This is a genomic window from Sphingomonas radicis (assembly GCF_051400635.1).
In the GTDB taxonomy this organism is placed as follows: Bacteria; Pseudomonadota; Alphaproteobacteria; order Sphingomonadales; family Sphingomonadaceae; genus Sphingomonas.
On sequence record NZ_JBLFFG010000005.1, the window covers coordinates 226,041 to 277,403 of the forward strand.

The window sequence follows — 51,363 nt, forward strand, 5'->3', positions numbered from 1 at the left end:
ATATCGGGCGCCAGATTGTTGACCTGAAGCGCCGGCAGATCATTGTCGTCGTCGAAGAAAACTTGCGACTGCCAGGTGACGCTGGGGGTGAAGTCGATCTTCACCGGCCCGGCCGGCACGCTCAGCGCGACGCCGAACGAGGCGCTGTGGTCGGGCGAGAGGCGGAAGCGGTTGCCATCGCGCGCACCGGTGGTGAAGCGGCTGTGGTTCCAGGCATAGGTGCCGAAGACGTTTGCCCAATCGGCGGCGCGCCAAGTCAGCTGGCCTTCGAAGCCGTAGCTCTCGGCCCGGCCGGCATTGACCGTGACGAAGCTCGTGCCCTGCTGCTCGGTCGTCTGGAAGTTCGAATAGCGATAGTAGAAGAAGGCACCGTCGGCGAAGAGCGTGCGGTTCGCCAGCGCAGTCTTGGCGCCGACTTCGTAGCTGTCGACGGTCTCCGCCGGGAGCACGCTGAACCGCGGCGCGCCGCCGGGCGCGGAGGGCGGCGCGACGCTCAGGATCTCGGGACGGCGGCCGCGCGCATAGTTGGCGTAGAGGCTGGCGTCGGGCGAGATTTCGTAGCGGGCGATGGCGCGCCAGGTGAAGCCGTCGTCCTTCAGGTCTGCGTCGTAGCGCTGGCCATTGGTTCCGGTCGGCTGCGCGCCTAGCCCGAACAGCGGGACCGGATAGAGCGCCGAAGGCGGGATGTTCGCAGCACCCGGCACGGCGAGGGCCCCGAGCAACGCGGTGCGCGTCGCGGCGGGCTGCGACAGCGCGCCGATGAACCCGCCCAGGATCGAGCGGCCGTTGAGCACCGCCGATTCATAGCCGGTGGTCTTGTCGTCGTGCGTCCAGCGGACGCCGCCGCCGATCTCGAACGCCTCGGTGATCTTGAAGCTCACATCGGCGAACAGGTCCCAGCTCTCCGTGCGGCCATAGTTGGTGCTGGTCTCGTAATGGCCGGGCTTGAGGTTGGCGGCGATCGCGCGCGCCTGGGCGGCGGGCAGCGCCACACCCGAAGCCGCCGCGATCCCCTGGAGCAGCGTGCCGGTGAAGGCGGTGTTGCCGAACACCGCACCCGGCGCCGGATCGGTCGCCGGGCGGCCGGGGATCGCGCCGCCGCCGTTCAGCGTGTTGGTGAGCCGCGCGAGCAGCACGCGCTCGTCGAACTGCGATGGCGTGCGCTGGGAGCCGTTCTCGCGATAATAGGTGCCTCCGGCGAAGGCAGTCAGCCGATCATCGCTCCAGGTCAGCCGCAGCGTGCCCATTGTCTGATCGCCCCGCGCATCCTCGGCAGCGGTGAGCGCCGGGAGCGAGATGCCGTCCGCGTCGAAGATCTCGATGCCCGCGAACTCGCGGTACGATCCGATCGCGTTGAGCGAGAGCCGGTCGGAGAATTCATAGTTGGCGATGCCGGTGACGCCCCAGACGTCGCGATCGAGGCCGAGCGGCTTGCCGCCCTCGAATCCCGCGCCAGGCGCCAGCGCCGCGCCCGAATTGCGACCGCGATCGCCGATCACCGCGCCGGTCACCGGATCGGTGGGGTTGTAGGCGATCGACTTGAACGAAGTGCCGGTCGCGCGGTCGTGCTGGTAGTTGCCGATCAGATCAAAGGTGAGCGCGCCCGGCGCCCAGCGCAGCGATCCGCGCACGGCTTCGGACTTGATCCCGTTGTAATCCTCGCCGCCGAGCAGGTTCTCGACGGTGCCGCTGCGCTCGCGGATGCGCGAGGCGACGCGCAGGCCCACGTCGCCGCCGAGCGGCAGGTTGACCGTCTGGTCGACGCGCCACGCGTCATAGTTGCCGTACTGGCCGTAGAGATAGGCATAACCGTTGTTCGGATCGGCCTTGGCCTGGACGAGGTTGACCGCGCCGATCAGCGCGCCGCGGCCGTAGAGCGTCGACTGCGGCCCCTTGGCGATCTCGACGCGCTCCATGTCGAACAGCTCGACATAGGAGCCGCGCGACTTGGAGATCGACACGCCGTCCTGGAAGACCGAGACGCGCGGCTCGTTGTACGCGCTGCCCGAATCCGACGTGATGCCGCGCATCACGAAGCCGGGATTGTTGGGCGACTGGTTCTGCACTTCGAAGCCGGGGACGAACTGGCTCAGCCGATCGAACTCGGTGATGCCGAGATCGTCGAGGAATTCGCCCTGATAGGCCGCCAGCGCGAACGGCACTTCGATCGGCGACTGCTCGCGCAGCTGCGCAGTGACGACGATCTCGTCCTCGGCGGGCTCGGCCGGCGCGGCGGCATCCTGGGCATAGGCAGGCGCGATCAGCGCGAGCGGACTGGCGAGCGCGAGCAGCGCGGTACGGACGGACATGCAAAACCCCCTGCATTTGACGGGAGCGTTTTTCGCCCCCTTGCCGCCGCGGTTGCGCGCGGATCGTTACACCTGTGTTGCGGCGCAACAGGAAATCTTCGCTGCCTTGCGCCTGCGCGCGCGAGCGGCCATCTAGATGACCATACCCAAAGTTCGAATCGGAGAGGGCGGATGCGCAGCTATCGGAAACACTATATCGACGGCGCCTGGGTGGAGAGCGACGGCGGCACGCCGCACAAAGTGATCAATCCGGCCACCGAAGAGCCCGTGACCGAGATCACGCTTGGCTCCGAAGCCGATGTGGACAAGGCAGTCGCTGCGGCACGCCGGGCGTTCGAAAGCTTCTCGCGCACCAGCGCCGACGAGCGGATCGCGCTGATCGAGCGGGTGATCGAGGCGTACAAGGCGCGCGCCGCGGACCTGGCAGAGGCGATCAGCCTGGAGATGGGCGCGCCGATCGGGCTGGCGAAGACCGCGCAGGTGGGCAGCGGCATCGGCCATCTGCTCGCGGCCGCCAAGGCGCTGCGCGAATTCCCGTTCGAGGAGCGGATCGGCAACAGCTTGGTCGTGCATGAGCCGATCGGCGTGGTGGCGATGATCACCCCCTGGAACTGGCCGCTCAACCAGATCGTCTCCAAGGTGGCGCCGGCGCTGGCGGCGGGGTGCACGATGGTGCTCAAGCCCTCCGAAGAGGCGCCGGGCGCCGCTGCGATCTTCGCCGAAGTGCTCGACGCGGCCGGGGTGCCGGCGGGCGTGTTCAACCTCGTCCAGGGCGACGGCCCCGGCGTGGGCGCGGCGCTTTCGCGGCACAAGGGCGTCGACATGGTGAGCTTCACCGGCTCGACCCGCGCCGGCGTCCAGGTCGCCAAGAACGCCGCCGACACGGTCAAGCGCGTGCATCAGGAGCTGGGCGGCAAGTCGCCATCGGTGGTGCTCGACAGCGCCGACCTGGCCCAGGCGGTGAAGGGCACGCTGTTCGGGGTGCTGCTCAACTCGGGCCAGAGCTGTATCGCCCCCGCCCGCCTGCTCGTGCCCGCCGCCAAGCAGGACGAGGCCGCGGCGATCGCCGCCGAGATGATGAAGGCCACCCAGTGCGGCTCGCCCTCTGAGGAGGGGCGCCATATCGGCCCGGTCGTCAACAAGGCGCAGTGGGACAAGATCCAGGGGCTGATCGCCAAGGGGCTGGAGGAAGGCGCGAAGCTGGAGACCGGCGGTCCGGGGCGCCCGGACGGCATCGACACCGGCTATTTCGTCAAGCCGACGCTTTTCAGCCACGTCCGCAACGACATGGCGATCGCGCGCGAGGAGATTTTCGGGCCGGTCGTCACGATCATCCCCTATGAAGACGAGGAAGACGCGATCCGCATCGCCAACGACACCGATTACGGCCTGTCCGCAGTGGTGTTCGGCGATGCCGAAGGCGTGAAGCGCGTTGCGCCCCGGCTGCGCGCAGGGATGGTCTATGTCAACGGCGGCCAGCCCGATCCCAACCTGCCCTTCGGCGGCTACAAGCAATCGGGCAACGGCCGCGAGCACGGCAAGTTCGGGCTGGCCGAGTTCCTGGAAGTGAAGGCAGTGGTGGGGGCGTTCGCGTGACCCTCCCTGCAGGGAGGGAGCGGGTGGGGTCTAAACCGGCCAAACCCACAGGATCAGCGGTGTGCCGAGCACCAGCACCAGCAGCGAAAGCGGCGCGCCGAGCCGGGCATAGTCGCTGAAGCGATAGCCGCCGGGCCCCATCACCAGCGTGTTGCACTGGTGCCCGATCGGAGTGAGGAAGTCGCACCCCGCGCCCACCGCGGTCGCCATCAGGAACGCTTCAGGCCGATAGCCCAGCCCGGTGGCGAAGGTCGCGGCGATCGGCGCCATCACCAGCACCGTCGCGGCGTTGTTGAGGAACGGCGTCACCGCCATCGCCGCCGCCAGGATCAGCGCAACCGCCCCCCAGGGCGGCAGCGTCGCGGCGAAGTTCGACAGCCAATCGCCGATCAGCTCGGTCGCGCCGGTGGTGCGCAGCGTGTCGCTGACCGGGATCAGCGCGCCGAGCATCACCAGGATGGGCCATTCGACATGCGTATAGGCCTCGCGCACCGGCAGCGCACCGCTCAGCACCACCAGCGCCGCGGCGGCGAAGAAGGCGACAGCGACGGGCACATAGCCGCTCGCGGTCGCGATCATCGCTGCCGCCAGGATCGCCAGCGGCAGCAGCCGGTTGCGCACGCTCCCCAGCCGCAGCGTCCGCTCGGCGAGCGGCAGGCACCCCAGATCGCCGAGCCGCTCGAGCAGCAGCTTGATCGGCCCCTGGAGCACGATCACGTCGCCCGCCAGCAGCACGATGTTGCCCAGCCGCTGCGCGAGCCGCTCGCCCTGGCGGGAGACGGCGATCAGGTTCAAGCCGAAGCGCTCGTGCAGCCCCAGCTGCCCCGCGGTCGCGCCCACCAGCGGACTGTCGACGCCGATCACCGCCTCGATCACGCCCATCTCGTCGCGTGCGCCCTCGGGCCGCTCTCGATGCTGCCCCTCGAGCTCGAGCCCATCGGAGACGATCGCGCGCTCCAGACAGTCGGGCGCGCCGGCCAGGATCAGCACGTCCTCGGGCATCAGCACCGTGTCGGCGAACGGCGCGCTGCGGATGCCGGCGCGCAGGATCATGGTGACCGCGACTTCGTGGTCGTGGCGCTTCTGGAATGCGCCAACAGTCTCGTCCACCGCCGGCGATCCCGCTGGAATCTCGGCCTCGGTGACATAGGACTGGATGTCCAGCGCCTCGCCGAGCGTGGGGGTCGCCTGCCGGTTGCGGGGGAGCAAGCGGTAGCCGAAGGTGAGGAACACCAGCCCCACCGCGGTCAGCCCCAGCCCCACCGGCGCATAGTCGAACATGCGGAACGGCTCGCCCGTCATCTCCTCGCGCACCCGGCTCACGATGATATTCGGCGAAGTGCCGACCAGCGTGATCAGCCCGCCCAGCAGCGAGGCGAAGGCCATCGGCATCAGGAAGATCGAGGGCGTCGTGCCGGCGCGCTTCGCCGTCTGGAGCGCCACCGGCATCATCAGCGCCAGCGCGCCGATGTTCTTGACCAGCGCGGAGGCGAAGCCGACGCTCGACGTGAGGAGCAGCAGCTGCCCCTGTACGCTGCGCACGCGCCGCTGGAGCACCAGCATCGCCCGCTCGATCACGCCCGATCGCTGCACCGCGCCCGAAAGCACCAGCGCCGACGCGACAATGATCACGATGTCGTCCGAGAAGCCCGAAAAGGCATCCTCGGGCTTGATGATCCCCACCGTCAGCCCGGCGAGCAACGCCATGATGGCGACGAGATCGTACCGAAAACGCCCCCAGATGAAGAGCAGCATCATGCCCGCAAGGACGGTGAGGGAGAGTATCTGCGGGAGGGTCATCGAGGCGGGTATAGCATGGCGAGTCGCGTCCAAACACGCCAGCCCGGCTTTGGCTCCGTGGTGCCATGTCCCTCTCCCGCAAGCGGGAGAGGGCTTTTGAGACAGTGGCGCCCAGCGCCGGTACGTGGCAAAGCCGCGGGCATGGCCAATACTCCTTCCCGTGCGCCGCTCGCCGGCGGATCGCTCCTCGCGTTCAGCCTGATCGCCGGGACGATTATCGGCGCGAGCCGCGGACAGGCGTCGCTCGGCTTCGTCGGCGGGCTCGCGGTCGGCGTCGCGCTGCTCGTCGCGGTCTGGCTGATCGATCGCGCGCGCGCCAAGTGAACCGCGCCGGCCGCTGCTGAGGATCGCCGGGTGACATCGGGCAGCTTCCGCTTCGGCCGCTTCCTTCTGGACCCCGACGATCGCCAGCTCCGGCGCGACGAGGTGCCGGTCGAGCTCAACGCCCGATATCTCGACGCGCTCACGCTGCTGGTGCGCGAACAGGGCAGGCTGGTTTCGAAGAGCCGCTTCTTCGACGAAGTATGGCACGGCGTGCCCGTCACCGACGAGGCGCTGACCCAGTGCATCAAGGCGCTGCGACGCCAGCTCGGCGACGACGCCAGCCAGCCCCGCTTCATCGAGACCGTTCCCAAGCACGGCTATCGCTTCATCGCTCCAGTCGAGCGCGAGGCTCAGTCGATGCCCTCCCCGGCTCAGGTAGCGGCAGGCGTCCTGCCCCGCGCCGGCTGGCATGCGCCGCTGCTGCTCGGGCTGGCCGGAACGGCCGGCGGCGGCGTCGCCGGCACGATCGGCGGGCTGATCTATGGCTTCGCCGGCGCCGCCCAACCGCTCGCGCCCGGCATGGGTGCAGCCTCGGTGCTGCTCGTCCTGCTCTGCGTCACTATCGTCGTCGCGCTGCTCGGCGGCGCCGGCGTGGGCTTCGGGATCGCCGGTGCGGCGTTCGCGTCGGGCCGGCCGTGGCGGTGGAGCATCCTGGGCGGCGCAGCCGGGGGCCTGATCGTGGGCGCGGTCGTCAAGCTGCTTGGCCTCGACGCGTTCAACCTGCTGCTTGGCGCGGCGCCGCACGATATCACCGGCGCGGGTGAAGGCGCGCTGCTCGGCGGCGCGGTCGGGCTCGGCGGCTGGCTGGCGAACCGGGCCGCTCCCGCCTTTTCCCTCCGGCGAAGCGTCGCGATCGCCAGCCTCGTCTGCGCCGCCGCCGGCTTACTCATCCCGCTGCTCGGCGGACGGCTGATGGGGGGCAGCCTCGATCTGCTCGCCCGCCGGTTCCCGGCGTCGCGCCTCCGCCTTGATCAGATCGGCACGCTGCTCGGCGAGCAGGGTTTCGGGCCGGTCAGCCAGATGGTGACCGGCGCGATGGAGGGCGCACTGTTCGGCGGCTGCGTCGTCGGCGCGATGGTCCTTGCCCAGCGCTGGCTTCAGCGGCCCGCCTAGCGGCGGCGATCAGGCCTGAGACGAGCTTTCGGGAGGAAGCGGCACCGCCCGCCGGGACTCGCCGGCACTGGAAGCGCGTGCTCCCTCCAGCGCTCGCGCATATTTGGCGGCGAACTCCCGGTGGACCCGGGCGATGGCGGGGTCGGCCGCGCGTTCGGCCATGGCGAGCGAATCCCGGTAGCGTCGTTCGAGATACTCGCGGGTGACGTCATATTCCATGCGGCACCTCTACCTCTCGGGGCGAGGAACCATGGGCCCGGTCCAGATAATAGCCGGCGAGAATATAATGGGCTCGCATGGCTTCGGGCTTTTCCGCCTTGTGAGCCGCCGCGATCTCGGCCTCTGCCCTGCCGCGGTAGTAATCGCTATCCTCACGCATGAGGCGCCTCCTGCTGCGCCACCCCGCCGAGCAACTTCCACTCGGAAGGGGCCCCGGTCCATCAACTAGATCAGGATTCCAGCGACTGGGAGTGGTTTATTTGCTGATTGTTCAGTGCGGTAACCGCATCGAACTCGAATCTGGCACTATCCCGATCGGCGCTAAACCAGTGCCCGGCTGAACCACACCACGCGGCCGATCACCTCCACCTGCCCCCGCCCGCAGAGCCGCGCCGGATAGGCGGGATTGTCGCTCACCACTTCCAGGCCGCCCACCGCCGGGCGCAGCCGCTTGACCATCAGCACCCCATCGATGCGGATCACGAAGATTCCGCCCCGCCCCGTCACGTCGCGCCGGTCGCGGTCGACCAGTATCTCGTCGCCGTCGGACAGCGTCGTCTCCATCGAATCGCCTTCGACGCGGATCACCGAAGTCGCTTCGGGCCGCACCCCCAGCTTCCGCAGCAAGGCGGGAGACAGCGCCGCGGGGTGACGCCGCGTCTCCTCTTCCGCCAACCGCCCCGGCCCCGCCGAGGCTCCCAGGTCGAGCCGCGCGATCTCCACCAATCCTTCCGGCGTCTGCGCGCCCAGCCGCGTCTCCGGCACGCCCAGGAAGCGCGCGAGCCGGCCGCGATCGCGCTCGGCCAGCGTCCGTGGCGTCCCCCGGCGCAGATATTGCTGCAGATAGGCGGGGTTGCGGCCGATCACGCGCGACAGCTCGGAAAGGCTCGCTCCCCGCTCCGCCATCAGCGCTGCCAGCGCACTCCGCTGCTCCTCCGGATCCATTTCCGAACCCTAGCATAGGAATTTTCCTAGACAAGTAGGATTTGAGAACAAAACATGATCAGGACACCGACTCGAAGGAGGCAGAGAGATGTGCGTGCAGCGCAAGATCGAGAAATTTCTGAACAAATCGCAGATGCCGGCGACGCGGTTCGGCAGGCTGGTGGCGCATGATCCGCGCCTGGTGCCCGACCTGCGCAGGGGGCGCGAGCCGCGTCCCCGGATGGTCGCGCGGATCGAGGCGTTCCTCGCCGCGCAGGAGAATGCACGATGAGCCGCGGTCCGGACGCCGCGATGCTGATCGAGCGTGCGCTGCTGGCGAGCGCGGAGCGCGCCGCCTGCCCGTTGAGCCTCGCCGAATCGGAGATGCAGCGCTGGGCGAGCGCCACCTTCACGGGTGCGCGGCATCGCATCACGCTGGTCGGCGCCGCGTCTCCCGCGCTCGATGGCTGGCTCGCTGCGCTGCCCGAGACCGATTTCGCGCTACGCGGCCATCTGGTGGCAGACGTGCAGGTGGTCCATGTGTGTCGCGTCGGGCGCGCGCTGACAGCTACGATCGAGGCGCTGACGGTGGAGGAACGCTAGGAGCGCCGGTCAGGCGCTTCGGGCGAAGTTGCGGAACGTCGCCAGAGAATCCTCCAGCGCGCGCTCGGTGCGGCGATGGTCGGAAGGAGAGCGATGCGCCGCGGCGGGCGTCCGTTCCATGCCCGTGGCCAGGCCGCGCCGGACCATGCCGCGCTCGAGCCGGTCGAGCAGCGCGTGGATCGATGCTTCGGTCTCGGGTCGCGTGATCCGTTCGTCGCGCGGCCTGGGGCGGAGCGACGGCAGCTTTGCAGGAGCCGCGAGCGGCGCGTCCCGAATAGCGCCCGGGTCGAAGGCGGCGAGCGGCTGCGAAAGATCCCGCGGCAGCGCGCGCTCGATCGGGACCGGCGCTTCGGGGACCGGGCGCGTCTCGCTGGCGCGAATTTCGAGGAAGGGCGTGCCCAGGTCGCGCATCGCGAGCAACGGCGGCCGCGACGGCGCATCGGGATGGGCATCGGCGCGCCGCAGCACCGGCGGTTCGCCTGCCGCCTTGCGCATCGCGCGCCGGTTCTTCCTCGCGACCCGCCACACCACCGCGGCCACCCCTGCGAGCGCCAGCGCGATCAGCGCGGCACTGACGCCGAACGGAACGGCGGGAACGGGGACGACCGGCAGGTTCATGCTTTCATGCGACCCAGGCTTTTGCTCTGTCTCCTTCATAGAGAGTTTTTGGTTAACGAAATCATACCGGCTGTATTTCAGCCCGCGCCCGTCAGCTCTTCCTGGAGCGCTTCGATCACTGCGCGGTTGAAAGCGGGGATGTCGCCCGGCTTGCGGCTGGTGATCAGCCTGCCGTCGATCACCACTTCCTCGTCGAGCACATTGGCACCGGCATTGGCGAGATCGGTGCGCACCGAGGGCCAGCCTGTCACGCGCCGCCCGTCGATCACGTCCGCCTCGACCAGCAGCCACGGCGCGTGGCAGATCGCCGCCACGATCTTCCGGTCGTCGACGAACTCCTGGACGATGTCCACCACCCGCTGGTTCATGCGCAGCTTGTCCGGATTGGCGACGCCGCCGGGCAGCACCAGCGCGTCGTATTCCGCCGTGTCCACCTGGTCGACGGTGGTGTCGGGGGTGATGCCCTCTCCCTTCTCACCCTGTTTCTCGCCGGTGATCGGCTGGAGCTCGAGCGAAGCCAGCGTCACGCTGGCGCCCGTGTCGAGCAGTGCCTGGCGCGGCTCGAACAGCTCGGATTGCTCGAAGCCGTCGGTGGCGATCATCAGCACGCGCGCGTTGGTCAGGTCGGCCATGGGAATGTCCTCGTGTTGGGGATTCGAGCTGCGCAACCCGGCAACCCACCGCAGGTTCCGGAACGAAGCGATGGGCCAGGCATTCATCGAGGCGCAGCGAGGAGGGCCGATGCCGCTCGACCAAATCGTCTACGTCGATGATCAGCAACCGGGAATCACGCGGCGCAAGATGCGCCACGGCTGGGGATATTGGGACGCGGACGGCCAGCGGATCACCGACCGCGAGGAGATCGACCGGCTGAACGCGATCGGCCTGCCCCCCCCCTACACCGATGCCTGGTTCTGCCCCGATCCGCGCGGCCACATCCAGGCGACCGGCTTTGACGACAAGGGACGCAAGCAATATCGCTACCACCCGGATTTCCGCGAGGCGCAGGAGGCCGCCAAATATGATCGCTGCGCCGGCTTCGGACATGCGCTCCCGCGACTTCGCGCGCACGTCGAGGCCGATCTGAGGTTGCCCGGCGCCTGCAAGCAGAAGGCTGTCGCCGCAGTCGTCCGCCTGCTCGATCTCGGCACGATCCGCGTCGGCAACGAAGCCTATGCGCAGGAGAACAAGAGCTTCGGCGCCACTACGCTGCGCAAGCGCCACGCCAAGGTGAAGGGGCAGACGCTCCGCCTCCAGTTCCGCGCCAAATCGGGCAAGCTGCGCGCGGTGTCGATCACCGACGCGAGCCTGAGCCGCTTCGTCAAGCGCTGTCAGGACCTCCCCGGCCAGCATCTGTTCGGCTGGCTCGACGAGGGGGGCGAGGTGCACCCGGTCACCTCCAGCGACGTCAACGCCTATATCCGCGAGGCGATGGGCGAGGAGTTCACCGCCAAGCATTTCCGCACCTGGGGCGCCAGCGTGATCGCCTTCGAGGCGCTGGCCACCGCAGATTCGTTCATCGGGCTCAAGACCATGCTCGAACCCGTCACCGAAGCGCTGGGCAACACCCCGGCGATCGCGCGCAAATCCTATGTCCATCCCCGGCTGATCGACCTCGCGCGCGACCGCGAGGCGCAGGCGGCATTCCGTGCCGGGTTGCGGTTGCCCCGCGCGACCCGCTACCTCAGCCGCTACGAACGCGGGCTGATCGTCCTTCTGGAGGACGAGGAAGCCGCGGCCCCGCAATCCAAAGCAGCCTGACGGATTTCATGACCGACAAGACCGCCGCCACGCCCCTTCCGCTGCCCTCGCCCGAGGCGCTTCAGGCGCAGACCACCACGTTGTTCCGCGAGAGCTGGGTGTGGGTCCAGGCCCATTGGCTCCAGATCCTGATCGCCGCCGGTGTCGCCGTCGGCATAGTGCTACTGCTCCACATGATCCGCGCCTGGGCGCTCAAGCTCTGCGAGCGCAGCGGAGGGGTAGGCAACTGGTATTCGATCCTCGGCCGCGCGATCGGCAAGACGGGCAATTTCTTCATCCTGATGGTCGCGCTGCGGCTGGTCTCGGGCTACGCCCAGACGCCGGCGGTGATCGATTCCACCGCCGGATTCCTCTTCACCATCGCCGCGGTGTTCCAGGCCGCGATCTGGGTCCGCGAGATCATCTTCGGCCTGGTCGAGCACCGGACGATGTCGGAGAATTATCACGGCCAGGCGCTGTCCAGCGCGATCGGCCTGATCCGGCTGCTCGTGTCGATCGCCGTGTTCGCGATCGCGCTGGTGGTGGTGCTCAGCAACCTGGGCGTCAACGTCACCGGCCTCGTCGCCGGTCTCGGCGTCGGCGGCATCGCGATCGGCCTCGCCGCGCAGGGCATCTTCGGCGATCTGTTCGCGGCGCTCGCGATCATCTTCGACCGGCCGTTCCGCGTCGGCGAGAACATCAAGTTCGACCAGACGACGGGGACGATCGAGGCGATCGGGCTCAAGTCTACGCGCATCCGATCGTTCGACGGCGAGCTCCGCATCATCTCGAACCGCCAGCTTCTGGACAAGGAAATCCAGAACATCAGCGACCGCAACCACATCCGCTTCGCCTGGATGCTGGGAGTCGCCTATGAAACACCGCCCGAGAAGCTCGAGCGTCTCCCCGCGATGCTCAAGGAAATCGTCGAGGCGGAAGGCGCCACCGCGCCGCGCGCGGGCTTCGCCAATTTCGCCGCGAGCACGCTCGATTTCGAACTGATCGTCGAAGTGCCGGGCGACAGCTGGGACATCGCTCATCCCACTCGCGACCGGATCGCGAACGCCATCATCCGCCGCTTCGCCGCCGAAGGCATCGCCTTCGCCTATCCCACCCAGACCAGCTACACCGCCGCACCCGACGGCAGGCTCATCCTTCCCTATCCCGAGGTGCAGCCGGTGGTCCGCATGGACAAGGACCCGGACGAAGACCGCAAGCGTTGAAGCGTCTTCACTTGGGAGAAGTCCGATGTTCCGCGATCTTTCTTCGTCCGCGATCGTCGCGGTGTCCGACATCGAACGGGCACGGAGTTTCTACGGCGAAACGCTCGGGCTCGAAGCCACGGACACGTCCGAGGATATGCTCACCTATCGCACCGGCGACACCCAGCTCATCGTCTATCGCTCGGACGCAGCCGGATCGAACAAAGCGAACGCGGTGGTGTGGAGCGCACCGGCCGGCTTCGAGGCTGCCGTCACCGAGCTGCGCAGCAATGGCGTGCGCTTCGAGGAGTATCCGGAGCTCGGCATGGCCATCACCGACGGTGTCCACGCCGAGGGGGATTTCCGTGGCGTCTGGTTCAAGGATCCGGACGGCAACATCCTGCACCTCGTCAACATGTAGGTGATTTTTCGAATATTCGGTCCGGCGCCTTCGACAGGTGTTCACCATTACATCGTTACTCGATGTGGCAATTTTCCATGTTCCGGTCCGGCAGGGCTTGCGATTTCCCGCGGCACTCCGGTAGATGGGCGCGCGCCGGCCAGACCGGCGCGGGAGGAGCCCGGGTGGACACGATCACCGTTCAGGAAATGGCCGCGAACGTTGGCACCGAGCGCGTCTCGGACTGGGTCGAGGTCACCCAGGCGATGATCGACAAGTTCGCCGATGCGACGGGCGACCACCAGTTCATCCACGTCGATCCAGAGCGCGCCGCCCAGACCCCTTTCGGCGGCACGATCGCGCACGGCTTCCTGTCGCTCTCGCTGATGCCGATGCTGGCGACGCAGACCGGCGCGCCTGCGATCGCCGGCGCGCGGATGGGCGTGAACTACGGCGGCAACAAGGTCCGTTTCCTCACCCCCGTCCGCTCGGGCAAGCGGGTGCGCGGCCGCTTCACCCTGCTCAAGTTCATCGAGCGCCAGCCCGGTGTGTGGGAGCAGGTCCAGCAATATGTCCTCGAGATCGAAGGTGAGGAGAAGCCCGCGCTGATCGCCGAATGGATCGCGCTGGTTTACGTGTGACCTAATCTCCCCCCTCCCGCGTGCGGGAGGGGGCCGGGGGGTGGGCGCCCGCCCTCCACATGCCGAAACGCTCGCGGATAGCGGGCGCCCACCCCCAACCCCCTCCCGCAAGCGGGAGGGGAGAAAGAGAAGAAAAATGCGCTCCGCAGTCATCGTCTCCACTGCCCGCACCCCGATCGGCCGCGCCTATCGCGGTGCGTTCAACAACCTTCCCTCGCCCACGCTCGCGAGCCATGCGATCAAGGCGGCAGTCGAGCGCGCGGGAATCGAGCCGGGCCAGGTGGACGATGTGGTGTTCGGCGCCGCGCTCCAGCAGGGCGCGCAGGCGAGCAACATCGCGCGCACTTCGCTGCTCCGCGCGGGCCTGCCGGTCACGGTCGCCGGCATGTCAGTCGATCGCCAGTGCGCCTCGGGGCTGATGGCGATCGCCACCGCGGCCAAGGAGATCATGGTCGACAACATGGACATCGCGATCGGCGGCGGCGTCGAATCGATCAGCCTCGTCCAGACTCCGCAGATGCGCGTGCAGCCCGATCCCGAGCTGCTGGCGATGCACAAGGACATCTACATGCCGATGCTCCAGACTGCCGAGGTCGTGGCGGCCCGCTACGGCATCAGCCGCGAGCAGTGTGACGAATATGCGCTCCAGTCGCAGCAGCGCACCGCCGCCGCCCAGGCGGCAGGCAAGTTCGACGACGAGATCATCCCGGTCACCGCGACGATGAATCTCGTCAACAAGGAGACGAAGGAAGTCACCCAGAAGGAAGTCACGCTCGCCAAGGACGAAGGCAACCGCCCCGACACCAATGCCGAGGGTCTCGCCGCGCTCCAGCCGGTGCTCCCGAACGGCACCGTCACTGCGGGCAACGCCAGCCAGCTCTCCGACGGCAGCGCCGCGAGCGTGCTGATGGAAGAGAGACTCGCCGAAAAGCGCGGCCTCCAGCCGCTCGGCCGCTATATCGGCATGGCAGTTGCCGGCACCGAGCCCGACGAGATGGGCATCGGCCCGGTCTTCGCCATCCCCAAGCTGCTCGACCGCTACGGCCTCAAGATGGGCGACATCGGCCTGTGGGAATTGAACGAGGCCTTCGCGGTCCAGGTCCTCTATTGCCGGGACAAGCTCGGCATCCCGAACGAACTGCTCAACGTCAACGGCGGCGCGATCTCGATCGGCCACCCCTATGGCATGTCGGGCGCGCGCATGACGGGCCACGCGCTGATCGAAGGCAAGCGCCGCGGCGCGAAGCATGTCGTCGTGACGATGTGCATCGGCGGCGGCATGGGCGCGGCGGGGCTGTTCGAAGTGCTGTGACCGCAAACAAAAACCCCTCCCCTTCAGGGGGGGGGTTGGGGTGGGGCGACTTTCGATATGGCAAGCCCCCTCGGGGACCGGCTATCGGCTCAGCACCAGCCGTACCGGCTACCGTACCCGCGTGAAGTAATTCGTCCGCATTACTGGTTTGCCCTCGGGCGTAAAATAAACCGCCGTCTCGATCTGGGAGTTCCCGTCCGGCGCCACGGTGAAGATACGTGTCGAGGCCGGGGCGCCATCCTTGCCGAGCGTCATGATCAGCACGTCCGGAAGGGGCGTCTTCACTGCAGTCGTGTCTGCCTCGATGCTTCCCTCGACGGGCACCGGTGTTCCATCCAGCGGATAGGTGGACTTGGCACGACTCTCCGCTCCGCTCCCGTCGACGATATGCACCTCGGTCGACCATTTTCCGTCGCTCGCATCGCTGAACGAGATGGTGACGCTCTTCGGCCGCGCCTCAGGCGGCACCGGCATGCGCGAAAGATCGAGCGCCCACCTTCCGAGCAGCGGCGAGGTGGATGATACCTGAGCTAGCGCGGAAGATGTCCACACGCTGCTCGCGAGCAGAAGCGTTGCGATGAATGCCTTCATTCCACCTCTCCATCTTGTGCGTCAGGGAATGTTACATCATCGCCAAAGCGTTTGCACATCCTTCATTGTTGCACGTTATCGCACCGACAACGCTGCCAGCGACCGCGTGTTTTCGTTTCCGTAACCATTGGTAGCGATAACAACAGCGGACCTCCCGAAGGTGGAGGCCACGAAGAGGGGGAGCGATGACGCAGGATCTGGCGCTGGTGGCCGATATCGGCCGCCAATCGGTGCGGTTCGGGCTGACCGGCGGCGAGGTGGGGCTGATGCCGCGCGACGTGCGCAAGTTCATGACTGCGGAGCACGCGACCTTCACCAGCGCGCTCGTAACCTATCTCAACGGCGTCGGGCTGGCCGATGCGCAGCTCCCCAGCGTCCTCGCGGTGGCGGGAGCGGCGCGCGGCGACCTGATCAATCTAACCGGCAGCCGCTGGTACATCTCGCTGTCGGGCGTCGAGGCGGTTCTGCGGGTCCGGCCCCGCGCGCTCAACGAGTGCGCGGCCAATGCGCTCGCGCTCACGCTGCTTCCGGGCAGCGCCTTCACGCCGCTCAGGGGTCCGCTGCCCCGCGCGGTCGAGCCCGGCGGCAACTATGTCGTCATCGGCGTGGGCACCGGTCTCGGCGTATCGGCGCTGATCACCTCGGGCGGCAAGCTCGTGCCGATCGAGAGCGAGGCCGGGCACATCAGCTTTGCGCCCAAGAGCGCCAACGGCCGAACCTTCCCAGCATTGCGAGGGGCGCGGCCATTCGCTCGAGATCGAGACGCTGCTCAGCGCCACGGGGCTGCTGCTCGCCTATGAGGCACTGTCGGGCGGCAAGCGTCTCGAAAAACCCGAGGATGTCACCCGCAATGTCGGCCGCGACCCCAATTGCGCAGCCGCGATCGCGATGTGGGTCGAGCATCTGGGCGCATTCGCGGGCGATCTGGCGCTCACCTTCGGCGCATGGGACGGCGTGTTCCTCACCGGCGCCATCGCCCGCGCGCTCCAGCCGCAGCTGATGGACCCCGGCTTCCGCCGGCGCATGGAGGAGAAGACGGCCTTTCGCCGCCAGCTTTCCGAAGTGCCGGTCGCGCTGGTCAACCGCAACGACCTGGAGCTGCTCGGTGCCGCAGCGGCGCTGGGCCACGCCTGACCCAAGGAAACCGCGCCGCGCCCGCTCGTTCTCTCCCGGCAACCCCTTGGGAGAGAATGATGGACGAACAGCAGAGCAACGATCCCGCCGCGGTGCGCAAGCGGATGTGGGAGAAGCTGGCCAAGAGCCCCTTCGTCATGGTCAAGCGTATGGGCAGTCAGGATCATGCCGAGCCGATGACGGCGATCCTCGATCCGGATGCCGACGGCCAATTCTGGTTCTACACCAGGAAGGACAATCGCATTGCGCCAGGCGGCCCGGCGATGGCGCAAGTCGTGACCAAGGACCACAAGCTCTTCGCCTGCATCATGGGCAACCTGGTCGAAGAGCGTGACCCGGCGGTCATCGACAAATACTGGTCCAACATGGTCGAGGCCTGGTTCGACGGCGGCCGCAACGACCCCAGCCTGATCATGCTCCGCTTCGAGCTTCAGGATGCGGAGATCTGGGAAGGCGACGAGTCGCTATCGGGCAAGTTCAAGATGCTGACGGGCATGAAGATCAAGCCCGAGGAAGCCGGGCGCCACGTCGAGACGGCGTTGTAGGCGGCTTGCCGCGGAGGGGCCGCTCGGCGATACCGCGCCGATGGGCCCTTCCCTCGCACATCGAATCCGCGTCGAGGCACATGCCGTGTGGCTGGCGGTGCGCGATCCGCGCACGCCGCTGCCCGCGCGGCTGTTCGGCGTGCTCGTGGCCGCCTATGCGCTCTCGCCGATCGACCTGGTGCCGGACTTCATTCCCGTGCTCGGGCTGATCGACGACGCCGTGCTCATCCCGCTCGGCGTCTGGCTGTTCGAGAAGATGGTGCCCGCCGCGCTGTTCGCCGAGCACCGCGCCCGCGCCGAGATCGAGACGCAGCGCCCGGTCAGCTGGGCCGGGGTGCTGATCGTCGTCGCGATCTGGGCCGGAGTCGCCTGGCTGGTCTGGAGCCTTGTCGCGACCAGCGAATACAACTGACGCGGGCGGCTCAGGACGCGCTCAGCCGCCGTTCTCCGCCATCCACTTCTCGAGCACGGGCGCGATCCGCGTCCGCCACTTGGAGCCGTTGAAGATGCCGTAATGCCCCACGCCCTCGGCGAGGTGGTATTGCTTCTTGGCTGCGGGCAGCTTGGTCGCGATCTCGAGCGCCGCCTTGGTCTGGCCGATCCCGGAGATGTCGTCGCGCTCGCCTTCGATCGCGAGCAGGCCCACGTCGGTGATCGCCGCCGGATCGACCTTGCGCCCGCGGTGCGTCATCTCGCCCTTGGGGAGCGCATGCGCCTGGAACACCACGTCGATCGTCTGGAGGTAGAATTCGGCGGTCATGTCGCACACCGAGCGATATTCGTCGTAGAAGCGCATCGTCGCGTCGGCGCTGTCGTCGTCGCCCTGGACGAGGTGCTTGAACATCTCCCAGTGGCTGATCATGTGGCTGCCGAGGTTCATCGTCATGAACCCCGCGAGCTGCAGGAAGCCCGGATAGACCTTCCGCCCCGCGCCCGGATACATCATCGGCACCGTCGCGATCACATTCTGCTCGAACCAGGCATGCGGCCGCTCGGTCGCCAGCGTGTTGACGGCGGTCGGCGCCTCGCGGGTGTCGATCGGGCCGCCCATCATCGTCAGCGTCTTGGGGCGGCTGGGATGCTTGTCGGCGCTCATCAGCGCCACCGCGGCATAGCAGGGCACCGACGGCTGGCACACCGCCAGCATGTGCGGCCGCGGGTCACCCTCTGCCCCGATATGCTCGAGGAAGGCGACGATGTAATCGATATAGTCGTCGAGGTCGAAGCGCCCCTCGGCCAGCGGCACCAGCTTCGCGTCGCGCCAGTCGGTGATGTAGACGTCGGCCACCGGCAGCATCCGCTCCACCGTACCGCGCAGCAGCGTGGCGTAATGGCCGGACATCGGCGCGACGATCAGCAGCTTGGGCCCGCCCTCCACGCCCTTGCGCACGAAGCGCTTGAGCTGGCCGAAGGGTTTCCGGAGCACGATCTCCTCATGGACGTCCACCTGGCGGCCGTCGATCTGGGTATGGTCGAGCCCGAAATCGGGCTTGCCGCGCGGCGCTGCAGCATGGCCGAACACCTCCAGCGCCGAAGCGAGCACCGGGCCACCGCCGAAATAAGCGAAGGGATTGGCCGGATTGTTGAGCAGACCCGCGGAGAAATTGGCCCATGCGCTGGCGCCGGCGAGGAGCGAACGTTGAATTTCGTAAGCGTCGTACAGCATCGAATTCCTTCCACCGTCCCCGCGGAAAAGGCGGCGGTTCACCCAATTCTATATAGCGTGCGCGTGTTGCGGTGCAACGTCGCCTCGGGGAATGTACGAAGCTCCGGTATGGTTGCGCGCCAAGCCGCTCGACACCAATCCTCCCCCGCTAGGGGGAGGTGTCGGCCATAGGCTGACGGAGGGGGAGGTAAGCGATCAATTATCGGCGTGCTTCCTCCCCTTCCGTCGCGCTTCGCGCGCCACCTCCCCCTGGCGGGGGAGGATCGAACGTCGATGCACCTCTTCCGAAACGGGCGCGCTGTCGGCAGGAGGTTCCCCTTCCCCCCCAATCACGCTAGGCGCGCGCCATGGCCGACCCCGTCCCGCCCGCCCCCGCCGCGGCGCAACCCCGACGCAAGCTGAGCAACCTCCTCATCGTGTGGGGTTTCACGCGCCGCTATCCGCTGCAGCTGACGGCCGCCACGCTCGCGCTGCTGGCCTCGTCGATCGCGACTCTGTGGATCCCGCGCACCTTCAAGCAGATCGTCGACAACGGCTTCGCGGCCGGCGCGGACACCAGCCGGATCGGCGTCTATTTCCACGGGCTGCTGCTCGTCGTCCTCGCGCTGTCGATCGCCACCGCGGTGCGCTTCTACTTCGTCTCCTGGGTCGGCGAGCGCACCGTCGCGGACATCCGCAAGGCCGTTCACCGCAACTTGCTGCGGCTTCCGCCCAAATGGTTCGAGGAGAACCGTCCGTCGGAGATCGCCTCGCGCCTCACCTCGGACACTGCGATCATCGAGATGGTCGTCGGCAGCACTGTCTCCACCGCGCTGCGCAACCTGCTCACCGGCATCGGCGGCGTGATCTATCTGTTTGCGCTCGCCCCTGCGATCGCGCTCTACCTGATCATCGGCCTGCCGCTGGTGGTCCTCCCGATCGTCTGGCTCGGCGGGCGCGTCCGCCAGCTCTCGCGCTCGAGCCAGGACCGGATCGCCGACATCGGCGGGATCGCGTCCGAAACGCTCGGCGCGATGCGCATCGTCCAGGCCTTCGGGCAGGAGAAGCGCGAGGCCGAGCGTTTCGACGGGGCGGTGCTCCGCAGCTTCGCCGCCGCCAAGCAGCGCTTCGCTCTTCGCGCCGTGATGACCGCGCTGGTGATCGGGCTGCTGTTCACGGCGATCACGCTGATCATGTGGGATGCGGTGTCGGGCGTGGCCGCCGGGCGCATCTCGGGCGGATCGATCACGGCCTTCGTTATTACCGCCGGGCTCGTCACCGGCTCGTTCGGCGCGCTCACGGAGACCTATGGCGAGCTGCTGCGCGGATCGGGCGCCGCGAGCCGCCTCGCCGAGCTGCTGTCGGAGCAGCCCGACATCGCCCCGCCTGCACACCCGGTCGCGCTGCCCCAGCCCCCGCTCGGAGCGATCGCGTTCGAGCATGTGGTCTTCCGCTATCCCACGCGCCCCGAAGTCTCCGCGCTGACCGATTTCTCGCTCGACGTGAAGCCGGGCGAGACCGTGGCGGTCGTGGGACCCTCGGGCGCTGGCAAGTCGACGCTCTTCCAGCTTCTCCAGCGCTTCTACGATCCCGAGGCGGGCACCGTCCGCGTCGACGGAGTCGACGTGCGGCAGGCCGACCCGGCCGACGTGCGCGGACGCATGGCGATCGTGCCGCAGGAAACGGTGATCTTCGCCGCCTCCGCGCGCGACAACCTCCGCTACGGCGCCTGGGATGCCTCGGACGAAGCGATCTGGGCCGCGGCCGAGGCCGCCAACGCCGCCGACTTCCTCCGCGATCTGCCGCAGCGCCTCGACACCTTCCTCGGCGAAGGCGGCGCGCGCCTGTCGGGCGGGCAGCGCCAGCGCATCGCGATCGCCCGCGCGCTGCTCCGCGACGCGCCAATCCTGCTGCTCGACGAAGCCACCTCCGCGCTCGACGCCGAGAGTGAACGCCTGGTCCAGGACGCGCTCGAACGGCTGATGGCCAACCGCACCACCCTCGTCATCGCCCACCGCCTCGCCACCGTCCGGGCCGCGGGACGGATCATCGTGATGGACGAGGGCCGCATCGTCGAGACCGGCACCCATGCCGAGCTCGTCGCCGGTGGCGGCCTCTATGCCCGGCTGGCCGCGCTGCAGTTCGACGCATGATCCTCTAAGCCCGGCTCCTGAGGGGCTATCCCGACCGGCCTACACCCAATCCTCCCCCGCCAGGGGGAGGTGTCAGGCGCAGCCTGACGGAGGGGGAGGAATCACTTCGCTCCCGTTCTGGCATCCGCCCCCTCCGACGCCTTTCGGCGCCACCTCCCCCTGGCGGGGGAGGATTTTTGCACGATCTCACGTCGGGTGCTGATCGACTGAGTCCAGCACCCTTCCCCTCTCGCCCATTCTCTGCTTCAATCCCATTTAGAAAATCCGGTATGCCAGCAAATGGAGAGGCAGATGGACCGCGAATTCGACATCCTCGTTTATGGCGCCACGGGCTTCACCGGCCGCCTGGTCGCTGAATATCTCGCGAACCACTATGCCGATGGCAGCCTCAAATGGGCAATGGGGGGCCGCTCGCTCAGCAAGCTCCAGGAGGTGCGAAGCGAGATCGGCGCCGCGGCGGACACGCCGCTCGTCACTGCCAATGCCGACGATCCCGCCAGCCTCGATGCGATGGTCCGGCGCGCAGCCGTGGTGATCACCACCGTGGGACCCTATCAGCTCTATGGCGAGCAGCTCCTCGCCGCCTGCACCCGGGCCGGCACCGCTTACGTCGACCTATGCGGCGAGCCCGCCTGGATGCGCCAGATGATCGACAAATACGAAGCCACGGCGAAGGCGAGCGGCGCGCGCATCGTCTTCTCGTGCGGCTTCGATTCGATCCCGTTCGATCTTGGTGTCTGGACCGCGCAGGAGGAGGCCAAGCGCCGCTTCGGCAGACCCGCGCCGCGCGTGAAGGGCCGCATCCGCGCGATGAAGGGCACCTTCTCGGGCGGCACCTTCGCCAGCGGCAAGGCGACGATGGCGGCCGCCGCGAAGGACCCTTCGATCCTCAAGCTGATGATCGATCCCTTCGCGCTCGCGCCGGGGTTCGACGGGCCGCACCAGCCCAACGGCATGGTCCCGCACTATGACGAGGCGGTCGAAGCCTGGGTGGCGCCGTTCATGATGGCGGTGATCAACACCAAGAATGTCCACCGCACCAATTTCCTGGCGGGCCACCCCTATGGCAGCGATTTCCAGTACGACGAGATGATGATCGCGCCCGGCATCGGCGAGCTCGGCAAGGCCACGGCAGAGGCGATCGCCAAGATGAACCCGATGAACGCCGACAAGGGCCCGGCGCCCGGCGAAGGCCCGAGCAAGGAAGAACGCGAGTCCGGCTTCTACGAGATCGCCTTCGTCGCCGAGATGCCTGACGGCCAGAGCGTCACTGCAGTGGTTAAGGGCGACAAGGACCCTGGCTATGGCTCGACGAGCAAGATGATCGCCGAAAGCGCGCTCTGCCTGCTCCGCGATGTGCCGGCCGAAGGCAAGGGCGGTATCTGGACCGCTGGAGCGCTGATGCCCGAAGCGCTGCGCAAGCGGCTGGAGGCGCATGCCGGGCTGACGTTCACGACGAGTTCATGACGGCGATGGAACAACTCTCGTGCCAGAACGCACGAGGTGTTCCATGCGCATCGCTCCGCTCGTCCTCGCCGCCACGCTGATCCTGCCCCCGCCTGCCGCCGCCCAGAGCCTCGGCAGCTACACCGGCGCCACCGCTCCCAGTCCCCGCGCAGGCAACTGGGGCGGCGACATCGCCCAGCCCCGCGGCGGCTACCGCACCGAACGCGCAGGCACGCCGCGCGCCGACTTCAGCTACGGGCGGGAGCTCGGCAAGATCCGCCGCGAGATCCGCGAGGCGCAGGACAATGGCCAGATCACCCACAGCGAAGAGCGCGCATTGCTTCGCCAGAGCCGCCGGATCGGCGGCTTCGGTTACCGCGCCTCTGCCGGAGGGTTCTCCTATTCGGAGAATAGCGGTCTGCGCGGCCAGATCGAGCTGCTCCGCAGCCAAGTGACCGCAGCCCGCACGCGCGGGATCATGCGTTAGCACCAGTCCAAACGCGCTCCCCTCCCTGCTTGCAGGGAGGGGCTGGGGGTGGGTGCGCGCGTCTGCGCGCCCAAAAGACTCCGAGGACACCCAATGAAAGCTCCAGGTGAGGCATCGAGCCTCACCTGGAGCTACCCACCCCTTGATCCCCTCCCTTGCAGGGAGGGGAAACCGAGCTTCGCATACATCCTTGCAATGTAGGATTTCGCCTGCTTGGCTCCTCTCCGCGGCCCGCGCCGCCCGCTCTTTGAAATCGCAGGTCAACCAATCGCACCCCGCGAAATAAAATTGCGAGATGCAGCGCGTTTCCGTGAAAAGAGTCAAAACTGGCGGGAAAGCCTGAGGGCCGCTCAGCCCTTGTAGAACAGCAGCAACGTCGCCGCGATCGCAAGGCAAACCGCGATCACGATCGGCACCAGCTTTCGCCGCCGCCGGCCTTCCGCCGCGTCGCGCGCTGCCAGATCGATCCAGTAGAGCCCCGGCTGCGCGATGCGGATCACGCCGCTCTTGACCATCCGGTCGAACTGGCGCTGCTCCATCGGCGTCGGCGGGCTGTATTCGATCGCCTCTTCGGGGCTGATCGCGCGCCAGACGTAGAAGTGATTGATCACACGCCGGCGGGCACGCGCAGCCGCCGCGGCCTGGATCGGAACGACGTTCTCCGCGCTATTCATCGCGTCTCCCCTCAGCGCTTGCGGCCCTGGTGGCGGATGTTCGCGGGCCGGCCGCGATGCTTGATCACGCGCTTGGGTCCTCTCCCCCGCGCCTCGCGCCCCGCCTCGTCACGGCTCGATGCCGAACCCTTGCCGTCGGGCAGCTCGAAACGCAACGCGCCCGAGATCGGGTTCGCTTCCACCAGCCGCAGCGGCAGGCGCTGGCCGAGTGCGAAGCTCTCCCCCGTTGCTTCGCCGATCAGTTGATGCGTCGTCTCGTCGTAGCGGAAATATTCGGTGCCCAGATCGCGCACGGGCACCAGCCCGTCGCCGCCGATTCCCTCGATCGTCGCGAAGAAGCCGAAGTTCTGCACGCCGGTGATCCGCGCTTCCATCACCGAGCCGACATGCTCGGAGAGATAGGCGGCGACATAGCGGTCGATCGTCTCGCGCTCGGCTTCCATCGCGCGGCGCTCGAGCTGGCTGATGCTCTCGCCGATCCGGTCCATCGTCGCGGCTTCGTCGAAAGTCAGCCCGCCCGGCCCCAGTTTGTACGCCTCGGCCAGCGAACGGTGGACGATCAGATCGGCATAGCGGCGGATCGGCGAAGTGAAGTGGGCGTAGCTGCCGAGCGACAGGCCGAAGTGGCCATGGTTCTCGGGCCCGTAATAGGCCTGGGTCTGGGTGCGCAGCACCTGCTCCATCACCTGCGGGCGGAAGTCCGACTCTCCGACGCGCTCCAGGATGCGATTGAACGTGGCGGGCTTGATCACCTGTCCCAGCGCGAACTCGACGTCGAAGGTCTTGAGATATTCCTTGAGCGCGACCAGCTTCTCGCGCGCCGGCGGCTCGTGGACGCGGTACATCACCGGCGCCTTCTTGGCCTCGAGCGCCTTGGCCGCAGCGACGTTGGCGGCGATCATGTAATCCTCGATAAGCTTGTGCGCATCGAGCCGTTCGCGCGGCGCTACCGACAGGATCCGCCCCATCTCGTCGAGCATGATCCGCCGCTCGGGCAAGTCGAGATCGAGCGGCTCGCGCTTCTCGCGCGCCTTGTAGAGCGCACGCCAGCAGTCCCACAGCGGCCGGAGCGCAGTTTCGGTGAGCGGGTGCTCGATCGTTCCATCGATCGCCGCCTGTGCGTCCTCATAGGCGATGTTCGCCGCGATCCGAACCACCGCGCGGCTGAACCGCCAGCTCTTGAGCGCACCGTCCTTCGAAACCTGGAGATGGCACGCCATCGCCGCGCGGTCGGCGCCTTCCTTGAGCGAGCAGACTTCGGCCGAAAGGATCTCGGGCAGCATCGGCACCACGCGATCGGGGAAATAGACCGAGTTGCCGCGCTTGCGCGCCTCGCGGTCGAGCACCGAGCCGGAGCGGACGTAGAAGCTCACATCGGCGATCGCGACCACGGCCTTCCACCCGCCGGGGTTGGCAGGGTCGTCGTCCGGCGTGGCCCAGACGGCGTCGTCATGGTCGCGCGCATCCGCCGGGTCGATCGCGACGATCGGCAGATGCGTCAGGTCCTCGCGCTCGCCCAGCGGCTGCTCCGAAACGCGCTCCGCCTCGGCGAGCAGTTCTTCGGAGAAGACGTTGGGGATGCCGTGGCGGTGGATCGCGATCAGCGAGAAGCTGCGCGGCGCAAAGGGATCGCCGAGCCGTTCGGTGACGCGCGCGAAGATCCGCGGCGGCTTGCCCGCCTTTTCGGCGAGCACCAGATCGCCGGGCTCGGCGCCGTTGCGCTCGGAGATGGGGTAGCTGCGGCGGTCCTTCTTCTCGACGCCCTGGAGGTAGAGCCGCCCGCCCTCCTCGTGCACCACGCCGAGCATCTGCTCCTCGCCGCGCGCGAGCTTCTTCATCGGGTGCGCGATCCAGCCGTTGCCGGCCTCTTCGGTGCGCGCGAGGATGCGGTCGCCGATGGCGAGCGCGCTGCGCTTGCCCCGCTGCTCACGGACCCGCAGCCGCGGCACCGGGATGCCCTCGGCCTCCCAGCGCTCGGGGACTGCCCACACCGTGTCGCCGTCGGCGTCGGTCACGCGGAGCACGGTCACCTTGGGAACGCCGCCCATCTTGTGGAAGGCGCGGCCCGGAGCGGCATCGATCAGTCCCTCGTCGCTCATGTCCTTGAGCAGCGCCTTGAGCGCGATCTTGTCCTGCCCGTTCAGTCCGAAAGCGCGGGCGATCTCGCGCTTGCCGGCGGGCGTGTCCGACGATGTGATGAAGTCGAGGATCTGCTGCCGGGTAGGCAGGCCTGCTCTTGTTTTAGTTCTTGCCATTCGATCCTCACATAGGGACTCGCGACCAGCCTACCAACTCCTTAGTGAGACGCACGTGCCCTATGATCTTCTCATCGTCGGCGGCGGGATCAACGGGTGCGCGATCGCACGCGAGGCGGCGCTTAACGGCCTGAGCGTGCTGCTCGTCGAGAAGGACGACCTTGCCGGGCACACCTCCTCCGCCTCGACCAAGCTGATCCACGGCGGGCTGCGCTACCTTGAGAACTGGCAGTTCCGGCTTGTGCGCGAGGGGCTGCACGAGCGCGAGCGGTTGCTGGCGGCGGCGCCGCACCTGATCCGGCCGATGGCCTTCGTGCTGCCGCATGCCCATTCGGTCCGGCCGTGGTGGATGGTCCGTGCCGGCCTCTATCTTTACGACATGCTCGCCGGCGCATCGAGCCTGCCGCGCTCGCGTGGCCTGAGCGAGCGCGACGCCGACTATATCGCTCCGCTTGCCGATACCCGCCGGGGCTTCGTCTATTCGGACGCCTGGGTGGACGACGCCCGCCTCACCCTCGCGAACGCTCTGGATGCAGCGGAGAAAGGCGCGGAAATCGCGCCCCGAACCGCGCTGCTCTCTGCCCACCGTACGAACGGCTTTTGGCACGCCCAGCTATCGGATGGGCGCGAAGTGCAGGCGCGCTGCCTGGTCAACGCCACCGGTCCCTGGGTAATGGAGTTGCTCGGCAAGGTCGGAGTCGCCACCCGCTCGCGGGTCCGGCTGGTGAAGGGCAGCCACATCGTCGTGCCGCGGCTGTTCGAGGGCCACCATGCTTATATCCTCCAGCAACCCGACCGCCGGATCGTGTTCGCCATTCCCTATGAGGATCGCTTCACCGAGATCGGCACCACCGACGTGCCCGTCGAAAAACCCGAGGATGCGGTCTGCTCGCCGGAGGAAGTCGACTATCTCTGCGCGGCGGCGAACCGCTATTTCGCCGGTCAGGTCACGCCGGGCGATGTGGTATGGAACTGGTCGGGCGTCCGGCCACTGCACGACGACGGCACCGACGCCGCGCAAGCGGTGACCCGCGACTATCTGCTCGAGTTCGACCGCGAGGGTGCGCCGATCCTCTCGGTCTTCGGCGGCAAGATCACCACCGCACGCGCCCTGGCAGAGGAAGCCGTCGAGAAGATCGGCGGCGCGCTGGATGTCGTGACCAGCGCGCGCACGCGTGCGCGGGTCTTCCCCGGGGGCGCCATTCCCGCCTTCGGACATTTCCTCGAGCAGGTCCGCGCCACCTGGCCTTTCCTCGGCGAGGCGCGCTCGCTTCGCATGGCCCGCGCCTATGGGAGGCTGCTCAGCGAGATGCTGGCCGGAGTCGAGGACGAGGCGGGAATGGGGCAGCCGCTGGGTGCCGGGCTCACCGAATTGGAAGCCCGATGGATGCGAACGCGCGAGTGGGCGCGGACGCCCGAGGACGTGCTGTACCGCCGCAGCAAGCTCGGGCTGCACATGAGCGAGGCGGAACGCGCGCAGTTTGCCGCATGGTGGGCAGCAACCATCGATTAACCAATTGTTGATAACTGGGAATGTAGCCATGCCACCGGGGGCGAGAGGGCAATGGCGACAAGGCTTTCACAATATCGAAGCGTGGGACCGGCGCTCGTCGAGCAGCGCGCGGCGGAGCGGCATCGCATCATCGTGTCGCAGGCCACGCTCCGCAGCCACAGCGAGGAACCGGTCGAGGCGACGCTGCACGACCTTTCGGTCTATGGCTGCCGCCTCGCCTGCTCGACCGAGCATCAGCAAGGCGAGCGGCTCTGGCTGCGGCTAAAGGGCACCGTGCCCGTCGCCGCGACCGTCGTCTGGAACGACGGCAATCACATCGGCTGCCGCTTCGACGCGCCGATCGAGCGAAGCCTGATGCGTTCGCTGACGCTGGTGATCTGCTGAGCTGCACTCAGCTATAGGCGATCCACCGCCCCAGCGTTCCCACCGACAACCAGAGCAGCAGCGACACCGCGGCCATCAGCCGCCCGAGCGGAGGTACGGTCCCGCCCGCCTCGACGCGCCGCTGCCACGCCAGCCGGAAGACCAGTGCGTTGCCAAGGGCGAGCACGATCAGCACCAGCTTGCGGTGAAAGGTCTCCGAACGCGCCAGCGCCGCGCCGTCAGCGGCGAAGAGGATCGTGCCGCTCGCCGCCAGCACCACCAGCCCCGCCAGCGCGACCGGAGTGAGCGCCCGCGACAGGGGTGCCGCGGGGATTGCACGCCACAGCCCGGCGAGCCGCAGGTCGACCACGCCGATCCCGCCCACCAACATCACCAGCCCGAGCAGGTGGAAGGTGTTCGCCACCGGATAGGCCCAGGCGGCGCCGCGCGACCATTGGCTCACGCCCGCCGCGTCGAGCCACCCGGCCCATCCGAGCAGCACATCCTCCACGCCTCAGCGCAGCTCGACCGTCTTGTCGCCGACCTTCACGCGTTCGATCCGCATCTCCGCGGTGCCGTCCTTGCGGGCATAGCCGACGAGCGTCACGGTCTGGCCCTTGTCGATCATCGCAGACGTGAGCCCGCGCGCCTCCATCCGCGAGACGGGCGCCAGGACGACGTTCCACTGCTTGCCCTGCCAGCGCATCGTCGCGCTGCCGTGCGGGTTGGACCAGGAGACGTTCTGGAGCGTGCCGGTGAGCGTAAGCGGCTTGGATTCGTCGTAGGAGCTCCAGCCGTGGTGCGCGAGCGCGGCGCTGGGGAGCGCCACCATCAGCGCGGCAGCGAAGAACGTGGTTCGAGACATCAGCCTTCCTCCAATCGCCCCCGGGCCGAGCTTACCCCAGGCCGCTCCGGTATCTCAATAGCCGCCTGGCTATTCCAGCCGCCAAGCACGGCGTCGCGGGTAAACCGCGCAGCGGCAGCCGCATCGAGGAAACGGCGGGCGGCCGAGGCAGGGCCCACGCCCGGACCGCGGCTGGCATATTCGAACAACCGGGCTTCCTGCGGGGTGAGGCGGCGCGGTTCGCCGTCCGGGCCCTTGTATCCCATCCAGGTCCAGCCCTCGCGCTTGATATGCGCATCCATCCAGCAGCGCAGGAACACCGACTGGCCGGTGAGCGCCATGTTGCCGCCCGCGCGCCACGGTCGGCCGAGCCACGTCGAATGTGCCGGGACGCCAGGCTCGCGCAGCAGCCGGCAGCGATCGAACACCAGCCCGAACGGCTGGTCGGCAGGCGTGCTCGAGGCGGAAAGATAGCCCGAATTGGGGGAGCCCGGCACGAAGCGCGTGACGATCTCGCACTGTTCGAACCACGCCGCGGCACCGCCGAAGATGAAATCCACTCCGCCGACGATCCGGCAGCGCGAAACCTGCGAGCGCGCCTGCAGGTAGAAAGTGTCCTGATAGCCTTCGAGCGTGCAATCCTCGACCAGCGTGCGGTCCGCCTCCGCACGGATCATCAGCGCCACGGCCTGGGCGCCGTTGCCGGCGCTGTCGCGCCTGGCACCGACATAGTCGAAGCTGTTGCGGACCGTGAGGTTGCGCAGCGTCACACCCGGCGCGGCGATGGTCAGCGTTGCCGTTCGACCGGTGCCCCAGGTGCCGCCTTCCGGGTGGGGCATTCCCGCGTAGGTGCCGAAGCTCAGCACGCTATCGCCGCCGCTACCGACGATCGTGACGTCGGGTGTCGTGATCGTCAGCTTCTCGACCAGCAGCCCCGGCCGGACCAGAATGCGGAATGGCCGTCCGCCCGCTGTGGCGGCCTTTGCCAGCGCGGCACCGAGCGTGCCGGTGCGCGGATCGACCACCGCATCCCATTGCTCTTCGGCCCGGGCCGCCAGCGGCAGCGCCAGTGCGCCCGCGAGGAAGGCGCGGCGGCCGGTCACCAGCGGTAATTGAAGCTGATGCTGATCCTCTTGTCCCTGCCCGAACCCGGCGCGACTTCGTGACGCAGCCAGCTTTCCCAAAGCAGCACCGTCCCGGGCTCGGGTGAAACCTCGACGAAGCTTCGCAGCATCTCCGGCGCATCCGCGCGGCGCGGCGGCGCAGCCATCAGCATCGCGAGGCGGGGATCCTCGAACTTCAACCCGCGCGAGCCGGGCGGCAGCGCGACATAGAGCGTGCCTGAGACGACGCTGTGCGGGTGGATGTGCCCGCTGTGCCCGCCCTTGGCGTCGAGGACGTTGACCCACAGGCTGTCGAGCTTGAGCTTCTTGCCGCCGAGATCGAAGGCGCAAGCCTCCACGAAGCGGGCGACATGCTTGTCCAGCAGACGCTTCAGATCCGCGAAATTGGGGTCACGGATCGGCAGGTCGCCCAGCGAGCCATAGCTGGTGTAGCCGCGATAGCCGTGCTCGCGGCACCAGCGCTTGCCCGCCGCATCATCCTGAGCGAGCTGGAGGCACGAATCCTCCAGCGCCTCGACCAGCGGCGCGTCGCCCAGCGGCTCCTGATAGACCAGCGAGGCGAACAGCGTGCGCATCAATAGGCGCGCGCGACCAAGATGCGCTCGACCGCGGGGCGGCCGGTGAAGATGCAATTGCCCTCCGCAGGCGCGGCGCCGGCCGGCACGTTGCGGAAGGTCAGCTTGAGCGCCTTGAGCCGCTCGACTGCCTTGTCGAGCTCCGCGCCCGTCGGCTTTGCCCAATTGACCTCGACCCAGCCCGGATAGCGGATGTTCTCGTCGAAGGCAGCGGCGAGCGCGTCGAAATCCGTCACATCGCGGCGGATGTTCGCATCGGTTCGCGCGCGCGCCTGATCGTAGAGCGACTGCTGGATGCTCTCCAGCAGCTGAGTCGCCTCGTCGACGAACTGGGCGCGCGGCAGGATCGTGCTGTCGAGCTTGCCCCCCGCCTTCGCGGGGGCAGGCTCTTCGCGATAGAGCCGATCGCGGCGGATGACCGAGACGTTCGCCCCGGCGACATCGCGTCCGCCGACTTCGAGCACCAGCGGCGCGCCCTTCTTGACCCAGGCCCAGCGCTTGTTGGCGGCCTTGGCCGGACGCAGATCGAGCAGCGCGCGCACCGGCTCGCCGAACACGCTGAGCACCGAAAGCTGCTGCTGGAGCTCCTTGCAATAGTCGACGATCGCCGCATCCTCAGGCACGTCGCGCAGCATCGGCACGATCACGATCTGCCAGGGCGCGACGCGCGGCGGCACGCGCAGGCCATCGTCATCGCCGTGCATCATGATCAGGCCGCCGATCATGCGCGTCGACATGCCCCAGCTCGTCGTCTGCGCATATTCGAGCTGCCCTTCGGCATTCTGGAAGCGGATGTTCTGCGCATGCGCGAAATTGGTGCCGAGGAAGTGGCTGGTGCCCGCCTGGAGCGCCTTGCCGTCCTGCATCATCGCCTCGATCGACCAGGTCTCGACGGCGCCCGGGAAGCGCTCGTTCTCGGGCTTCTCGCCCGCGATCACCGGCATCGCCACACACTCCTCGGCGAAGCTGCGATAGACTTCGAGCATCTTCAGCGTCTCTTCGCGCGCCTCTGCCTCACTCGCGTGCGCGGTGTGCCCTTCCTGCCAGAGGAACTCGCTGGTGCGCAGGAACATGCGCGTGCGCATCTCCCAGCGGACGACGTTCGCCCATTGGTTAATCAGCACGGGCAAATCGCGCCACGACTGGACCCAGCGCGCAAAGGCAGTGCCGATCACCGTCTCCGACGTGGGGCGGACGACCAGCGGCTCCTCCAGCTTCGCCTCGGGATCGGGGACGAGCCCGCCCTTGCCGTCGCTCACCAGCCGGTGGTGCGTGACGACCGCCATCTCCTTCGCGAAGCCCTCGACGTGCTCGGCTTCCTTCTCGAAGTAGCTGAGCGGGATGAAGAGCGGGAAATAGCAGTTCTCGTGCCCCGTCGCCTTGATGCGATCGTCGAGCAGGCGCTGGATCCGCTCCCAGATGCCATAGCCCCAGGGGCGGATCACCATGCAGCCGCGCACGCCGGATTCTTCGGCGAGGTCAGCCTCGGAGATGACGGTCTGATACCATTGCGCGAAATCGGCATCGCGCGTGACGTTGAGAGCGTGCTTGATCATGGCCGTGCCTCTAGGGTCCAGACGCCTAAGCCGCAATGGCGACCATGCGGCGCGTGCGCAATTGACCCAGTTGACTCGAAACGCATGTTTGCGCGCGCCGGGGGTCAATTGACTCGGTTTGCAGTTTTGCGCCCTGCGGGAGTCAACCGATCCGGTTGACTCGATTGACTCGAATCGCGTGTTTGCGGACGGCGAGGCGCTTCGCTTGCTCATCCACAGCCATCTTCCAAAGCAAATCCTACTTTTCCAGCGATATTTCCGGCCTAAGCCGGGAAGAAGGTTGAGCCGCCGGGCCTGCCCCCCTAGCGGATGCTGCATGCAGCGCGACCGCATCTTCGCCGGACTGGGGCTTCGCCTGCTCGCGGTGTTCTGCCTCGCGACCATGTCGGCGCTGATCAAGCTGGCCGAGACCCGCGGCGCGACGCTGGTGGAGACGATGTTCCACCGCCAGCTCTGGGCAGTTCCGCTCGTCGTCGCCTGGATCGCGCTCGGCCCCGGGCTCGGCTCGGTCAGGACGCAGCGCTTCGGCGCGCATGTCATCCGGACCGCGATCGGGATGACCGGCATGGTATTCACGTTCGGATCGGTGCTGCTGCTGCCGCTCGCCGAAGCGACGACGCTGCAGTTCACCGTGCCGATCTTCGCGACGATCCTGGGCGCGATCGTGCTCAAGGAGAAGACCGGGCGGCATCGCTGGGGGGCAGTGATCATCGGATTCCTGGGCGTGCTGGTCGTCACCCAGCCGGGGAGCGGGCATTTCCCGCTATTCGGCGCGATCGTCGGGCTGCTCGCGGCGCTGTTCGTCGCGATCGTCGCGATCACGCTCCGGCAGATCGGCAAGACCGAGAGCGCCGGGACCACGGTCTTCTGGTTCTCGGTGCTGTCGCTGCCGCCGCTGGGCGCCGTCTATGCGTTCCAGCTTCAGGCGCACGATTGGGTGACCTGGGCCAATCTGATCGCGATCGGACTCGTCGGCGGGGTCGCGCAGCTTGCGCTCACGGCTTCGGTCCGCTTCGCGCCGGTCTCCACCGTGATCCCGATGGACTATTCGAGCCTGATCTGGGGCACCTTCTACGGCTGGCTGATCTTCGGGAGCTGGCCCACCGCCTGGACCTGGATCGGCGCGCCGGTGATCATCGCGAGCGGGCTCTACATCGTGTGGCGCGAGCGCGTGCTCCATGTGCGCAACACCGAAGCCGTGACCGACGCCGCCACATCCTAGCCGCGGCGGAATATCAGGCTGAGGTTGTTCGCCGGCATGGGCACGATCTGCTGGAGCACCAGCTCGCGCGCGGCGGCGGCCGCCGACACATCCTCGACATGGCGCAGCCCCCAGCGTGGATCGCGCGCCTTGAGCGATGCATCGAATGCCTCGTTCGATTCGGCGGTCGGCACGCCCTCCTGCCGATAGGGGCCATAGAGGACCAGCGGCGCGCCGGGCGCGAGCAGCCGGCCCGCCCCCGCCATCAGCCCGAGCGTCGCTTCCCAGGGGCTGATGTGAACCATGTTCACGCACAGCACGGCGTCGGCTGCTCCGATCGGCCATTCGGCGGCCGCGGCATCCAGATGCAGCGGGGGAAGGACGTTCGGCAGATCCTCGCACCAGGCGGTGACCGAAGCGCGGGCTTCGTCATCCGGATCGCTGGGCTGCCATTCAAGCCTGGGGAAGCGATCGGCGAACCAGGCGCAATGCTCGCCGCTCCCGCTCGCCACTTCGAGCACGAGCCCCTCTGCTGGAAGGACTTTGGCGAGCACCGCGGCGATGGGTTCGCGATTGCGTGCGGTCGCGGGAGCGTGGCGGCGAGTCATCGCGCGATGATCCGCGGTGGTACGAGCGAAGGCAAGCGGGTTGCGTGTCGCCGTTTTTCACGCAGACTGAGGTTCGCGTGGACAGGCCCCACCCGAACCCCTCCCCTTAAGGGGAGGGGCTTTCAGGGGGTTACTCCGCAGCTTGCGCTTCGGCCGGGCCCTTGTACGCCAGCACCGGCTTGCGCGCGGCCAGCGTCTCGTCGAGGCGGCGGCGGGGCGCGAAGTGCGGCGCGGACTTGAGCGCGGGCTCGCCGTTCTTGGCCCGCGCGGCGACCGAGCGGAAGGCGCCGATGAACTGGTCGAGCGTCGCCTTGCTCTCGGTCTCGGTCGGCTCGACGAGCATCGCGCCGTGCACCACCAGCGGGAAATAGACCGTCATCGGGTGATAACCCTCGTCGATCAGCCCCTTGGCGATGTCGATCGTCGAGAAGCCTTCGGGCAGGCCCTTATCCGAGAAGATCGCCTCGTGCATGCACGGACCCGATTTGGCGAAGGGCGCGTCGAGCACGTCCTCCATCGAGCGCAGCACGTAATTGGCGTTGAGCACCGAATCCTCGGCGACCTGGCGGAGCCCATCGGCGCCGTGGCTGAGGATGTAGGTCAGCGCGCGCGTGAACATCCCCATCTGGCCATGGAACGCGACCATGCGGCCGAAGCTCGACGCGTGATGCTCGCCGGCGGTCTCCTCTTCGACGAGGCGGAAGCCGTCGGCGGTCTTCTCGACGAAGGGCAAGGGCGCATAGGGCGCCAGCGCCTCCGACAGCACCACGGGGCCCGAGCCGGGACCGCCGCCGCCGTGCGGAGTCGAGAAGGTCTTGTGCAGGTTGATGTGCATCGCGTCGACGCCGAGGTCGCCCGGGCGCACCCGGCCCACGATCGCGTTGAAGTTGGCACCGTCGCAATAGACATAGCCGCCCGCGGCGTGGACCGCGTCCGAGATCGCCTTGAGATCGGGCTCGAACAGGCCGCAGGTGTTGGGGTTGGTGATCATCACGCCGGCGACATCGGGGCCGAGGCGCGCCTTGAGCGCCTCGAGGTTGACTCGGCCTTCCTCGGTCGCGGGGATGTCCTCGACCGTGAAGCCGGCGAAGGCGGCGGTGGCGGGGTTGGTGCCGTGCGCGCTCTCGGGGACGAGCAGCACCTTGCGCGCCTGCTGACCCTTGGCGTCGAGCGCGGCGCGGATCGCGAGGATGCCGCACAGCTCGCCGTGCGCGCCCGCCTTGGGGCTCATCGCCACGGCGTGCATGCCGGTGAGCGTGACGAGCCAGTGCGCGAGCTGGTCGATGACCTCGAACGCGCCCTGCACCGTGTCGACCGGCGCAAGCGGGTGGATATCGGCGAAGCCGGGGAGGCGCGCCATCCGCTCGTTGAGGCGCGGATTGTGCTTCATCGTGCACGAGCCGAGCGGGAAGAGGCCGAGATCGATCGCATAATTCTGGCGGCTGAGGCGGGTGTAGTGGCGCACCGCCTCGGGCTCGGACAGGCCGGGCAAGCCGATCGTCTTCGATCGTTCGAGTCCGCCGAGGCGGGACTTGCCCGCCGGGGCTTCGGCGAAGTCGACGCCGGTGGTCTCGGTCGAGCCGATCTCGAAGATCAGCGGTTCCTCGAGCATCAGCGCGCGGTTGCCGGTGAAGGTCTCGCCCTGGGCCTCGCCCGCCTGCGGAGTGGTGGGGCGCCAGCCGGACTGGTTGATCGTGCTCATGCCAGCACCTCCTCAAGCGCGGAGGCAAGCGTCTCGACGTCCTCCTCGGTGGTGGTTTCGGTGACTGCGACGATCAGGCCGTTCGCGAGATCGGTTGCGTCGGGGTAGAGGCGGCCGAGGGACACGCCGGCGAGGATGCCGCGCTCGGCGAGCGTGCGGACCACGGGGCGGGCTTCCTTCGAGAGCTTCAGCGTGAACTCGTTGAAGAAACGATCGGTGACGAGCTCGACGCCATCGACTTCGGCGAGCCGATCGGCGGCGGCGCTGGCGGCGACGTGGTTGAGCTCGGCGAGACGGCGGAGGCCCGCCTCCCCCAGCAGCGTCATATGCGCCGACATCGCCAGCGCGCAGAGCACCGAGGAGGTGCAGATGTTCGAAGTCGCCTTCTCGCGGCGGATGTGCTGCTCGCGGGTGGAGAGCGTCAGCACGAAGCCGCGCTTGCCCTCGGCATCCACTGTCTCGCCGCAGAGGCGGCCGGGCATCTGGCGGACGAGCTTTTCCGAGCAGGCGAAGAGGCCGACATAGGGCCCGCCGAATTGGAGGCCGACGCCGAGCGACTGGCCCTCACCGACGACGATGTCCGCGCCCATCTCGCCGGGCGACTTGATCGCGCCCAGGGCGACGGGCTCGGTGACCACTGCGATCAGCAGCGCCTTCTTCGTATGGCACGCCTCGGCGAGCGCGCTCATGTCCTCGATGCGGCCGAGGATGTCCGGGTACTGGACGACGACGCATGAAGTATCGTCGTCGATCGCGTTGATCAGGTCGAGCGTGTCGGGCTCGGGGCTCAGCATCGGCAGCGCGGTGACGAGCTGGTCGCCGGTGAACTTGGCCATGGTGTTGGCGACCGAGACATAGTGCGGGTGGAGCCCGCCCGAGAGGATCGCCTTGCCGCGGCGGGTGACGCGGCGCGCCATCACGATCGCCTCCCAGCACGCAGTCGAGCCGTCGTACATCGACGCGTTGGCGACATCGCAGCCGAGCAGCCGCGCGACCTGGCTCTGGAACTCGAACATCACCTGCAGCGTGCCCTGCGCGATTTCGGGCTGGTAGGGCGTGTAGGCGGTGAGGAACTCGCCGCGCTGGATGATGTGATCGACCGAGGCCGGGACGTGGTGGCGATAGGCGCCGGCGCCGAGGAAGAAGGGCGCGTCGCCTGCCGCGAGGTTCTTCCTCGCCAGCGCAGTCATGTGGCGCTCGACCGCGAGCTCGCTCGCGTGGAGCGGCAGGCCGGGGACCGGGCCGGTGAGGCGCGCGGATTCGGGAACGTCCACGAAGAGATCGTCGATCGAGGACGCGCCGATCGTGGCGAGCATCGCCTGACGGTCGGTATCGGTGAGGGGTAGGTAGCGCATTCTTGTATCTCTCTCCCCTCCCGCTTGCGGGAGGGGCCGGGGGTGGGCGCCCGCTATCCTCGGGCCGCATCGCGGGGGGAGAGCGGGCGCCCACCCCCCAGCCCCCTCCCGCAAGCGGGAGAGGGAGTTTAGGTCAAAGCTTGCTCACGAAATCCTTGTACGCGGTCTCGTCCATCAGGCTTTCCAGTTCGCCCGCGTCGGCCAGCGTCAGCTTGAAGAACCAGCCCTCGCCCTCGGGGTCCTCGTTGACCAGCGCGGGGTTGTCGGCGAGCGCCGGGTTGCCTTCGATCACGGTGCCGCCGACCGGCGCGTACACGTCCGACGCGGCCTTGACCGATTCCACCACTGCGGCGTCGTCACCCTTGGAGACACTACGGCCTTCCTCGGGGACTTCGACGAACACGATGTCGCCGAGCTGGCTCTGCGCATAATCGGTGATGCCGACGGTCGCGGTCTCGCCGTCGACGTCGAGCCATTCGTGATCTTCGGTATAGTAACGGCTCATGGGTCAGACTCCCTTTCTGACGTAACGGTGGGGCACGAAGGGCATGGCAACGACCTCCGCGTGATGAACTTTGCCGCGCTGGGCGAGCGTGACGCGCGTGCCCGGAACAGCGAGCGCGACGGGCATATAGGCCATGGCGATAGGCTTCTGGACCGAGGGCGCGAACCCGCCCGAGGTGACCTTGCCGACCTCGGTGCCGTCGGCATCGACCACCGCGGCGCCTTCGCGCACCGGCTGGCGGCCTTCGACGATCAGCCCGACGCGCTTGACGACCGCGGCGCCTTCGCGCTCGGCCATGATCCGCGCGTGGCCGGGAAAGCCGCCTTCCTCGCGGCGGCGCTTCGAGAGCGCGAAGCCGAGATCGGCGGCGACCGGCGTGGTCTCGAGATCGAGGTCATGGCCGTAGAGCGGGAGCCCAGCCTCGAGCCGCAGCGAATCGCGCGCACCGAGACCGATCGGCTTGACCTCGGGCTGGGCGCACAGCGCCTCGGCGAAGGCTTCCACCGCATCGCCGGGGAGCGAAATCTCGAAGCCGTCCTCGCCGGTATAGCCCGAGCGGCTGACCCAGAGCGGATTGCCCTGCCACTCGAACGCGGCGGCAGTCATGAAGACAAGGGCGGCGACACCCGGCACGACGCGCTCCAGCGCCGTGACCGCTTCGGGGCCCTGCAGCGCGAGCAGCGCCTGCTCGTCGAGGTGGCTGATGCTGATCTCGTCGGGCAGCTCTTCGCGGAAGACGCCGATGTCATCCCATTTGGTCGCGCCGTTGACGACCATGTAGAAGTCGCGCGCCTCCGCTTCGAAGGCGTTTTCTGCCGGCAGGCGGGTGACCATCAGGTCGTCGTGGATGCCGCCGTTCTCGGCGAGCAGCAGCGAATAGCGCATGCGCCCCTCGACCAACCCCTTGATGTCGCCGGGCAGCAGCGTCTCGAGCTGCGCGTCGACGTCGGGACCGGAGAAGAGCAGCTGGCCCATGTGGCTGACATCGAACAGACCGGCGTGCTCGCGCGTCCAGAGATGCTCGGCCATGATGCCTTCGTACTGGACCGGCATCTCATAGCCCGCGAACGGCACCATCCGGCCGCCGCGATTGCGGTGCCACTGGTCTAGCGGGAGCTTGAGGATTTCGGGCGCGTCGCCGGCTTCGGCGTCGTGGCTGTATTCGGTGCCGCGGGCCTGGTTGAACTCGTCGGTGGGGCCGTTGTGGACATCTCGGCTCATCGGGGCACTCCGCGCATGAAAGGAACGACGGCTTCAACGCCTCGCGCGGCGCTTCAGTCCATCGCCCCCTCTGTCACGGAACCTGAGAGCTTTCCCCCGCGCCGAAACGCCGAGTTACCCCTTCGGTGGCCCTCCGTCGCCAAGGCTGGCGGGCGCTTTCCAGAGTGTCGTGGTGCGCGCGGTCCCTTGTGCCTGAGAGATTCCGGGGCGGTTGCTCCTTCGGCGGCGGGACCCGAAAGCCCCACACTCTCCCTCGCGTACCTATGGCGATTCCTCACCATCGACCCGCCGAGCCTTGGCCGTGCGGCGGGCGCGAGTCAATCGGGCTGAGGGCCCTAGCCCCTTCTTATTCGTCACCCCGGACTTGTTCCGGGGTCCACTCAGCCTTGCCAGCTGCCAAAGAGCCTCTTGTCCGGCCCCCGTCTCCCGGTGGACCCCGGCACAAGGCCGGGGTGACGACAATCCCCGGATCAGCGCGTGGCGTTGTACTTGAGCTGGTCTTCGGTGAGCTGGAAGCCGACCAGGGCCTCGAAGGTGGCGGCTGCGACGGCCTGGCGGATTGCCGGATCGGCGAGCGGGTCCATCGCGGCGGCTTCCTCGCCCGCGCGGCGGCGCTGGGTGAGGCGGCGGCGGACATCCTCGGGCAGCGTCGCCGCGGCGCGATTGATGCTGGTGCTCGCCTGACCGCTGGCCTGCGCGCGCAGCTGACCTTCGGCGAACTGGACCGTCACATTGTGAACCCGCTTGGCGACCACCGAAGTGCCGCCGCGCACGACGGTGACGAAATAGGGCAAGTTGACGGTGCGCGCCGGGCCGGGCTGGCGGCGGCTGGCCAGCACGTCGAAAGTGACGTTGGTGACGATCTGGTCGGCGGCCTCGGTGCAGGTGGACCGGACGTTGGTGAGCGTCGCAGTGACGTCGATCGCCTGCGCCTCACGGCTGGCGGGCGGGTTGAACAGCGTGATGTCACCCGTTGCAGCCGGAATGCCGACGATCGGGCAGGCGGAGCGCACCGCGGTAATGCCCACGCCGCCGCCGGCCTGGATTTCGCCGGTGCGGGAGCAGCCACCGGCAGCCAGAAGGATCATGGCGGGTACAGCGATTCTGGCGAGCGACACGGGGGCACCTTTCACAAGACGCGGGCCGCCGCAGGGGCGACCCGGAAACGGCGCGCACCATAGGAACCGCCTTTCGCACGCGCAAGCAATCGCGTAGAGGGCTCGCGTCATGGCCGAAGCCCAGAAACCCGCCCTCGACCTGCTGATCGCCGCCCCGCGCGGCTTCTGCGCAGGAGTCGACCGCGCGATCCGCATCGTCGAGCTCGCGATCGAGAAATACGGTGCGCCGGTCTATGTGCGCCACGAGATCGTCCACAACAAATATGTCGTAGACAGCCTGAAGGCGAAGGGCGCGATCTTCGTCGACGAGCTCGACCAGGTTCCCGACGACGTGCCCGTGGTCTTTTCGGCGCATGGGGTGCCCAAGGCGGTTCCGGCAAAGGCCGCCGAACGCGGCCTGGAATATCTCGACGCGACCTGCCCGCTCGTCTCCAAGGTCCATCGCCAGGCCGAGCGGCTGGTGGCGGCGGGGCGGCACATATTGTTCATTGGCCATGCCGGCCATCCCGAAGTGATCGGCACCTTCGGCCAGGTGCCCGAAGGTTCGATGACCCTGGTCGAGACGGTGGCCTGCGCCGAAAAGGTCGCGGTTCCCGATCCCGAGAATCTCGCCTTCCTCACCCAGACCACGCTTTCGGTGGACGACACCGCGGCGACGCTGGAGGTGCTCAAGCGCCGCTTCCCGACGATCCTGGCGCCTGGCGCGGACGACATCTGCTATGCCACTTCGAACCGCCAGGCGGCAGTCAAGGTGATTGCCGAACAGGCGGACCTGGTACTGGTGATCGGATCGCCCAAATCGTCCAATTCGATGCGGCTGGTGGAAGTCGCCGAGCGCGCCGGCACACGCGCGACGCTGATCCAGCGTGCCGCCGACATCGACTTCGCCTGGTTCGAAGGCGTGAGGACGGTGGGAATCACCGCGGGCGCCTCTGCCCCCGAGCTGCTGGTGCGCGAAGTGGTGGACCAGATCGGCGTGCGCTTCACCGTCGCCGAGCGCGAAGTCGAGACGATCGCCGAGAATATCGCGTTCAAGCTGCCGCGCGGGCTGCAGGCGGCCTGACTCTGGCCTTCGCCCCCGCAAAAGCGTGGGCGGCGCCTATAGCCGGCCCAAGCACAACTGCTGTTGTATAGGCGGCCCGTTCAGGAGATGGGTCCCCGCTTTCGCGGGGATGACGTTCGGGGGCGAGGATGGCGGTCTACACACAGGTATCGGCGGAAGCGCTGGGTGCGTTCCTCGAACGGTTCGATGTCGGGGAGCTCGTCTCGGCCAAAGGCATCGCCGAGGGTGTCGAAAATTCGAACTATCTGGTCGATACCAGCAAGAGCCGCTTCATCCTGACCCTCTACGAAAAGCGCGTTGCCGCTGACGACCTGCCCTATTTCATGGGATTGCTCGACCATCTGGCGGATCGCGGCCTGCCGGTGCCGCCTGCCGTGCCGGACCGCGCGGGACAGGTGATCCACGAGCTCGAGGGCCGCCCGGCTTGCCTGATCCAGTTCCTGTCGGGAGTCTCCGTCTCGCACCCCACCCCGGCGCAGGCGCGCGCTGCGGCCGAGGCGATGGGCAAGATGCACAGTGCGGCCTCGGACTTCGCGCTCGATCGGCCCAATTCGATGGGAGTCGATGCCTGGCAGCCGCTGTTCGAGCGCTGCGGCCGCGACCTCGACGCGATCCAGCCGGGGCTCCACGACCATATCGGCAAGGCGCTCGACACGATCCTCGCCGCCTGGCCGGCCGACCTGCCGCGCGGCGCGATCCACGCCGATCTCTTCCCGGACAATGTGCTGATGCTCGGCAATCGCGTGACGGGGCTGATCGACTTCTATTTCGCCTGCACCGACATTCGCGCCTATGACCTTGCGGTGATGCACGGCGCCTGGGCGTTCGATGCCAAGGGCGACGGCTATGATCCTGAGGTGGGCAGCGCACTGCTCGAAGGTTATGCCGCCAGCTTCGGCCTTTCCGATGCCGAGCGTGCCGCGCTGCCGATCCTGGCCGAAGGCGCAGCGCTGCGCTTCTTCCTGACGCGCGCCTGGGATTGGCTCAACACCCCCGCCGACGCGATGGTGACGCGCAAGGACCCCCTCGCCTATCGCCGCCGGCTCGACTTCTACGCGGAGAACGGTACGGCGCTGTTCGCATGACCGAACTCCCCCATGTCGAGATCGCCACCGACGGCGCGTGCAAAGGCAATCCCGGGCGTGGCGGCTGGGGCGTGGTGCTGCGCACCGGCACGACCGAGAAGGAATTGTCAGGCGGCGAGGCGCATACCACCAACAACCGCATGGAGCTGATGGCGCCGATCCAGGGGCTCAAAGCATTGAAGCGTCCGTGCCGCGTTACGCTCTCCACCGACAGCCGCTATGTGATGGACGGCCTCACCAAATGGATCCACGGCTGGCTCAAGAACGGCTGGCGGACCGCGGACAAGAAGCCGGTCAAGAACGCCGAGCTGTGGCAGGAACTGCTCGACGCCGCCAAGCCGCACCGCGTCGAATGGGTGTGGGTGAAGGGTCACGCCGGCCACCCCGACAACGAACGCGCCGACAAGCTCGCGAGCGACGCCGCGCTCCGCATGTGACGTAGGCGGAGCACCCGCCCTGCTTCGGATTTCCCGCCCTCAAACCATGAGCCGGTAGCCGACGCCTGGCTCGCTGCGGATCATCGAGGCCGTCTCGTTCGGGCCTTCGAGCTTCTTGCGCACGCCGCGCACGGCGACGCGCAGATATTCCACGTCGCGCTCATGCCCCGGCCCCCAGACGTTGCGGAGCAATTGCGTGTGGGTGACCACTTTGCCGGGGTGCCGGGCCAGTTCGGCGAGGAAGCCGAACTCCTTGGGTGTGAGGTGAACTTCCTCGCCTGCGCGCCAGACCAGGCGGGACGCGAGGTCAATCTCGATCTCGCCGATCGCCACCACCGGCTCGGCGGCTTCGGTCGCGAGCCGGTGGCGCAGCGCGGTGCGCACGCGCGCCAGCACTTCTTCGGTGTCGAAGGGCTTGGTGACATAATCGTCGGCACCCAGATCGAGCGCCGACACCTTCTCCTCCGTCGCATCGCGCGCCGAGATCACAATCACCGACGCGCGCGTGGCCTTGATCAGCGGCACGAGCTCGATCCCGTCGCGATCGGGCAGGCCGAGATCGAGCAGCACCGCCTCCGGCTTGTCGATCTGCATCGCGCTCAGTGCCTCGCGTGCGCTGCCCGCTTCGACGACGGGATAGCCTGCGCGCGCCAGCGCGGCGCCGAGCAGGCGGCGGATCGCGGGCTCGTCGTCGACCACCAGGATCTTGGCTTGCCGAGTCATTCGCTGGCGGTTCCCTTTCTCAGCCGGTCCTCGGGAATATGGATGGTGAAGCAGGTGCCCGGCCGATCGGTGCGGTTGGCCGCGCTCACGCGCAGCCCCATCGCCTCGGCGAACCCCTTTACGATCGCGAGGCCGAGGCCGGTTCCGCCCTTGCGATCCGAGCCCTCGATACGCGCGAAAGTCTCGAAGATCCGCGCCTCCTCACCGGGCGGCAGCCCAGGCCCCTCATCGAGAATGTCGAGCAGCAGCGCGCCCGGCCGTCGCCGTGCGGCGACGGTGATCGGTGCGTGCGCGTCGCCATATTTGGCGGCGTTGTCGAGCAGGTTGATGAGGCAGTGGTGGAAGAGTTGCGGGTCCACCGCGACGAAGGGCAGCTCGGGCGAGACGTCGAGCTGGATCGCATGGCCTTCGAGCACGCCGCGCAAATCGTGCACCGCGGCGGCGACTGCATCGACGACGTCCACCGGCTCGACCGACTGGCGCAGCGCTCCCGATTCGATCCGCACCATATCGAGCAGATTGGCGACGAAGCGGTGCAGGCGCTCGGCTTCGGCACGCGCCGTGGAGAGTTGCGCAGCCTGCGTGTCGGAGGCCGGGCGCATCTCCGCCAGCATGCCCAGGATCGTGGTGAGCGGCGTGCGCAGATCGTGGCTCACCGAGGAAAGCAGCGCCGCGCGGAGGCGGTCTCGCTCCTTAAGCTGGGTTATCGTGGCCATTTCGCCTTCGAGCGCGATCCGTTCGAGCGCGAGCGATGCCTGGTCGAGCAGGCTCAGCAGCAGCGGCAGCTGGTCCGAGCGGATCGGCGCGGCGTCGGGGCGCGCGAGCCCGATCACCCCGAGCACCTGCTCTCCCGCGGTGAGCGGGTGGAACAGCCATTCCGACGCAGTGAGCGTGTCCGAGCCTCTCCCGGCCGGCTGGTTGTGATCGAATGCCCAGCGCGCGGCCGCCTGCTCGATCGATTCCAGCCGATCCTCGGGAGGGCTGGCGGCGGCAAGCTTGAGCTCGCCATCGGCGGGCAGCAGGAGCACCGTATCTGCGTCGATCAGCCGGCCGACTTCGGCGCAGAGCAGCTGGCCGAGCTCGTCGCGCTTGCTGACGCCGGTGAGCAGCCGCGCGAAACCGGCGAGCGAGCTGTTCTGCGCCGCGCTGCGCTGGGCGAGCAGCGCCTGGGCACGCACGCGGGCGGCCAATTGGCTGCTCACGATCGCGACGCCCAGCAGCACCAGCACGGTGATGATGTTCTGCGGGTCCTGGATCGTGAAGGTGCGAGTCGGCGGGATGAAGAAGAAGTTGTACGCCAGCGACGAGACCAGCCCGGTGACGACTCCGGTACGAACGCCATAGCGCGTAGCGGCCGCCATCACCGGCACCAGATAGAGCAGCCCGATATTGGTGATGTTCCCCGCGGTCAGGATGCTGGTGCCGAGCAGCGTCACCAGCAGCACTAGACCCAGCGAGACCAGATAGCCTCTCGGCGTGCCCCAGCCGCTTTCGCTTTCGCGCACCGTCATACGCGCAGGTGCACGCGCCGATGTGCGCAGATCGGCAGCAGCCAACGGCAGCACATGCACGGCGATCCCGGGCGTTTCGCGCACCAGCTGGTCGACCACCGATCCGTGGCGCAACTCGAACCAGCGCGAGCGCATCGACTTGCCGACGATCAGCTGGGTGGCCCGTGCCTCGGCAGCGAAGCGCTTGAGCCCGGCCAGCACCGACTCGGCGGGAACCGAGGCGACCTGCCCGCCTAGCTGCGTCGCGAGATGAAGCGTGGCGGCGAGGCGCGCATTCTCGGCATCGGTGAACCGGCTCGTGCGCGGCGTCTCGATATGCACTGCGGTCCAGGGCGCGCGGAGCGCATCGGCGAGCCGCTTGGCCGCGCGCACCAACTCCGCGGCACCGGGAAGCTCACTCACCGCCACCACCAGCCGCTCGCCCGCGGCCCATGTCCCCGCCAGCGCATGCGCCCGCAGATGCTCGAGCATCTGCGCGTCGACTGCCTGCGCGGCGCGGCGCAGCGCGAGCTCGCGCAGCGCCGAGAGGTTGGACTTGGAGAAGAAATGCCCGAGCGCGCGGCTCGCCTCCTCGGGCACATAGACCTTGCCTTCCTTCAGCCGTTCGATGAGCTCGTCGGGCGGAATGTCGATCACTTCGATCTCGGCATTCTCGAGCACGCGATCGGGCAGGGTCTCGCGCACGCGCACCTTGGTGAAGGAGGCGACGACGTCGTTGAGGCTCTCGAGATGCTGGATGTTGACCGTCGAATAGACGTCGATCCCCGCAGCAAGCAGCTCCTCGACATCCTGGTAGCGCTTGTCGTGGCGGCTTCCGGGGGCGTTGGTATGCGCCAGCTCGTCGACCAGCACCAGCTGCGGGCGGCGCGCGAGAACGGCGTCCACGTCGAGCTCGCCGAGGGTGCGGCCCTGATATTCGACCTGCCGGCGCGGGACGATCTCGTGCCCGTCGAGCAGCGCCTCGGTCTCGGCGCGGCCGTGCGTCTCGATCACACCGATCACCACGTCCACGCCCGCGCGGCGCCGGGCACCGCCTTCGTTCAGCATCTCATAGGTCTTGCCGACCCCGGGCGCGGCGCCGAGGAAGACCTTGAGACGGCCGCGGCCCTCCTGCGCGGCGGCGCGCAGAAGGGCCTCTGGATCGGGGCGACCGTCGGAGGGTGCGGGCGTGCTCACTTCCCCGCTATTGCGCCTCCTGCGGCCAGCCTGTCGAGCGCGCGATTGAGCGCGAGGACATTGACTCGCGGCTCGCCGAGGAATCCGAGCAGCGGCGCCTCGACCTGCGCCTCGACCACCGTGCGGACCTTCGCCCGATCGATCCCGCGCGCCGCGGCGACACGATCGACCTGGAAAAAGGCCGCCTCGGGGCTGACGTGGGGGTCGAGCCCCGAGGCGGAGGACGTCACCAAGTCGGCAGGTGGTTCAACGACTGGTGCGGTTCGGTTGGTCTGGAGGTCCGCCCTCACGCGGTCGGCGAGCGCCTGGCTGGCCGGGCCCAGGTTCGAGCCAGCGGACGCCGCGGCGTCATAGCCGTCAGCACCAGCGGCCGAGGGGCGGCCGTGAAAATAGCGGTCGCTGGCGAATTTCTGCCCGAGCAACTCGGAGCCGATCACTCGGCCGCCCTCGCGGATCAGACTGCCGTTGGCCTGGGCCGGAAACACCGCCTGCCCGATCGCGGTGAGCAGCGCCGGATAGGCGAGCCCGAGCAGCGCCGCGAACAACAGAGTCAGGACGAGCGCGGGGCGGAGGGCGGTGGTGAGATCTTTCAGCATTTTAGTTTCCTTGCTTCCGTTCGCTCTGAGCTTGTCGAAGGGCGCCTCTATGCGGGGGGGGGTCGCCAGTGGGTGGCCGTGCTCCGACAGGCTCAGCACGAACGGGTTTCTTCGTTGCGCGTCACGCCAGCCCCAGGCCGGTGACGGCAAGGTCGATCAGCTTGATGCCGACAAACGGCGCGACGAGGCCGCCCAGGCCGTAGACGGCGAGATTGCGCGCGAGCAGCGGGCCCGCAGCCATCGGCTTGTAGGCGACGCCCTTGAGCGCGAGCGGCACCAGGCACGGGATAATCAGCGCGTTGAAGATGATCGCAGACAGGATCGCCGACTGGGGCGAGGCCAGCCCCATCACGTTGAGCAAGCCGAGCCCCGGATAGAGCGCGACGAACATCGCCGGGATGATCGCGAAATATTTGGCGACGTCGTTGGCGACCGAGAAGGTGGTGAGCGCGCCGCGTGTCATCAGCAGCTGCTTGCCCAGCCCCACCACCTCGATCAGCTTGGTCGGATCGCTGTCGAGGTCGACCATGTTGCCGGCCTCGCGCGCGGCCTGGGTGCCGGTGTTCATCGCCACGCCTACGTCCGCCTGCGCCAGCGCCGGAGCATCGTTGGTCCCGTCGCCGCACATCGCGACTAGCTTGCCGCCCTGCTGCTCCTTGCGGATCAGCGCGAGCTTGTCCTCGGGTGTCGCCTCGGCGAGGAAGTCGTCGACACCCGCCTCGGCGGCGATGGCCGCGGCAGTGAGCGGGTTGTCGCCGGTGATCATCACGGTGCGGATGCCCATGCGGCGCAGCTCGGCAAAGCGCTCGCGCACGCCGGCCTTGATCACGTCCTTGAGCGCGATCACGCCGAGCAGCCGGCCGTCCTGCGCCACTGCGAGCGGCGTCTGGCCCGAGCGCGCGATCTCGTCGGTGATGCGGCGCAGCTCGGTCGCCGCCGCGGTCTCGCCCGCGCCGGGATTGGCGCGCAGCACTGCGTCGACCGCGCCCTTCTGAATCAGCCGTTCGCCGATCCGCACGCCCGAAATACGCGTCTGGGCAGTGAAGGGGATGACTTCGCTTCCCTGCGGCAGCGCGTCGGCCGGGATGCCATGATCGCTCCGCGCCAGCGCCACGATCGAGCGTCCCTCGGGCGTCTCGTCCGCCAGGCTGGCGAGCAGCGCGGCGCCGGCGAGATCGTCGACGGTCACGCCGTTCAGCGGGCGGAACATGCTTGCGGCGCGGTCTCCGATCGTGATCGTGCCGGTCTTGTCGAGCAGCAATACGTCCACGTCGCCCGCAGCCTCCACCGCGCGCCCCGACTTGGCGAGCACGTTGAAGCGCACCAGCCGGTCCATCCCCGCGATGCCGATCGCCGAGAGCAGCGCGGCGATCGTCGTCGGGATCAGCGTGATCAGCAGCGCGGCGAGGATCGCGACGGGAATGCTTCCGCCCGCATAGCTCGCGAAACCGGGGATGGTGGAGACTGCGATCAGGAAGATGATGGTCAGCCCCACCAGCAGGATCGTCAGCGCGATCTCGTTGGGAGTCTTCTGCCGCTCGGCGCCTTCGACCAGCGCGATCATCCGATCGAGGAAACCCTGCCCCGGCTCCTGCGTGACGCGCACCCGGATCGAATCCGAGATGACGCGCGTCCCCGCGGTCACTGCCGAACGGTCGCCGCCGGCCTCGCGGATCACCGGCGCGCTCTCGCCCGTGATCGCCGCCTCGTTGACGCTGGCGACGCCTTCGATAACTTCGCCGTCGGCCGGGATCAGGTCGTTCGTCTCGACCAGGACGATGTCACCGCGCCGCAGCGTGCTGGCGGCGACGATCTCGTGCCCGCCGTTCACCTGCTTCCTGGCGCGAAGCTCGGACTTGGCGGCGCGCAGCGAGGCCGCCTGGGCACGCCCCCGCCCCTCCGCCAGAGCCTCGGCAAAGGTGCCGAACAACACCGTCAGCCACAGCCAGGCGATCAGCTGGAGCTGGAAGCCGATCGGCAGCCTCTCGCCGCCGATCGCCAGCAGGACGGTGAGCAGCAATGCCACCACGGCGGTGGTGAACAGCACCGGATTCTTCACCAGTTCGGCTGGACTGAGCTTCCGGAACGCATCGCCGATCGCCGGACCAACGAGCTTCGCCGAGAACATCGAGGTTGGAGTGGTCATGGGAGATGCCTTCAGAAGAGCTGACCGTCGATCACCGCGAGGTGATCGGCGATGGGACCGAGCGCGAGGCTGGGAAGGAACGTCAGGCCGCCGACGATTAGGATGATGCCGACGAGCAGGCCGACCCAGAGCAGCCCCGTGGTGGGAAAGGATCCGCTGGTCGCGGGCGTGTAGCGCTTGGCGGCAAGCGACCCGGCGATCGCGAGCACCGGCACGATCACGAAGAAGCGGCCGATCCACATCGCGGTACCCAGCAGCCCGTTGTAGAACGGTGTGCCCGCGGTGAGCCCCGCAAAGGCCGAGCCGTTGTTCGCAGTGGCCGAGCTGAACGCGTAGAGGATTTCCGAAAAGCCGTGCGGCCCCTTGTTGAGCGGACCGGCGAGCCCCTGCGGCAGCACCGATGCGAGCGCAGTGAACCCCAGGATGCTGAGCGGCAGCACCGCGATCGCGAGCACCGCGAGCTTGACCTCGCGACTCTCGATCTTCTTGCCGACATATTCGGGGGTCCGCCCCACCATCAGCCCGGCCACGAACACCGCGAGCAGCGCGAACAGCAAGAAGCCGTAGATGCCCGCGCCGACGCCGCCGATCACGATCTCGCCGAGCTGCATGTTGAACAGCGGGATCATGCCGCCGAGCGCGGTGAAGCTGTCGTGCATCGCATTGACCGCGCCGCACGAGGCAGCGGTGGTCACCACCGCGAAGAGCGCGCTCGCGGCGATGCCGAAACGGACCTCCTTGCCCTCCATATTGCCCCCGGCGACACCGAGCTGGTGGAGCACCGGATTGCCCGCGGCTTCCTGCCAATAGGTGATGCCCGCGCCGGCAAGGAACAGCACCAGCATCGCCGCAAGGATCGCCCAGCCCTGGCGCGGATTGCCCACCGCCTTGCCGAAGGTCCAGGTGAGGCCGACGCCGATCGCGAAGATCGACAGCATCTGCACCAAATTGGTGATCGCGTTCGGGTTCTCGAACGGATGCGCCGAATTGGCGTTGAAGAAGCCGCCACCATTGGTGCCGAGCATCTTGATCGCTTCCTGGCTGGCGACCGGCCCGACCACGATCGTCTGGCGCACGCCTTCGAGCGTGGTCGCGTCGACGCTGCTCGCGAACGTCTGAGGCACGCCGCTCGCGATCAGGAAGACCGCATAGACGATGCAGATCGGCAGCAGCAGATAGAGCGTCACCCGGGTGACGTCGGCCCAGAAGTTGCCGATGGTCTTCGCTTCGCGCCGGGCGAAACCGCGGAACAGCGCGAACGCGATCGCGATGCCGGTCGCGGCGCTCAGGAAATTGTGGATCGTGAGGCCCAGCATCTGGCTGAGGTTCGAGAGCGCGCCCTCCCCCGCATACCATTGCCAGTTGGTGTTGGTCGTGAAGCTGATCGCCGTGTTGAGTGCCCCGTCCGCGCCGATCCCGGCGAGCCCGCGCGGGTTCATCGGCAGCACGCCCTGCAACCGCAGCACGGCATAGGTGAGCAGCAGCAGCGCGAGCTGGAAGAGCAGCATGTGGAGCGCGTAGCGCCGCCACCCCATCTCGGCATCAGGATCGATCCCGGCGAGGCGGTAGAAGCCGCGCTCGACGGGGCCCAGCACCGCGTGGAGCGGCGTGCGGCGTCCTTCGTAGAGCGCGAACAGCCACATCCCCATCGGCTTGGCGAGCGCGACGAGGATGGCAGTGAAGACAAGGATCAGCGTCCAGCCCTGGATGGTCATGGCCCGGCTTTCAGAAACGCTCGGGCCGCACGAGGACGGCCACGAGATAGAGGAGCAGGCCCAGCGCGGTGAGCCCGGCGAGCGCGAGGTGGAGGGTCATCGCTGCCCTCTCACGCGTGGTGGCAGAGGCGGATGAGGGCGAGCGTCAGCACGAACAGCCCCGCGAGCATCGCCAGCCAGATGATATCGGTCACGATCAGGTCCTTTCAGAAAGTGAAATGCGCATGCCGGGAAGCAGCCGGGATCAGCCGGAACAATCCCGGCCCTTCGAACGCGAGCGCGAGGCCCAGCTGCAGCGATGCGGCGACCAGCGTCGCGGCGGCGAGCTCGAGCGTTGTGACGCCGTGCACATGTGGTTGCGTGAGCGCGCGATGCAGCCACCCGAAGGCCGTCGTGCACAGGCCGAGGAAGCTCACGCCCAGGCCGCGCAGCGCGACCTCGGCAGTCCAGCAGCGCTCCCCCCTTCCGATCCGATCCACGATCGCCAGCACTTCGCCTCACTCCCGGAACAAGCGTTCGCGAGCGATGTGATGCGGATGGGGATTAAGCTTCCACGGGGAAGTTGGGCGCGCGCATAAAGAAGCCGTAAAGATCGCGGCGGTGGCGCTGGCTATTGGGAACCTTCAGCCGCCGAGCGGCGGGTACGTCAATCGTCGGTTGGTTTGACGAAGAAACGGTCAATCACGCCTTGCGCCAGCCGCGCGGGGCGCAGCGTCTCGGCATCGAGACAGCACCAGCTCGACTTGACTTCGGCGAGCACTTCGGAGCCGCGGCGGATCACCGTCTCGTAAAAGGCGCGGGCGCCCTGCACCTTCTCGAGCAGCACGGTCGCGACGACGTCGTCCTCCAGGAAGGCGGGACGGCGATAGGTGATCTCGTGCTTGAGCGCGACCCAGAGGTGGTTCGCCACTGCGTCGGGCGGCGCGAGCCCGCGCCAGTGGCTGATCACAGCCTCCTGCACCCATTTGAGATAGCTGGCGTTGTTGACATGACCCATGAAGTCGATGTCGTCGCGGGCGACATCGATGCGGAATTCATAGGGCAAAGCGCTGGCGGACATAGCTGCGCATTCTAACCGAATATCGCGTGCCGCGCGACCCAATTGCGCGCAGCTACAGGAAAACCCTGAGCTTTTCCGGCGAATCGTGCCTGCCGTAGCGGCAACTGCCTGCGTGTGTCTTGACAGCGCTGGCGTGCCCCGGCTTGCATGCCGGCCGAACCGCGCGGACGCGGCGATCGGGAGGATGCGATGCTGCGGAAGCTGGCGTATGGGCTGGGCGGGTTCTTCCTCTTGCTCGCCGGTGCCCTGGTCCACGACCTAGCGACGATGCGGTGCGCCCCGGCGAGAGATGACCGATCTTGACAGCACCTGCACCGTAGCGCGATGGGCGCGTTAACTCATACAAAAGGCCTAACTGATGCCCCGGATAACTTCTGCTCGTGTGATCGTGACGTGCCCTGGGCGCAATTTCGTGACGCTCAAGATCGAGACGGA

The 51,363-nt window shown here is 67.9% G+C and carries 53 protein-coding genes and 1 riboswitch (1 of these 54 cut by a window edge); of the genes, 23 read left to right on the top strand and 30 right to left on the bottom strand.

Translation table 11 applies throughout. The features are described 5' to 3' along the window. Nucleotides 1–2,309 carry the 5' portion of a TonB-dependent receptor gene (locus ACMGDH_RS16645; protein WP_436829099.1) on the bottom strand. Its footprint begins 226 nt before the window's first position, so only the first 2,309 of its 2,535 coding nucleotides appear in the window; its start codon is at nucleotides 2,307–2,309; its stop codon lies beyond the left edge, outside the window. Nucleotides 2,310–2,480: 171 nt separating this feature from the next. Here ACMGDH_RS16645 and ACMGDH_RS16650 point away from each other — a divergent pair, with 171 nt between their 5' ends. Next, nucleotides 2,481–3,905 carry an aldehyde dehydrogenase family protein gene (locus ACMGDH_RS16650; RefSeq protein WP_436829100.1) on the top strand — a complete coding sequence of 475 codons (1,425 nt, stop codon included), beginning with the start codon at nucleotides 2,481–2,483 and terminating at the stop codon, nucleotides 3,903–3,905. Nucleotides 3,906–3,935: 30 nt separating this feature from the next. On the opposite strand, the gene ACMGDH_RS16655 is transcribed toward ACMGDH_RS16650, so the two are convergent. Beyond that, nucleotides 3,936–5,705, bottom strand: a complete 1,770-nt coding sequence (locus ACMGDH_RS16655; protein WP_436829101.1) for an SLC13 family permease — start codon at nucleotides 5,703–5,705, stop codon at nucleotides 3,936–3,938. Between the two features lie 141 nt (nucleotides 5,706–5,846). On the opposite strand from ACMGDH_RS16655, the gene ACMGDH_RS16660 reads away from it, so the two are divergent. Together ACMGDH_RS16660 and ACMGDH_RS16665 are read left to right on the top strand one after the other, a co-directional pair. Then, complete coding sequence (locus tag ACMGDH_RS16660) at nucleotides 5,847–6,029, top strand: hypothetical protein (protein ID WP_436829102.1); 183 nt, start codon at nucleotides 5,847–5,849, stop codon at nucleotides 6,027–6,029. A 30-nt stretch (nucleotides 6,030–6,059) separates the two neighbouring features. Further along, on the top strand, nucleotides 6,060–7,142 hold the full coding sequence (locus tag ACMGDH_RS16665; protein WP_436829103.1) for a winged helix-turn-helix domain-containing protein: 1,083 nt from the start codon (nucleotides 6,060–6,062) through the stop codon (nucleotides 7,140–7,142). Nucleotides 7,143–7,151: 9 nt separating this feature from the next. Here the strand turns inward: ACMGDH_RS16665 and ACMGDH_RS16670 are convergent, their stop codons facing one another. The 3 genes from ACMGDH_RS16670 to ACMGDH_RS16680 form a co-directional block, all read right to left on the bottom strand. After that, the gene (locus ACMGDH_RS16670) at nucleotides 7,152–7,361 is read right to left on the bottom strand and encodes a hypothetical protein (RefSeq protein ID WP_436829104.1); all 210 of its coding nucleotides are present in this window, start codon (nucleotides 7,359–7,361) and stop codon (nucleotides 7,152–7,154) included. After that, a complete protein-coding gene (locus tag ACMGDH_RS16675; protein WP_436829105.1) occupies nucleotides 7,351–7,521 on the bottom strand; it encodes a hypothetical protein in 171 nt (56 codons plus the stop codon). The genes ACMGDH_RS16670 and ACMGDH_RS16675 overlap by 11 nt, the downstream gene beginning before the upstream one ends. A gap of 161 nt (nucleotides 7,522–7,682) precedes the next feature. Further along, nucleotides 7,683–8,306, bottom strand: a complete 624-nt coding sequence (locus tag ACMGDH_RS16680; protein ID WP_436829106.1) for a S24 family peptidase — start codon at nucleotides 8,304–8,306, stop codon at nucleotides 7,683–7,685. Nucleotides 8,307–8,394: 88 nt separating this feature from the next. Between ACMGDH_RS16680 and ACMGDH_RS16685 the strand changes: the two genes are divergently transcribed. Together ACMGDH_RS16685 and ACMGDH_RS16690 are read left to right on the top strand one after the other, a co-directional pair. Further along, nucleotides 8,395–8,577 (top strand): hypothetical protein, encoded by a 183-nt coding sequence (locus ACMGDH_RS16685; RefSeq protein WP_436829107.1) that lies wholly within the window; start codon nucleotides 8,395–8,397, stop codon nucleotides 8,575–8,577. Further along, nucleotides 8,574–8,888 (top strand): hypothetical protein, encoded by a 315-nt coding sequence (locus ACMGDH_RS16690; protein WP_436829108.1) that lies wholly within the window; start codon nucleotides 8,574–8,576, stop codon nucleotides 8,886–8,888. The genes ACMGDH_RS16685 and ACMGDH_RS16690 overlap by 4 nt, the downstream gene beginning before the upstream one ends. 9 nt (nucleotides 8,889–8,897) lie before the next feature. Here ACMGDH_RS16690 and ACMGDH_RS16695 read toward each other — a convergent pair whose 3' ends face one another. Next, entirely contained in the window at nucleotides 8,898–9,506 is a 609-nt protein-coding gene (locus ACMGDH_RS16695; protein WP_436829109.1) for a hypothetical protein, read from the bottom strand. Nucleotides 9,507–9,583: 77 nt separating this feature from the next. Then, the gene (locus tag ACMGDH_RS16700; RefSeq protein ID WP_436829110.1) at nucleotides 9,584–10,138 is read right to left on the bottom strand and encodes a type 1 glutamine amidotransferase domain-containing protein; all 555 of its coding nucleotides are present in this window, start codon (nucleotides 10,136–10,138) and stop codon (nucleotides 9,584–9,586) included. 109 nt (nucleotides 10,139–10,247) lie between these two features. On the opposite strand from ACMGDH_RS16700, the gene ACMGDH_RS16705 reads away from it, so the two are divergent. The 5 genes from ACMGDH_RS16705 to ACMGDH_RS16725 all read left to right on the top strand — a co-directional run bounded on the left by ACMGDH_RS16705 (nucleotide 10,248) and on the right by ACMGDH_RS16725 (nucleotide 14,801). Beyond that, complete coding sequence (locus tag ACMGDH_RS16705) at nucleotides 10,248–11,267, top strand: DNA topoisomerase IB (protein ID WP_436829111.1); 1,020 nt, start codon at nucleotides 10,248–10,250, stop codon at nucleotides 11,265–11,267. Nucleotides 11,268–11,275: 8 nt separating this feature from the next. Next, nucleotides 11,276–12,469: a mechanosensitive ion channel family protein gene (locus ACMGDH_RS16710; protein WP_436829112.1), complete on the top strand. Its 1,194-nt coding sequence runs from the start codon at nucleotides 11,276–11,278 to the stop codon at nucleotides 12,467–12,469. A 25-nt stretch (nucleotides 12,470–12,494) separates the two neighbouring features. Then, complete coding sequence (locus tag ACMGDH_RS16715; protein ID WP_436829113.1) at nucleotides 12,495–12,869, top strand: VOC family protein; 375 nt, start codon at nucleotides 12,495–12,497, stop codon at nucleotides 12,867–12,869. Nucleotides 12,870–13,033: 164 nt separating this feature from the next. Continuing rightward, complete coding sequence (locus ACMGDH_RS16720) at nucleotides 13,034–13,489, top strand: MaoC family dehydratase (protein ID WP_436829114.1); 456 nt, start codon at nucleotides 13,034–13,036, stop codon at nucleotides 13,487–13,489. 136 nt (nucleotides 13,490–13,625) lie between these two features. After that, a complete protein-coding gene (locus ACMGDH_RS16725; protein ID WP_436829115.1) occupies nucleotides 13,626–14,801 on the top strand; it encodes an acetyl-CoA C-acyltransferase in 1,176 nt (391 codons plus the stop codon). Nucleotides 14,802–14,909: 108 nt separating this feature from the next. Here the strand turns inward: ACMGDH_RS16725 and ACMGDH_RS16730 are convergent, their stop codons facing one another. Continuing rightward, complete coding sequence (locus ACMGDH_RS16730) at nucleotides 14,910–15,392, bottom strand: hypothetical protein (RefSeq protein WP_436829116.1); 483 nt, start codon at nucleotides 15,390–15,392, stop codon at nucleotides 14,910–14,912. A gap of 185 nt (nucleotides 15,393–15,577) precedes the next feature. On the opposite strand from ACMGDH_RS16730, the gene ACMGDH_RS16735 reads away from it, so the two are divergent. From ACMGDH_RS16735 to ACMGDH_RS16750, 4 genes are read left to right on the top strand one after another with little or no spacing between them, the layout of a single operon-like run. Then, nucleotides 15,578–16,192 carry a glucokinase gene (locus ACMGDH_RS16735; protein WP_436829117.1) on the top strand — a complete coding sequence of 205 codons (615 nt, stop codon included), beginning with the start codon at nucleotides 15,578–15,580 and terminating at the stop codon, nucleotides 16,190–16,192. Continuing rightward, the gene (locus tag ACMGDH_RS16740; RefSeq protein ID WP_436829118.1) at nucleotides 16,083–16,526 is read left to right on the top strand and encodes a glucokinase; all 444 of its coding nucleotides are present in this window, start codon (nucleotides 16,083–16,085) and stop codon (nucleotides 16,524–16,526) included. Before ACMGDH_RS16735 ends, ACMGDH_RS16740 begins: the two co-directional genes overlap by 110 nt. A gap of 59 nt (nucleotides 16,527–16,585) precedes the next feature. Continuing rightward, a complete protein-coding gene (locus ACMGDH_RS16745; protein ID WP_436829119.1) occupies nucleotides 16,586–17,071 on the top strand; it encodes a pyridoxamine 5'-phosphate oxidase family protein in 486 nt (161 codons plus the stop codon). A 40-nt stretch (nucleotides 17,072–17,111) separates the two neighbouring features. Then, nucleotides 17,112–17,483: a YkvA family protein gene (locus ACMGDH_RS16750; RefSeq protein ID WP_436829120.1), complete on the top strand. Its 372-nt coding sequence runs from the start codon at nucleotides 17,112–17,114 to the stop codon at nucleotides 17,481–17,483. A gap of 21 nt (nucleotides 17,484–17,504) precedes the next feature. Here ACMGDH_RS16750 and ACMGDH_RS16755 read toward each other — a convergent pair whose 3' ends face one another. Beyond that, nucleotides 17,505–18,737, bottom strand: coding sequence for a polyhydroxyalkanoate depolymerase (locus ACMGDH_RS16755; RefSeq protein ID WP_436829121.1), 1,233 nt, complete (start codon nucleotides 18,735–18,737; stop codon nucleotides 17,505–17,507). A 347-nt stretch (nucleotides 18,738–19,084) separates the two neighbouring features. Between ACMGDH_RS16755 and ACMGDH_RS16760 the strand changes: the two genes are divergently transcribed. From ACMGDH_RS16760 to ACMGDH_RS16770, 3 genes are all read left to right on the top strand, one after another. After that, nucleotides 19,085–20,869, top strand: coding sequence for an ABC transporter transmembrane domain-containing protein (locus tag ACMGDH_RS16760; RefSeq protein WP_436829122.1), 1,785 nt, complete (start codon nucleotides 19,085–19,087; stop codon nucleotides 20,867–20,869). Nucleotides 20,870–21,160: 291 nt separating this feature from the next. Continuing rightward, nucleotides 21,161–22,336, top strand: coding sequence for a saccharopine dehydrogenase family protein (locus tag ACMGDH_RS16765; RefSeq protein ID WP_436829123.1), 1,176 nt, complete (start codon nucleotides 21,161–21,163; stop codon nucleotides 22,334–22,336). 43 nt (nucleotides 22,337–22,379) lie between these two features. Further along, on the top strand, nucleotides 22,380–22,802 hold the full coding sequence (locus tag ACMGDH_RS16770; RefSeq protein ID WP_436829124.1) for a hypothetical protein: 423 nt from the start codon (nucleotides 22,380–22,382) through the stop codon (nucleotides 22,800–22,802). 350 nt (nucleotides 22,803–23,152) lie between these two features. Here ACMGDH_RS16770 and ACMGDH_RS16775 read toward each other — a convergent pair whose 3' ends face one another. Together ACMGDH_RS16775 and rnr are read right to left on the bottom strand one after the other, a co-directional pair. Beyond that, on the bottom strand, nucleotides 23,153–23,476 hold the full coding sequence (locus ACMGDH_RS16775; protein WP_436829125.1) for a hypothetical protein: 324 nt from the start codon (nucleotides 23,474–23,476) through the stop codon (nucleotides 23,153–23,155). Nucleotides 23,477–23,487: 11 nt separating this feature from the next. Beyond that, nucleotides 23,488–25,731, bottom strand: a complete 2,244-nt coding sequence (rnr, locus tag ACMGDH_RS16780; RefSeq protein ID WP_436829126.1) for a ribonuclease R — start codon at nucleotides 25,729–25,731, stop codon at nucleotides 23,488–23,490. Nucleotides 25,732–25,786: 55 nt separating this feature from the next. Here rnr and glpD point away from each other — a divergent pair, with 55 nt between their 5' ends. Together glpD and ACMGDH_RS16790 are read left to right on the top strand one after the other, a co-directional pair. Next, complete coding sequence (gene glpD, locus ACMGDH_RS16785; RefSeq protein ID WP_436829127.1) at nucleotides 25,787–27,244, top strand: glycerol-3-phosphate dehydrogenase; 1,458 nt, start codon at nucleotides 25,787–25,789, stop codon at nucleotides 27,242–27,244. A 51-nt stretch (nucleotides 27,245–27,295) separates the two neighbouring features. Further along, nucleotides 27,296–27,628 (top strand): PilZ domain-containing protein, encoded by a 333-nt coding sequence (locus ACMGDH_RS16790; protein ID WP_436829128.1) that lies wholly within the window; start codon nucleotides 27,296–27,298, stop codon nucleotides 27,626–27,628. Between the two features lie 7 nt (nucleotides 27,629–27,635). Here ACMGDH_RS16790 and ACMGDH_RS16795 read toward each other — a convergent pair whose 3' ends face one another. The 5 genes from ACMGDH_RS16795 to proS are packed head-to-tail and all read right to left on the bottom strand — an operon-like array spanning nucleotide 27,636 to nucleotide 31,706. Beyond that, nucleotides 27,636–28,109 (bottom strand): DUF6644 family protein, encoded by a 474-nt coding sequence (locus ACMGDH_RS16795; protein WP_436829129.1) that lies wholly within the window; start codon nucleotides 28,107–28,109, stop codon nucleotides 27,636–27,638. Nucleotides 28,110–28,121: 12 nt separating this feature from the next. Beyond that, the gene (locus ACMGDH_RS16800) at nucleotides 28,122–28,472 is read right to left on the bottom strand and encodes a DUF6152 family protein (RefSeq protein ID WP_436829130.1); all 351 of its coding nucleotides are present in this window, start codon (nucleotides 28,470–28,472) and stop codon (nucleotides 28,122–28,124) included. Then, on the bottom strand, nucleotides 28,472–29,554 hold the full coding sequence (locus ACMGDH_RS16805; RefSeq protein ID WP_436829131.1) for a pectinesterase family protein: 1,083 nt from the start codon (nucleotides 29,552–29,554) through the stop codon (nucleotides 28,472–28,474). Before ACMGDH_RS16805 ends, ACMGDH_RS16800 begins: the two co-directional genes overlap by 1 nt. Then, nucleotides 29,551–30,150: a TIGR02466 family protein gene (locus ACMGDH_RS16810; protein ID WP_436829132.1), complete on the bottom strand. Its 600-nt coding sequence runs from the start codon at nucleotides 30,148–30,150 to the stop codon at nucleotides 29,551–29,553. Before ACMGDH_RS16810 ends, ACMGDH_RS16805 begins: the two co-directional genes overlap by 4 nt. Beyond that, nucleotides 30,150–31,706, bottom strand: a complete 1,557-nt coding sequence (gene proS, locus ACMGDH_RS16815) for a proline--tRNA ligase (RefSeq protein ID WP_436829133.1) — start codon at nucleotides 31,704–31,706, stop codon at nucleotides 30,150–30,152. Before proS ends, ACMGDH_RS16810 begins: the two co-directional genes overlap by 1 nt. A 316-nt stretch (nucleotides 31,707–32,022) precedes the next feature. On the opposite strand from proS, the gene ACMGDH_RS16820 reads away from it, so the two are divergent. Further along, entirely contained in the window at nucleotides 32,023–32,928 is a 906-nt protein-coding gene (locus ACMGDH_RS16820) for a DMT family transporter (RefSeq protein ID WP_436829134.1), read from the top strand. Here ACMGDH_RS16820 and ACMGDH_RS16825 read toward each other — a convergent pair. From ACMGDH_RS16825 to ACMGDH_RS16850, 6 genes are all read right to left on the bottom strand, one after another. After that, on the bottom strand, nucleotides 32,925–33,515 hold the full coding sequence (locus ACMGDH_RS16825; RefSeq protein WP_436829135.1) for a DUF938 domain-containing protein: 591 nt from the start codon (nucleotides 33,513–33,515) through the stop codon (nucleotides 32,925–32,927). The genes ACMGDH_RS16820 and ACMGDH_RS16825 overlap by 4 nt on opposite strands. Before the next feature lie 130 nt (nucleotides 33,516–33,645). Continuing rightward, complete coding sequence (gcvPB, locus tag ACMGDH_RS16830) at nucleotides 33,646–35,217, bottom strand: aminomethyl-transferring glycine dehydrogenase subunit GcvPB (RefSeq protein ID WP_436829136.1); 1,572 nt, start codon at nucleotides 35,215–35,217, stop codon at nucleotides 33,646–33,648. Beyond that, on the bottom strand, nucleotides 35,214–36,572 hold the full coding sequence (gcvPA, locus tag ACMGDH_RS16835) for an aminomethyl-transferring glycine dehydrogenase subunit GcvPA (RefSeq protein ID WP_436829137.1): 1,359 nt from the start codon (nucleotides 36,570–36,572) through the stop codon (nucleotides 35,214–35,216). Before gcvPA ends, gcvPB begins: the two co-directional genes overlap by 4 nt. A 133-nt stretch (nucleotides 36,573–36,705) precedes the next feature. After that, nucleotides 36,706–37,077 (bottom strand): glycine cleavage system protein GcvH, encoded by a 372-nt coding sequence (gcvH, locus tag ACMGDH_RS16840; RefSeq protein WP_436829138.1) that lies wholly within the window; start codon nucleotides 37,075–37,077, stop codon nucleotides 36,706–36,708. A gap of 3 nt (nucleotides 37,078–37,080) precedes the next feature. Next, nucleotides 37,081–38,298, bottom strand: coding sequence for a glycine cleavage system aminomethyltransferase GcvT (gene gcvT / locus ACMGDH_RS16845; protein ID WP_436829139.1), 1,218 nt, complete (start codon nucleotides 38,296–38,298; stop codon nucleotides 37,081–37,083). A gap of 169 nt (nucleotides 38,299–38,467) precedes the next feature. Then, nucleotides 38,468–38,562, bottom strand: a riboswitch (glycine riboswitch). 206 nt (nucleotides 38,563–38,768) lie between these two features. Further along, a complete protein-coding gene (locus tag ACMGDH_RS16850) occupies nucleotides 38,769–39,386 on the bottom strand; it encodes a hypothetical protein (protein WP_436829140.1) in 618 nt (205 codons plus the stop codon). A 139-nt stretch (nucleotides 39,387–39,525) separates the two neighbouring features. Between ACMGDH_RS16850 and ispH the strand changes: the two genes are divergently transcribed. The 3 genes from ispH (at nucleotide 39,526) to rnhA (ending at nucleotide 42,001) form a co-directional block, all read left to right on the top strand. Beyond that, nucleotides 39,526–40,479: a 4-hydroxy-3-methylbut-2-enyl diphosphate reductase gene (gene ispH, locus ACMGDH_RS16855; protein WP_436829141.1), complete on the top strand. Its 954-nt coding sequence runs from the start codon at nucleotides 39,526–39,528 to the stop codon at nucleotides 40,477–40,479. Between the two features lie 128 nt (nucleotides 40,480–40,607). Then, complete coding sequence (thrB, locus tag ACMGDH_RS16860; protein WP_436829142.1) at nucleotides 40,608–41,564, top strand: homoserine kinase; 957 nt, start codon at nucleotides 40,608–40,610, stop codon at nucleotides 41,562–41,564. Further along, nucleotides 41,561–42,001 carry a ribonuclease HI gene (gene rnhA, locus ACMGDH_RS16865; protein ID WP_436829143.1) on the top strand — a complete coding sequence of 147 codons (441 nt, stop codon included), beginning with the start codon at nucleotides 41,561–41,563 and terminating at the stop codon, nucleotides 41,999–42,001. The genes thrB and rnhA overlap by 4 nt, the downstream gene beginning before the upstream one ends. A 39-nt stretch (nucleotides 42,002–42,040) precedes the next feature. On the opposite strand, the gene ACMGDH_RS16870 is transcribed toward rnhA, so the two are convergent. The 8 genes from ACMGDH_RS16870 to ACMGDH_RS16905 all read right to left on the bottom strand — a co-directional run bounded on the left by ACMGDH_RS16870 (nucleotide 42,041) and on the right by ACMGDH_RS16905 (nucleotide 50,928). After that, a complete protein-coding gene (locus ACMGDH_RS16870; RefSeq protein ID WP_436829144.1) occupies nucleotides 42,041–42,724 on the bottom strand; it encodes a response regulator transcription factor in 684 nt (227 codons plus the stop codon). Then, nucleotides 42,721–45,411, bottom strand: coding sequence for a DUF4118 domain-containing protein (locus ACMGDH_RS16875; RefSeq protein WP_436829145.1), 2,691 nt, complete (start codon nucleotides 45,409–45,411; stop codon nucleotides 42,721–42,723). The genes ACMGDH_RS16870 and ACMGDH_RS16875 overlap by 4 nt, the downstream gene beginning before the upstream one ends. Further along, on the bottom strand, nucleotides 45,408–46,007 hold the full coding sequence (gene kdpC, locus ACMGDH_RS16880) for a potassium-transporting ATPase subunit KdpC (protein ID WP_436829146.1): 600 nt from the start codon (nucleotides 46,005–46,007) through the stop codon (nucleotides 45,408–45,410). Before kdpC ends, ACMGDH_RS16875 begins: the two co-directional genes overlap by 4 nt. Before the next feature lie 121 nt (nucleotides 46,008–46,128). Beyond that, nucleotides 46,129–48,153, bottom strand: a complete 2,025-nt coding sequence (kdpB, locus tag ACMGDH_RS16885) for a potassium-transporting ATPase subunit KdpB (RefSeq protein WP_436829147.1) — start codon at nucleotides 48,151–48,153, stop codon at nucleotides 46,129–46,131. A gap of 11 nt (nucleotides 48,154–48,164) precedes the next feature. After that, nucleotides 48,165–49,868, bottom strand: coding sequence for a potassium-transporting ATPase subunit KdpA (kdpA, locus tag ACMGDH_RS16890; RefSeq protein WP_436829148.1), 1,704 nt, complete (start codon nucleotides 49,866–49,868; stop codon nucleotides 48,165–48,167). 10 nt (nucleotides 49,869–49,878) lie between these two features. Next, nucleotides 49,879–49,968, bottom strand: a complete 90-nt coding sequence (locus tag ACMGDH_RS16895) for a potassium-transporting ATPase subunit F (protein ID WP_135982904.1) — start codon at nucleotides 49,966–49,968, stop codon at nucleotides 49,879–49,881. 106 nt (nucleotides 49,969–50,074) lie between these two features. Then, complete coding sequence (locus tag ACMGDH_RS16900; protein WP_436829149.1) at nucleotides 50,075–50,359, bottom strand: hypothetical protein; 285 nt, start codon at nucleotides 50,357–50,359, stop codon at nucleotides 50,075–50,077. A 155-nt stretch (nucleotides 50,360–50,514) separates the two neighbouring features. Further along, nucleotides 50,515–50,928 carry an acyl-CoA thioesterase gene (locus ACMGDH_RS16905; protein WP_436829150.1) on the bottom strand — a complete coding sequence of 138 codons (414 nt, stop codon included), beginning with the start codon at nucleotides 50,926–50,928 and terminating at the stop codon, nucleotides 50,515–50,517. Nucleotides 50,929–51,363 lie beyond the last annotated feature (435 nt).

What these genes read in the sequence shown, in the direction of transcription:
- ACMGDH_RS16685 (WP_436829107.1), top strand. Translation starts at nt 8,395, where the DNA reads ATGTGCGTGCAGCGCAAGATCGAGAAATTTCTGAACAAATCGCAGATG.
- ACMGDH_RS16760 (WP_436829122.1), top strand. Translation starts at nt 19,085, where the DNA reads ATGGCCGACCCCGTCCCGCCCGCCCCCGCCGCGGCGCAACCCCGACGC.
- ACMGDH_RS16820 (WP_436829134.1), top strand. Translation starts at nt 32,023, where the DNA reads ATGCAGCGCGACCGCATCTTCGCCGGACTGGGGCTTCGCCTGCTCGCG.
- ACMGDH_RS16775 (WP_436829125.1), bottom strand. Translation starts at nt 23,476, where the DNA reads ATGAATAGCGCGGAGAACGTCGTTCCGATCCAGGCCGCGGCGGCTGCG.
- ACMGDH_RS16675 (WP_436829105.1), bottom strand. Translation starts at nt 7,521, where the DNA reads ATGCGTGAGGATAGCGATTACTACCGCGGCAGGGCAGAGGCCGAGATC.
- rnr (WP_436829126.1), bottom strand. Translation starts at nt 25,731, where the DNA reads ATGGCAAGAACTAAAACAAGAGCAGGCCTGCCTACCCGGCAGCAGATC.
- ACMGDH_RS16655 (WP_436829101.1), bottom strand. Translation starts at nt 5,705, where the DNA reads ATGACCCTCCCGCAGATACTCTCCCTCACCGTCCTTGCGGGCATGATG.
- kdpC (WP_436829146.1), bottom strand. Translation starts at nt 46,007, where the DNA reads ATGCTGAAAGATCTCACCACCGCCCTCCGCCCCGCGCTCGTCCTGACT.
- ACMGDH_RS16770 (WP_436829124.1), top strand. Translation starts at nt 22,380, where the DNA reads ATGCGCATCGCTCCGCTCGTCCTCGCCGCCACGCTGATCCTGCCCCCG.
- ispH (WP_436829141.1), top strand. Translation starts at nt 39,526, where the DNA reads ATGGCCGAAGCCCAGAAACCCGCCCTCGACCTGCTGATCGCCGCCCCG.
- ACMGDH_RS16750 (WP_436829120.1), top strand. Translation starts at nt 17,112, where the DNA reads ATGGGCCCTTCCCTCGCACATCGAATCCGCGTCGAGGCACATGCCGTG.
- ACMGDH_RS16710 (WP_436829112.1), top strand. Translation starts at nt 11,276, where the DNA reads ATGACCGACAAGACCGCCGCCACGCCCCTTCCGCTGCCCTCGCCCGAG.
- ACMGDH_RS16800 (WP_436829130.1), bottom strand. Translation starts at nt 28,472, where the DNA reads ATGTCTCGAACCACGTTCTTCGCTGCCGCGCTGATGGTGGCGCTCCCC.
- ACMGDH_RS16695 (WP_436829109.1), bottom strand. Translation starts at nt 9,506, where the DNA reads ATGAACCTGCCGGTCGTCCCCGTTCCCGCCGTTCCGTTCGGCGTCAGT.
- ACMGDH_RS16705 (WP_436829111.1), top strand. Translation starts at nt 10,248, where the DNA reads ATGCCGCTCGACCAAATCGTCTACGTCGATGATCAGCAACCGGGAATC.
- ACMGDH_RS16730 (WP_436829116.1), bottom strand. Translation starts at nt 15,392, where the DNA reads ATGAAGGCATTCATCGCAACGCTTCTGCTCGCGAGCAGCGTGTGGACA.
- ACMGDH_RS16725 (WP_436829115.1), top strand. Translation starts at nt 13,626, where the DNA reads ATGCGCTCCGCAGTCATCGTCTCCACTGCCCGCACCCCGATCGGCCGC.
- ACMGDH_RS16715 (WP_436829113.1), top strand. Translation starts at nt 12,495, where the DNA reads ATGTTCCGCGATCTTTCTTCGTCCGCGATCGTCGCGGTGTCCGACATC.
- ACMGDH_RS16790 (WP_436829128.1), top strand. Translation starts at nt 27,296, where the DNA reads ATGGCGACAAGGCTTTCACAATATCGAAGCGTGGGACCGGCGCTCGTC.
- ACMGDH_RS16895 (WP_135982904.1), bottom strand. Translation starts at nt 49,968, where the DNA reads ATGACCCTCCACCTCGCGCTCGCCGGGCTCACCGCGCTGGGCCTGCTC.
- ACMGDH_RS16825 (WP_436829135.1), bottom strand. Translation starts at nt 33,515, where the DNA reads ATGACTCGCCGCCACGCTCCCGCGACCGCACGCAATCGCGAACCCATC.
- ACMGDH_RS16850 (WP_436829140.1), bottom strand. Translation starts at nt 39,386, where the DNA reads ATGATCCTTCTGGCTGCCGGTGGCTGCTCCCGCACCGGCGAAATCCAG.
- gcvPA (WP_436829137.1), bottom strand. Translation starts at nt 36,572, where the DNA reads ATGCGCTACCTACCCCTCACCGATACCGACCGTCAGGCGATGCTCGCC.
- gcvH (WP_436829138.1), bottom strand. Translation starts at nt 37,077, where the DNA reads ATGAGCCGTTACTATACCGAAGATCACGAATGGCTCGACGTCGACGGC.
- ACMGDH_RS16660 (WP_436829102.1), top strand. Translation starts at nt 5,847, where the DNA reads ATGGCCAATACTCCTTCCCGTGCGCCGCTCGCCGGCGGATCGCTCCTC.
- rnhA (WP_436829143.1), top strand. Translation starts at nt 41,561, where the DNA reads ATGACCGAACTCCCCCATGTCGAGATCGCCACCGACGGCGCGTGCAAA.
- ACMGDH_RS16735 (WP_436829117.1), top strand. Translation starts at nt 15,578, where the DNA reads ATGACGCAGGATCTGGCGCTGGTGGCCGATATCGGCCGCCAATCGGTG.
- proS (WP_436829133.1), bottom strand. Translation starts at nt 31,706, where the DNA reads ATGATCAAGCACGCTCTCAACGTCACGCGCGATGCCGATTTCGCGCAA.
- ACMGDH_RS16650 (WP_436829100.1), top strand. Translation starts at nt 2,481, where the DNA reads ATGCGCAGCTATCGGAAACACTATATCGACGGCGCCTGGGTGGAGAGC.
- ACMGDH_RS16755 (WP_436829121.1), bottom strand. Translation starts at nt 18,737, where the DNA reads ATGCTGTACGACGCTTACGAAATTCAACGTTCGCTCCTCGCCGGCGCC.
- ACMGDH_RS16810 (WP_436829132.1), bottom strand. Translation starts at nt 30,150, where the DNA reads ATGCGCACGCTGTTCGCCTCGCTGGTCTATCAGGAGCCGCTGGGCGAC.
- gcvT (WP_436829139.1), bottom strand. Translation starts at nt 38,298, where the DNA reads ATGAGCCGAGATGTCCACAACGGCCCCACCGACGAGTTCAACCAGGCC.
- ACMGDH_RS16745 (WP_436829119.1), top strand. Translation starts at nt 16,586, where the DNA reads ATGGACGAACAGCAGAGCAACGATCCCGCCGCGGTGCGCAAGCGGATG.
- ACMGDH_RS16700 (WP_436829110.1), bottom strand. Translation starts at nt 10,138, where the DNA reads ATGGCCGACCTGACCAACGCGCGCGTGCTGATGATCGCCACCGACGGC.
- gcvPB (WP_436829136.1), bottom strand. Translation starts at nt 35,217, where the DNA reads ATGAGCACGATCAACCAGTCCGGCTGGCGCCCCACCACTCCGCAGGCG.
- ACMGDH_RS16670 (WP_436829104.1), bottom strand. Translation starts at nt 7,361, where the DNA reads ATGGAATATGACGTCACCCGCGAGTATCTCGAACGACGCTACCGGGAT.
- ACMGDH_RS16905 (WP_436829150.1), bottom strand. Translation starts at nt 50,928, where the DNA reads ATGTCCGCCAGCGCTTTGCCCTATGAATTCCGCATCGATGTCGCCCGC.
- kdpB (WP_436829147.1), bottom strand. Translation starts at nt 48,153, where the DNA reads ATGACCACTCCAACCTCGATGTTCTCGGCGAAGCTCGTTGGTCCGGCG.
- thrB (WP_436829142.1), top strand. Translation starts at nt 40,608, where the DNA reads ATGGCGGTCTACACACAGGTATCGGCGGAAGCGCTGGGTGCGTTCCTC.
- ACMGDH_RS16680 (WP_436829106.1), bottom strand. Translation starts at nt 8,306, where the DNA reads ATGGATCCGGAGGAGCAGCGGAGTGCGCTGGCAGCGCTGATGGCGGAG.
- kdpA (WP_436829148.1), bottom strand. Translation starts at nt 49,868, where the DNA reads ATGACCATCCAGGGCTGGACGCTGATCCTTGTCTTCACTGCCATCCTC.
- ACMGDH_RS16870 (WP_436829144.1), bottom strand. Translation starts at nt 42,724, where the DNA reads ATGACTCGGCAAGCCAAGATCCTGGTGGTCGACGACGAGCCCGCGATC.
- ACMGDH_RS16765 (WP_436829123.1), top strand. Translation starts at nt 21,161, where the DNA reads ATGGACCGCGAATTCGACATCCTCGTTTATGGCGCCACGGGCTTCACC.
- ACMGDH_RS16690 (WP_436829108.1), top strand. Translation starts at nt 8,574, where the DNA reads ATGAGCCGCGGTCCGGACGCCGCGATGCTGATCGAGCGTGCGCTGCTG.